Genomic DNA, 57,671 nt, shown 5'->3' on the forward strand with positions numbered 1-57,671 from the left:
GTACGACCCGGTGCTCGGCATCGAGGTCCACGTCGAGCTCGGCACCGCCACGAAGATGTTCGACGCCGCCCCCAACAGTTTCGGAGTCGGCACGAACGAGAACGTCACCCCCGTCTCGCTCGGCCTGCCCGGCGCGCTGCCGGTGGTGAATGAGACCGCGGTCGAATACGCGATCAAGATCGGCCTGGCGCTTGGCTGCGACATCGCCGAGTCCTGCCGGTTCGCCCGGAAGAACTACTTCTACCCGGACCTGGCGAAGAACTTCCAGACCTCCCAGTACGACGAGCCGATCGCCTTCGACGGCTCCCTGGAGGTCGAGCTCGAAGACGGCGAGCTCATCACCGTAGACATCGAGCGCGCCCACATGGAGGAGGACGCCGGCAAGAACACCCACGTCGGCGGCTCGGGCCGCATCCACGGCGCGGAGTACTCGCTGGTCGACTACAACCGTGCCGGTGTGCCGCTCGTCGAGATCGTCACCCGCCCCATCACCGGCACCGGGGAGCGCGCTCCCGAGGTGGCGGCCGCCTATGTGCGCACCCTGCGCGACATCTTCCGCGCCCTCGGCGTCTCCGAGGCCCGGATGGAGCAGGGCAATGTGCGTGCCGACATCAACGTCTCGCTGCGTGAATCGCCCGATGCACCGCTGGGCACCCGCACCGAGACGAAGAACGTCAACTCCTTCCGCTCGATCGAGCGCGCGGTCCGCTACGAGATCGCCCGCCAGGCCACTGTGCTCGAAGCCGGTGAGCAGGTGCTGCAGGAGACCCGCCACTTCCATGAGGAGACCGGCGAGACATCCTCGGGACGTGTGAAGTCCGATTCGGATGACTACCGCTACTTCCCGGAACCGGACCTCGTGCCCGTCGAGCCCTCACGCGACTGGGTCGAGCAGTTGCGCGCCGACCTGCCGGAGCTGCCGGCAGCCAAGCGCCGCCGCCTGCTTGAGGCGTGGGGCTTCTCCGAACTGGAGATGCGCGATGTCATCAACGCAGGCCTGCTCGACGTCATCGAAGAGACTGTCGCTGCCGGTGCCGAGCCGGCCGCCGCACGCAAGTGGTGGACCGGTGAGATCGCACGTGCAGCCAAGCAGGAGGACGCCGAGGTCACGACTCTCGTCACTGCAGCCCATGTCGCCGAGCTGGCAGGCCTGGTCAAGGCCGGCAAGCTCAACGACAAGCTCGCCCGCAAGGCGCTCGCCGGCGTCATCGACGGCAAGGGCAGCCCGACCGAGGTGATGGAGGCCGAGGGACTGGAGATCGTCCAGGACGACGGCGCGCTCGAAGCCGCCGTCGATGACGCGATCGCGGCGAACCCGGATGTCGTCGAGAAGATCAAGGGCGGCAAGATGCAGGCGATCGGCGCCCTCATGGGCCCGATCATGAAGGCCACCCGCGGCCAGGCCGATGCCGGCAAGGCCCGCGAAATGATCATGGCCAAGATCAACAGCTGACCTGCCCAGATCTCAGGCTGATGCGACAGGCGCGTCCGCAGTGGACTTCGGTTCGCTGCGGGCGCAGTCGCATCCACACCACCCCGGTTCCGGCCAGCGATCTCCGGCAGGCTGCACCGCCTCGGGCTCCCGCCCTTCATCGAATCGCATGTGCACCTTGACTCGGCGCTCACCGCTGGACAGCCGCGCTGGAACGCCTCGGGAACGCTGTTCGAAAGCATCGAAGTGTGGAGCGAGCGCAAACAGTCGCTGACCGCCGAGGACGTCAAGCAGCGTGTCAACGCCGCTGTGCGGCAGCAAGCGGGATTCGGAATCAAGTATGTGCGCACACACGTCGACGTCACCGACCCGAGCTCACCGCCCTGCACACACTGCTAGAGCTGCGCGATGAACTCAAGGACAGCGTCACGCTGCAGATCGTGGCGTTTCCGCAGGAGGGCATCCAGTCCTTCCCCGACGGCGAAGGACTTATGCGCCGGGCAGCCGAACTCGGAGTCGACGCAATCGGGGCGATCCCGCACTTCGAGTTCACCCGGGAGTACTCCGTTGAATCGATCAATTTCGCCTGCCGAAGATGAGCTGCATCAACGTCAGCTTCGGGCAGGACGACATCGCCGATCCATGGAATCCCCTCCGGACAGGCAACCTGCGCGACGTCGTCTGTCGGTCGGCCGGCGAACTTCATCGTCCTCGACGCCGCCGATTGGTATGAAGCCCTGAGCTTCGCTGCACCCGTTCTCGCGTCTTTCCGCGCCGGGCGGCAGATCGTGGCTAGAGAACCCGTGCAGACCGAGATCATGTTCTGAACCGCCAACACCGTTCAGTGAAGCCTCAGGCCGGAGGCGTACACTAGCGGCAACCTCACCCGCCTGCCCACCGGAGGAGTGCAGATGGACACGATCTCGTGGAAGTCCCTGTGGGAGCGCAGCTGTGCTGGGACGCTGCCGACCTACCGGATCCTCGTGCCCGATTCCGTTTCTGAAGACGTCCGGAACGCCTGGCGCGCACGCAGCTACCGCGTCGACGCCACCGAGCCGGGCTCCCAGCTCGTCACCGCAGGGATGTCACGCAACCTCATCCGCTCGCGGGTGAAGTTCGCAGCTGCCACCACCGCTGGCGCGATCGCGACGGGAATCGCCGCTCTGCCGACGGTGCTCATCAGCGTTTTCGACTCCGTGCCTGAAGGCGGCGTCATCACCACCGGCATCATCGGCACGATCTCCGCTGCCGGTGCAGGCTATACCGGCTGGAAGTACCGCAAGGATCCGCGCCGGCTCGACCGCAAGGCCAAGGAATCGGCAAGCGGCGCGGAGTGGATCACTCCTGAGCGCCTCGGCTGGGTACCGGGACTGACGAAGGGCCAGGACACCGACGAGCAGCGGTTGTTCCACCTGACTGTCGTGACCGCGCAGAAGATCGCCCGGACACGTGCGTGGACGCACCCGATTATGCAGGACCACGTCTCCCGCGTCGATCTCGATCACGCGGTCGCCTCGATCGGACGTCGTCTCGTCGAACTCGTCGAGATCCGCGCTGAGCTTGAGCAGATGCGCCAGACCAACTTCAACGCCGGCGGCGGCATGCCTGCCGACCCGTCGACCGACAAACAGATCGTCGCCTACCTGCGACAGCTCACCCGCGCGTTCTCGTCCATGGTCGACCGGGTGCTGGCACTCAACGCCTACTATGAGCGGCTGCGCAAACTCGACCAGCAACTGCTCATGCTCGACCAGACCGAACGCTCACGCGAGATCGGTTCGCGCGTGCTCGACGTCATCTCCCGTACCGCCGATGACGAGAATGCCGACTGGCGTCTGCAGGAACTCAACATCGAAGCCGAAGCACACGCCGAGTCGATCAATGAGCTGCTGCGCGAACTGACAGTCACCGCTGAAGGCTTCGACGACCTCGACGAACTGGATTCGAAGATCGCCCGCGCCCAGAAGCAGGTCGACGAGCAGCTCGGCCTGAACCGGGCAGGGGAGCAGCTCGGTCAGAACCGCGAGCAGCGCCACCTGTCCTGACCGGCGGTTGTGCCGTTTGTGTCGACTCGACGATCGTCGATTCTGCACGAAACGCACATCGGGCCGGCGCAGGTCAGTAGCCGCGGTTCAGCTCAGTGCCCGAACGGATCCTCATCCGTGCCAGGCAGCCAGGACAGGCCCGGTTCGTTGTAGCCGAACTCGCGCTGCGCTCGTTTCCACTTCTTCGACCACTTCCGATCGAGCCGGTCGACGTACAGGGTGCCCTGGAGGTGGTCGTACTCGTGCTGCATGATCCTGGCGAACCAGCCCTCGACCGTCAGCGACACCGGCTCACCGGCGCCGTCGGCTCCGTTGATCGTGACCTTGTGGGCACGCTTGAGCGGGAAGTCCAGAGCCGGCACCGACAGGCAGCCTTCCGATTCGTCCTCGATGCTCGGCCGCCCGTCGGGGATCTTCGAGGCGACGAGGATCGGGTTGACGAACACGCCGCGCCGGCGCACACCGGCGACCTCATCATCGGCGTCGTAGACGAAGATCTGCTTGCCCACGCCGATCTGCGGAGCCGCCAGGCCCACCCCGTTGGAGGCGGCCAGGGTCTCGAACATGTCATCGATGAGCTCGGCGAGCTCAGCATCGAAGGACTCGATCTTCTCGGCTTTGCGGTGCAGCACCGGCTCACCGTAGACGACGATGGGATGAATGGTCATGGCACCTGAGTCTAGCGCCCGGCCCGGCTCGGACGACGCCAGCACAGACGTGATGTGCGTCCGCGCCCCGGACAGGATTACCAGTTGACCCGCTGCCGGAATAAGCTGAGACCCAACGCGGTTGAGCGCAGTAGAACTGCCTCCCGCAGTCATCAGCAGCTGAAGCCATTGGCTGGTGTGTGAGCGAAGGGCTCAGCGCTTGCAGCTGTCCTGCTCTTCGCTGTCGACGTAATCCTCTCTGCTGAGTCGAGCCACGGCTCAGCCCAGACGTGCGAATCGAAAGGACACGCCCGTGAACATCTATTCCAATATTTCTGAGCTGGTCGGACGGACACCGCTCGTACGACTCAACAAGGCCAGCGAGCGCAGCGGCGCGGAAATCGTTGGAAAGCTCGAGTTCTACAATCCGGCGAACTCTGTCAAGGACCGCATCGGCGTCGCGATGATCGATGCGGCTGAGAAGTCCGGCGAGCTGCGCCCCGGTGGCACGATCGTCGAAGGCACCAGCGGCAACACCGGTATCGCGCTGGCCATGGTCGGCGCAGCCCGCGGATACAAGGTCATCCTCACGATGCCCGAATCGATGTCGAAGGAACGCCGCGCGCTGCTGCGCGCTTTCGGTGCCGAACTCGTCCTCACCCCGAAGGAGGAGGGCATGAAGGGCGCCGTCGCCAAGGCTGAGGAGATCGGCAAGCAGGACAACACCGTGCTGGCCCGTCAGTTCGACAACCCAGCCAATCCGCAGATCCACCGCGAAACCACTGCCGAGGAGATCCTCGCCGACACCGACGGCCAGGTCGATGCCTTCGTCGCCGGAATCGGCACCGGCGGCACCATCACCGGTGTGGGCGAGGTGCTGCGCAAGCACAACCCGGATGTCACGATCGCCGCCGTCGAACCGGCCGCCTCGCCGCTGCTGAGCGAGGGCACTGCCGGTCCGCACAAAATCCAGGGCATCGGCGCGAACTTCGTGCCCACCGTGCTCGACACCGAGATCTACGACGAGGTCTTCGCCATCGACGATGACGAGGCGATGGAGAAGGCCCGCCAGGTCGCCCGCGAAGAGGGCATCCTCGTCGGCATCTCCTCCGGCGCCGCCGTCGCGGCCGCCGAGAAGCTCGGCTCGCGTCCGGAGTTCTCCGGCAAGCGCATCGTCGTCATCATCCCCAGCTTCGGCGAGCGCTACCTGTCGACTCCGCTCTACGCGGACTACATGGACTGATCTGGGCATGTCAGCACTGCAACGACTCGCGATCGGCGCGGCAGCCGCCTCGGCTGCCGCGCTCGGGGTCGCCTATGCCGCCCGGCCGGCATTCCGCCAGGCCCTCCGCGAGGACCTCGACACCGCCAAGCGCCGCGACCCGGCTGCCCGCAACGACCTCGTCACGCTCATCAGCTATCCGGGGCTGCACGCCATCTGGGCGCACCGCGGCATCCACAAGCTGTGGCAGCACGAAGCCGGAAAAGTCCCGGCCCGCCTGCTGTCCCAGGCGGTGCGCACGCTCACCGGCGTGGAGATCCACCCCGGGGCCACGATCGGCCGACGCTTCTTCATCGACCACGCCAACGGCGTCGTCATCGGCGAGACCGCCGAGATCGGCGACGACGTCATGCTCTATCACCAGGTCACCCTCGGCGGGGCGACGATGGAGCAGGTCAAGCGGCACCCGACCATCGGCGACAACGTCATGGTGGGCGCGGGTGCGAAGATCATCGGTGCGGTCACCGTCGGCTCGGGCTCCTCGGTGGGAGCGAACGCCGTCGTCGTCAAGGACGTCCCGGAAGGTTCGACGGCCGTCGGCATCCCCGCGACGATCCGACAACCCCGCGACGGCCGACAAGCCAATGAGTGGAAGCTCGAAGATCCTGCCCTGTGGATCTGATGGGGAAGCCGGAACGTCACCTCGCCGGCTGAACGCCCGCCTCCTGTCGGCTGGCTCACGCCCAATGGCCTGAGCCGGCTCACAGGAAAGCCGGACTGCACTCACGACCATGTGCGCACAAGACGGGTGGCACCTGTCCATCCCGTGGTGACCACACTCGTCCATGGTGACCACACTCACGGCTTTGCGCTTTCTCAGCCTGGGCGATCCCGCTGCGTATCGACCCGGGGTCAGCGTCATCACTGCTTTCGCCTCCGAGTGAACCGCCGAGGGCCGGCGTCAGGCGCATCCGGGACTCGGCTGACAGCTTCCGCAGTCGCCATCGTAGTCCTCTTCACAGCACCGCGCCCGAGGCGGTTGCGGCTCCTGCCCCGCACCCACAGCGTGATCATTGTCACTGTGTGCGAGCTGCCGGCTTCGAACATCTCGCCGATGCTCTCGCCGCACCGTGTGCGAGGGGAGCGGCCTCAGCATGGAATATCCGGCCGGGGAACGGTGTTACGCTAGTAGTAATTGAAAGTTAAATCAGCAGGGGTAGGTGAGCGCCGTGGAAATCGGCATCTTCTCGATCGGCGACGTCACACCGGACCCGCACACCGGTCAGGCGCCGAGCGAACACCAGCGGATCATGAACATGATCGAACTGGCGACCACCGCTGAGCAGGCAGGACTCGACACCTTCGCCGTCGGCGAGCACCACAATCCGCCCTTCGTCGCCCCCGGCACCCCGCCGGTGCTGCTGGCCCACATCGCCGCGCGCACGACCACGCTGCGGCTGTCGACGGCGACCTCGCTCATCACCACCAACGACCCGGTCAACATGGCTGAGGACTACGCGATGGCCCAGCACCTGTCTGCCGGTCGGCTCTCGCTCATGATGGGCCGGGGCAACACCGGGCCGGTCTACCCGTGGTTCGGCAAGGACATCCGCCAGGGCATCCCGCTGGCGGTGGAGAACTACAACCTGCTCCACCGGCTGTGGCGGGAGAAGAACATCTCATGGCAGGGCAAGTTCCGCAGCCCGCTGGAGGGCTACACCGTCACACCGTTCCCGCTCGACGACGTGCCGCCGTTCGTGTGGCACGGCTCGATCCGGTCCCCGGAGATCGCCGAGCAGGCCGCCTACTACGGCGACGGCTTCTTCCACAACAACATCTTCTGGCCCGAATCCCACACCGCCCGGATGGTCAACCTCTACCGGCAGCGCTACGCCCACTATGGCCACGGCGCCGCCGAACAGGCCTTCGTGGGCCTCGGCGGGCAGGTGTTCATGGATGAGAAGTCCCAGGACGCCGTGAAGTTCTTCCGCCCGTACTTCGACAACGCCCCGGTCTACGGCCACGGCCCTTCCCTGGAGGACTTCACCGCCCAGACGCCGCTGACCGTCGGGTCCCCGCAGCAGGTCATCGAACGCTATCTCGGCATGCGCGAATGGGCCGGGGACTTCCAGCGGCTGCTCTTCCTCGTCGACCACGCCGGCCTGCCCCATGACGTCGTGCTGCGCCAGGTCGAGGTCCTCGGCACCGAGGTCGCCCCGGTCATCCGCCGCGAGATGGACGCCGCCCGCCCGGCCGATGTGCCCGACTCACCGACCCACGACTGGCTCGTCGCACGCCACCGCGCCGGGAACGACCCGGTGCCCGGCGGCCGGCAGAGCGCCACCGCAGAGGAGGACACCGATGTTTGAGATCGTCACTGTCGCCGCCGGCCTGAGCGAGGACTCGACGACCTCGCGGCTGGCCGCCCGGCTCGCCGCCGCCACTGCCTCGGCGCTGGAGACTACCGCGCCTGAGGTGACGGTCACTGAGATCAATCTGCGCACGCTGGCTAAGGAGATGGTCACGATAACCGTCTCCGGACTGCCCTCGCCAGCCCTGGAGGACGCCTTCGCCGCTGTGCAGCGGGCCGATGCGCTCATCACCGTCGCTCCGATCTACAACAGTCAGCCGGTGGGTCTGCAGACGCTGTTCTTCCAGCTCATCGATGATGCCGCGCTCGCCGGCACTCCGGTGCTCATCGGTTCGACCGGCGGCACCGCCCGGCATTCGCTGGCGGCTGAGACGAGCTTGCGCCCGCTGCTGAGCTACCTCAAGGCGATCATCGTCCCGACCGCGGTATTCGCCGCCACCGACGACTGGGGTGCGGACGCCTCGGGCATGGGGGAACGCGGCGGCCTCGCCGAACGGATCACGACAGCCGGTGCCGAACTGGCCGGCCTCGTGCACGCGCTGCGCCCAGCAGCGGCAGGAGAGGAAGCGGCCGGGGAGGAAGCAGCCGGGCCCGGTCTGCCGGAATACGAGCCCGCCCCTGGGGAAACGGAGGCACCGCAGCACGGCGGCGACCGGCAGCACGCCGGTGACCGGCCGCAGTTCGCCGCGCAGGTCGCCACGCCGGCGGTGCGCCGCGGACCGGTCGACGCACTCGACCCGAACGCCGTCACGCCGTTCGCCGAACTGCTCGGCAGCTGAGCCGCGCGCCCCTGTCAGCCGGGCGGGGAAGGATGACACAATGGCGGCATGAGCACGCAGACTGTCATGAGCGACCAGAGCATCCGCACCATCGCCTTCCCCGACTCCGAGCTGCGCGACCGGGTCATCGCCCGGATCCCGGCTCATCAGCGCGCCAACGTCGACCTCGTCGTGTACTCCGCTGAGGAGAAGTCCGACAAGACCAGCCCGGACGACGTCGACGTCCTCATCCTGCCCTACACCGACTTCGGGCCGACGATCGAGCTGATCCCGCAGCTGGAGAACCTCAAGACGGTGCTGCTGCAGACCACCGGCTATGACCCCGTCGCCCACCTCCTCGACGAGGGCTACACCGTGGCCACGGCCTCGGGCGTGCACACCGGCAGCACCGCCGAACTCGCCGTCGCCTTAGTGCTCGCCAAGCTGCGCGGCATCGACGCAGCTGTTCGCGACATGGCCTCGCGGACTTGGAACCACCGACGCAGGCGCTCCCTGCAGGACCGCCGGGTGCTCATCGTCGGTGTCGGGGAGATCGGCGATGCGATCGCCGCCCGGTTAGAGCCCTTCGACATCGACCTCACCCGCGTCGCCTCGCGCGCCCGCACCGATGACCGCGGTCAGGTGCATGGGCCGGACGAGCTGCCGAAGCTGCTGCCGCACGCCGAGGTCGTCATCCTCATCACCCCGCTGACCGAGGCCACCCACCACCTCGTCGACGCCGCGTTCCTCGCCCAGCTGCCGGACAATGCACTCGTCGTCAACGTCGCCCGCGGAGCCGTCGTCGACACCGATGCGCTCGTCGAGGAGCTGCGCTCCGGCCGGCTGCAGGCCGCCCTCGACGTCGTCGACCCCGAGCCGCTGCCGGAGAACCACCCGCTGTGGGGCACCCCGAACACCCTGCTGACCCCGCACATCGGCGGTGACACGACCGCCTTCGAACCGCGCATCGTACAGATGCTCACCGAGCAGGTCCGCCGTATCAACGACGGGCAGCAGCCGCTCAACATCGTGAGCTGAACCGCGCGTCTGCCCACCATACGTTCCGTGCCCGAGGCGGGTCCCGCCTCGGGCACGGATGTGTCCTGGACAAATGGGCACGGAAGTCTTGCCCAAAGCCTGAGGCGACCGGCGCCTCGGGCCCGGACCTCGCAGGATTCCAGGCGGAGTGTCCGTCATGTGGGGCACCCGGTGGCAGAATCCCGGCGGCGACCTACACTGCCCTCATGAGCACAGTGAACGAGGAATCAGCAGTGGAGAACCCGCAGTCCGGCAGCGTCGCCGACGGCGTTGACATCAAGCCCCGCTCCCGCGACGTCACCGACGGCCTGGAGCGGGCTGCCGCCCGCGGCATGCTGCGCGCGGTCGGCATGGGCGATGAGGACTGGGCCAAACCGCAGATCGGCGTGGCCTCCTCATGGAACGAGATCACCCCGTGCAACCTGACCCTGGAGAAGCTCGCCGGCTTTGCCAAGGAAGGCGTGCATAACGCCGGCGGCTACCCGCTGGAGTTCGGCACCATCTCCGTCTCCGACGGCATCTCGATGGGCCATGAGGGCATGCACTACTCGCTCGTCTCCCGTGAGGTCATCACCGACTCGGTCGAGACTGTCATGTCCGCCGAGCGCCTCGACGGCTCGGTGCTGCTGGCCGGCTGCGACAAGTCGATCCCCGGCATGCTCATGGGTGCGGCCCGGCTCGGCCTGTCGAGCGTGTTCCTCTACAACGGCTCGATCATGCCCGGTACTGCGAAGCTGTCTGACGGCACCGAACGCGAAGTCACCCTCATCGACGCCTTCGAAGCCGTCGGCGCCTGCCGTGCCGGCAAGATGACCAAAGCCGATGTCGATGCCATTGAACGCGCCGTCTGCCCTGGTGAAGGTGCCTGCGGCGGCATGTACACCGCCAACACAATGGCCTCAGCCGCCGAGGCGATGGGCATGTCCCTGCCCGGCTCAGCCGCCCCGCCGGCCATTCACCGCAACCGCACCCTCTTCGCCCGCGAATCCGGCACTGCTGTGGTCAACCTGCTGCGCCAGGGCATCACCACCCGCGACATCATCACCCGCGAATCGCTGCTCAACGCGATCGCCGTGACGATGGCCTTCGGCGGCTCGACCAACGCCGTGCTGCACCTCATGGCCATCGCCCACGAGGCGAAGGTCGACCTGAGCCTTGACGACTTCAACCGGATCGGCGACAAGGTCCCGCACCTGGGCAACGTCAAGCCCTTCGGCGAATACGTCATGAACGACGTCTTCAAGATCGGCGGCGTGCCGGTCATCATGAAGGCCCTGCTCGACGCCGGACTGCTCTACGGCGACTGCATGACCGTCACCGGCAAGACGGTCGCCGAGAACCTCGCGAAGATCAACCCGCCGGATCCCGACGGCAAGATCCTGCGCGCGCTGAACAACCCGATCCACGCCACCGGCGGACTCACCGTGCTCAAGGGATCGCTGGCCCCGGAGCGCGCGGTCGTGAAGTCCGCCGGCTTCGACGCCGACGTCTTCGAAGGCACCGCCCGCGTCTTCGACCGCGAACAGCCGGCCATGGACGCTGTGCTGGGCGGCGAGCTGAAGAAGGGCGACGTCGTCATCATCCGCTACGAAGGCCCCAAGGGCGGGCCGGGCATGCGCGAGATGCTCGCGATCACCGGCGCGATCAAGGGTGCTGGCATCGGCAAGGACGTCCTGCTCATCACCGACGGCCGGTTCTCCGGCGGGTCGACCGGCCTGTGCATCGGCCACGTCGCCCCCGAGGCCGTCGACGGCGGGCCGATCGCCTTCGTCGAAGACGGCGATAGGATCACCGTCGACATCGCCGCCCGCAGCATCGACCTCCACGTCGACGAGGACGAGATGGCCCGCCGCCGCGAGAACTGGCAGATGCCCGAGAACCCGCGCCTGCACGGCGTGCTCGGCAAGTACGCCAAGCTCGTCCAGTCGGCCTCGGTCGGCGCCGTGACCACCTGATCGCACTGTCCTGATCGACTGCGGCACCTGTGCCGGTGCCGCGCACCCGCTCCCGAGGCGGTGGCTGGGACCCAGCCACCGCCTCGGGAGCGTCTGCACCAGGGGATCGACCGGACTGCCGTGCGGGTGTGCGAAGATCAGTTGATGGAGCGCTACCTGGCGGCTTTTCCCCTCTTCATCCCTGCCTTCGCCCTTGGCGTGCTCATGGCCGTCGCAGTCTCCCGCGTCGGTGCCCGCAAACTGAGCGAACCGCGGTGGACAGTTGCCGCGTGGCTCACCTGCACAGCCTTTGTCCTGGCACTGACCCTGACCCCATCGCAGAGCGGACTCGAACGGTTCCTGACCGATGACGACTCAATTCAGAGGCGCGTCTGGGCATGGTCGCTGCCCAACATCTGGGCAGTCACAACCGTCAACTGGCAGTCGATGAACCTGCTCATGTTCCTGCCCCTGGGCCTGACCAGCGGACTCTTCGTCGCAGCCGCCCACCGCTGGTCGGCACTGGTGGTGGCCATGAGCCTGTCGTTCCTCGTCGAAGTCGGCCAGTACGCGATCATGGCTCTCGGCAGGTCGGTGTTCAGCTTCGCCACCGTCATCATCGGCTGGTGCGGCATCCTCGCCGGCTTCGGCCTCGCAGCGCTCATCCGTTGGGCGCTGTCCTGGCGCACGCTGCCTGCCACGCCGCGCCCATCACACACGCCCCGTTCACGATGACATCACCAGCCACCTGTGCCCAGACTGACGGTTAGATTGGTGGCATGGACACTCGCATCGCCGTCATCACCGGCGCAGGAAGCGGCATCGGCCGCGCGGTCGCCCGCACGCTCATCGCCCGCGGCTGGCACGTAGCCGCCCTCGGCCGCCGCCGCGACCGGCTGGAGGAGAGCCTCGACGGTGCGGCCGGCTGCCTGGCCATCGACACCGATATCGCCGCTCCCGAGGCGGTGCGCGCGGCCTTCGAGCAGGTCGCTGAGACCTATGGCCGCCTCGACGTGCTCTTCAACAACGCAGGCATGTTCGGTCCCGCTGATGACATCGGCGCAGCTGACTGGAACGAGGTGGCCCAGACGATCGACGTCAACGCCACCGGCGCGTTCTACTGCGCCAGTGCTGCCTTCGACCTCATGCGCGAACACGGCGGGCGGATCATCAACAACGGCTCGATCTCAGCGCAGGTGCCGCGCCCGCACTCGGTGGCCTATGCGATGAGCAAGCACGCGGTGGCCGGGCTGACGAAGGCCATCATCATCGACGGCCGGCCGCACCGGATCACCGCCACCCAGATCGACATCGGCAATGCCGCCACCGAGATCCTCACCAGCATCGGCACCGGCGAGGGTGCCCTCCAGCCCGACGGGTCCAGGCGCGCCGAACCGAGCTTAGATCCTGAGATCGCCGGGCGGATGATCGCCGATATCGCCGAACTGCCGCTGGAGGCGACCGTCGATCAGCTGACGCTGACCGCCTCGGGTATGCCGTTCCCCGGCCGCGGCTGAGCAATCCGCCGCGCCGCTGCAACGGTCACCGCGGCAGCCCACAGCCCGCCGACGGGCAGTGAGATTGCAGCGGTGATGAGCAGAATGGTGGCGGCTGTCATCGGCCACGTCGGGCCGAGGCCGTCGAGGGTGGAGACCGGCAGGCCGAGCATCGAACCGAAGACGAACAGATAGGCCATGAGCGCTGCGAAGAGCGCGAGCGCGAGCCCGCCGAGAGCAAGCGGAGCGAAGGTGATGAGCGTGCGTCTGCGGGTCATGGTCATGGCAGCTCCTTGGGATGGCACCGGGGATGAGGTTGGCTTTCAGGCTATCTGCGGGTGGTGACATCACTTTCGGAACCGCCTGTGAAGACTGTGGGCTGCTTTCCTGGCAGCCGGCACGCGCCCCTTCAGCCTTATGCCCCTTCAGCGCAGTACCCGGCTCCACGAGGTGGAACCGGGCATAGCGTAAGAATCAGGGGGCTCGTGAGGGTCAGTCTTCGTCGGGAGCGTCGGCCTCGCGGCACCCTTGACGTTCTTCGTCAGTCCCGAGGCGGTTCCTGGCACCGCCTGCAGGCAGGCTCCGATTCGCTTAGGCGAACCTGCTGCACGACCTCGAAAGCCCCTCATGCTCACCGTCCTTCTGCTCGCCGGCGCCCTCGTCGCCGCCTGGGCGCTGTTCGCCCGCGTGCTCGGCCGCTGGCATGTCATGGGCCCGCTGGCCATGGCGATCGGCGGTGCGGCTGCGGGCATCTTCATCACCGACAAGGTCGGCTTCGGGCTCTTCCTCAACTCCAACGCCGCAGAGCGCATCGCCGAACTCGTCCTCGCTCTCGTCCTCTTCGTCGACGCCACCGAGGTCCGCCTCGGGGCGATGAAGGCCGTGCGCGGTCCGGTGCTGCGGCTGCTGTTCATCGCGCTGCCGATCAGCATGTTCCTGGCCTGGATGTTCGCCTCGGTGCTGCTTCCGGATCTCAGCCTCGCCGTCACTCTGGCGATCGCCTGCATCATTGTGCCCGTCGACTTCTCACCGGTGACCTCGATCGTCAAGGACACCTCCATCCCGCAGCGGCTGCGCCATATCCTCAACCTCGAAAGCGGCTACAACGACGGCATCATCACCCCGCTGCTCCTCTTCGCCCTCGCACTCGCCGGCGACGCGAAACGCGGCGGGCCCGGTGCCGCCCTGGGCCAGGCGATCCCGGCCTTCCTCATTGCCGTTGCCGTCGGCCCCGTCGTCGGCGTCGCCTACGCGGTGCTGGCCAATGCCAGCGGCCGCCGCGGCTGGTTCAGCGCCCAGTCGATGCGCATCGGCCTGGTCGCGGTGCCGCTGCTGACCTACGCGCTGGCCGTGACCCTGCACGGCAACGGCTTCATCGCCGCCTTCGTCGCCGGCACTGTCTTCCGCATGCTGCGGCGCACCCGCGAACTGCACGAGGAGCTGTCCTTGGCCGAGGACATCAGCGTCATCAACAACATGGTGCTGTGGTTCGTGCTCGGCGCCACCGTCATCTTCATCGGCCAGGTCCTCGAGACCATCTGGCCGATACTGCTGCTGGTTGCCCTCGCCCTCACCGTCATCCGCATGGGACCAGTCTTGCTGAGCCTGCTCGGAACAGCGCTGCCCGGCCATGAGCGCCTGCTCATCGCCACTCTCTGCCCGCGCGGTACTGCCTCGGTCGTCTTCGGCCTGCTGGCCTTCAACGCCATCGACGACATCGACAGCGCAGCCCTCGTCTTAGCGGTCACCGTATTCATGCTCGGCGGCAGCGTGCTGCTGCACGGTCTCGGAACTCAGCCGCTGCTCCGCGTGCTGGTGCCCAGCGCCAAGCGCTGAATCGTGCTGGGGCGACCGCTCCCGAGGAGGAAATCGCCTTCTCCTCGGGCGCTGACCGGAGCCTGGGCTCAGCTGCCAAATCTGCATCTTCCCAGGTGAGCGTGCGTTGTCAGTGCCTCAACGTAGCGTATGGGGTATGAAGAGGACTCGTCGTGGAGAGCCGCTCGATGCCATGGACATCGAGGGCCTCATCTTGGCGTTTTCCCAAGCTCCGACGCTGGTCGACGATACTGAGGCCTTCGAGCGGATGAACCAGGCCGAGCGCCTCAAAGCAGCGATCACTGCCTACCAGGTGCGAGAGACCGACGCGGCGATTGACCGCCGCTTCGTCACCGAGAAGGCCGCCGGCGTTCCCGCCCATCGTCGCTGCCGCGGGTTCGGCGCCGAGGTCGCGCTCGCCCGGCAGGAATCCCCCTCCCGGGGCAGCCGGTTCGCGAAGTTCGCCCAGGTGCTCATGCGCGAAATGCCCTGCACCTTCCGGGCTTTGGAAACAGGAGAGATCTCCGAAGAGAAAGCACGAGCCGTCTTCCGGGAGGTCGCGTGGCTGCCGTCCCATCTGCGCAACTCGATCGATGCCCAGTTGCAGGAGCTCTTCGCCGGCACCGGCCTCAAGCGCCTGGCCGGAGAAGCCCGCCGCATGGCGCAGCACGGGGATCCCGCAGCAACCGTCGAGCACATGGAGTACGAGGAGAAGCAGCGGCACATCTCCGTCCGACCGGCACCGGGGAACATGGCGTATCTGACCGCCTTCGTTCCGATGCCGCAAGCCGTGGCAGCCTATGCGGCCCTGCAGAAGGCTGCCTCTGTGATGGTCGGCACGGGCGAATCAGGCGAGCGCACGGGAGCGCAGATGGCCGCCGACCTCTTCATCACCCGCCTGACGGGCCAAGAATCCGCGACCGACATCTCCGTCGAAATCCAGCTCATCATGACCGACGAGGCTCTCATCAGCGACGGTACGATTCCCGCCTGGCTGCCCGGTCATGGGCCGCTCCCTGCCGCGTTCACGCGCCGACTCCTGGAGAACAGCTCTGGTGCGGTCTACCTGCGGCGTCTCTTCACCCAGCCCGAGACCGGGCAGCTCGTGGCGATGGACTCCAAGCGCCGGACCTTCAATGATGGGCTGCGGCGGATGGTCATCTGCCGTGACGATGTGTGCCGGTCACCGTGGTGTGATGCACCGATTCGCCATATCGACCATGCCACTCCGCACGCCGCCGGTGGTGCGACGAGCTGGGCGAACGCCTCTGGACTGTGCGCGGCCTGCAACTACGCCAAGGAGAATCCCGGCTGGCGGCATACCGCGACCCCTGATTCGCTGACGGTGCGCACGCCGTCAGGCCAGGAGTACACGAGCAGGACCATCCCGATCACGTCTCCGGCGAAATCACCGGTGGCCAAGGATCCGGAGACCACCGCATCACAGGCCAGGGGAGAGAAGCGCGGCCGGGACGGTCGTCATCGCGACGGTCCGCGCACCAAGGTTCCGGCCGACGCAGGTGAGACAGAGGCAAACACCCTGCGGAGCACCATCGAATGTTCGATGGCCGACCTCATCATCGACTTGTCGGCGGCGTGACAAGCCGGCGCGGTATTGGAAGCTCGTGTCGGCGATTCCAGCGAGCAGCCGCTTCGGCTGCTTCGGCTCACGCCAGCGTGTCCTGCCAGGCTGAGTACATCCGCCCGAATCGGCTGTCACCGTGAATGAGCTCTGCCGGTGTGCCATCTTCAACAACCCGGCCGGCGTCCATGACGAGTACCCGGTCGGCGATCTCAACCGTCGACAGGCGGTGGGCGATGATGATCGCAGTACGCCCTTCGAGCACACGCGCCAGCGCCTGCTGGATGAGACGCTCGGAGGGGATATCGAGGTGTGCGGTCGCCTCATCAAGGACAATGACATCAGGATCGGCGAGGAACACACGGGCGAACGACACCAGCTGCCGCTGCCCAGAGCTCAGCCGGCCGCCGCGCTTCTTCACATCCGTGTCGTAACCCTCCGGCAGGCTGCGCACATACGGATCCAGGCCCACCGCCTCGGCAGCGGCGAGCACCTGTGCATCAGTGGCATCGGGGTTTCCGATGCGGATGTTGTCAGCGATCGTGCCGGAGAACAGATACGACTCCTGCGTCACCATCACCAGCGACTCACGCAGCCTGGCATCAGCAAGGTCGCGCACATCGACACCGTCAAGCCGCACGGCACCGGTGGTCGGGTCGTACATGCGGGTCAGCAGCTTCACCAGAGTCGACTTGCCGGCACCGGTGGCGCCGACGACAGCGACGATCTGCCCGGCAGGGATCTCCAGGTCGAAGGCCGGCAGCACCTCGGGCTCCTCGGCGTCGTAGGAGAAGCTGACATCGTCGAAGGCAATCGACCGGCCGGTGCCGACGCGGCGCTCAGGCAGCGGCTGCGGATCGGCAGGTTCCTGAACGTCGGGTTCGGCATCGAGGACGGCGGTGATCTTCTCCAGTGCCGCCGAGGCTGACTGGTAGAGGGTGAAGGACTGCACGAGCTCGTCGAGCGGGCCGTAGAAGCGGCGCAGGTACAGCAGGAACGCCGCGAGCACGCCGAGCTGCGTCTGCCCGTTGATGACGAGCCAGCCGCCGAGCAGGATGATCCCAGCCTGGGAGAGGTTGCCGATAAGCTTCGTGCCGCCGGCGAAGGTCGCCACCCCGTTGAGCGCATCGGTGTTGGCCTGAGCGTATTCGGAGTCCTCACCGGTCAGGCGCTGCAGCCCTGGGCGCTGACGGCGGAAGGACTGGACGGCACGGATGCCTCCCATGGTTTCGACGAACTGGACGATGACCCGGGCGATCGAAGTGCGGGTCCGGCGGTAGGCCGAGCGCTGCTTGCGGCGCGCATAGATCGTCAGCAGCACCAGCGGGATGAACCCGGCGAAGGCCACGAGCGCCAGCGGCACATTGAGCACCACGAGGGTGACCGCGATCGCCGACATCGTCAGCAGTGCGAGCACCACCTGGTCGAGTGCCTGGGAGACGAACTGCTGGACGGATTCCATATCCGAGGTCTGCCGGGAGACGAGCCGGCCGGAGGTCGAACGCTCGTGGTAGCGCATATCGAGCCGCTGCACATGCCTGAACAGGCGTCCGCGCAGGTCGAAGAGGATCTTCTGGCTGAGTTTGCCGTTGAGCCGGATGCTCAGCCAGCTTGCTGCGGCATCGAGGATGCCGGCAGCAGCAACAGCGGAGATCGCGAAGATGAGCGGGCGGACGTTGCCATCCAGGGCAGCCGGCAGGCCGTCGTCGATCGCGCGGGCGACGAAGAAGGGACCTGCCACCGACATGATGCCGCCGACAACAGTCGAGATCATGAGTATGACCGCCAGCGGCACATGCGGGCGCAGCAGCGAGCCGAGCAGGCGGCTGGCCCTCCGGGAGATATCAGGCGGGAGCTGCTCGATCTCCGGATCGACAGCCGCATCAGGCTTCACGGACATCAGCGCACCTCCTCAGATTCGGATACCGACTTAGACTCAGCCTCAGTAACGGACACGGGCTCGGGCTCAGCCTCCGCCGCTGCATGGGAGCTGGCTCCCATGAGGTCGCGGTAGTGACGGTTGCGGGCCAGCAGCTCATCATGCGTGCCGGTATCGGTGATCCGGCCGTCCTCGAGCACCGCCACCCGGTCGGCCAGTGCCGCGGTCGAGGGCCGGTGTGCGATGACGAGCGTGGTCGAATCACCGAGCACCTGCCGCAGCGCAGTCTGCACCCGATCCTCCGTGTCGACATCGACGGCTGAGAGCGGGTCGTCGAGAACGAGGACGCGCGGCTTGCCGATGACCGCCCGGGCCAGGGCCAGGCGCTGACGCTGCCCGCCGGACAGGGACAGTCCCTGCTCACCGACCTCGGTGTCGAGACCATCAGGCAGCCGCCGCACGAAGTCGGCAGCGCACGCGATCTCGAGCGCCTGCCACACTTCGGCGTCGACATCAGACTCGCCAGCCACCGCCTCGGCGTCGGCATGCTTGAGCCCCATGGCGACGTTCTCGCGCACGGTCGCAGAGAACAGCACCGGGTCTTCGAAGGCGACTGAGACGATGCGGCGCAGTTCGTTGATCCGGAAGTCGCGCAGGTCCGCGCCGTCGATCGTGATTGACCCGGCGGTGACGTCCTGCAGGCGCGGCAGCAGCGCGGCCAGCGCAGTCTTGCCGCTACCGGTCGACCCGACGAGCGCGAGCGTCTCACCGGGGGCGATGTCAAGGGTGATGTCGGCAAGGATCGGCTCGGCAGCATCGGCGAACTGGTACTGGACGGCCTCGAAGCGGATGTGGCCGGCGTAGTCGTGCGGCTGCGGGTCCTCACTGATGTCACCGTCGGGGTCGGTGATGTCGAAGGGCAGGTCCATGACCTCCCAGTAGCGGTTGGCAGCGGTGAGCGACATGAGCAGGTCGGCAAGCAGGTAGCCGCTCATCTCGATCGGCATGCGCAGGAACATCGTCACCGTCATCGCGGCGATGATCTGCCCGACCGTCATCCAGCCGCCGATGACACCCCAAGTGCCCACAGCCAGGATCGCGGTGAGCGCGAGCACCGGCAGCATGATCGCCGCCCCGAACATCCACGAATCGACATACGCCTTCGTCAGCTCGAAGCCGCGCAGGCGTTCGGAGAGCACCCGGAACCGGGAGGCCGCCCACGGGGAGCGGCCGAAGGCCTTGAGGATGCGGATGCCCTGGACGGCCTCCTCGACGTCGGTGGCGATCTCACCCATCGTGTCCTGGGCGCTGCGCGAGGCCAGCCGGTAGCGGCGTTCGAGGGCCGCGATCGCAGTGATCGTCGGGATGGCCGCGCCGATCGCGATGAGCCCGAAGTACGGGTGCAGGGAGGCGAGGATCAACCCGCCGCCGATGACGATGAGCGGGCTGGCGACGAGGAACTGCAGGCCGAAGGCGAAGAACCGCCGCAGCTGGGACAGGTCGTTGACCGCGCGCGAGAGCAGCTGACCGGCCGGCCAGCCGTCGTGGACGCCGACGGCGACATACTGCAGCCGGTCGTACAGGCGCTCACGCCACAGCACTTCCCACCGGGAGGTGACCGGCGCGATGAGCCGGCGGCGCAGCCACACGGCCACGGCCTCGGCGACGCCGAGGGCGAGGATGGCCAGCAGCGGACCGAGCATGGCGGTGAAGTCGCCGCGCGCAATCGGGCCGTCGACGATCCAGCCGGTGATGAGCGGCACGAGCAGCGCCAACCCCATTGAGGCAAGCGTGAGGACGAAGACGAAGAGGTAGGTACCCAGGCGCGCTCGAACGTCGGGCCAGAATCTCCACAGTGAGCGCATGATTCATCAGCCTAGTGCAGAATCGGGCGGTTGCATGGCCGGCCAGGCATCTTTCTCTGCCAGCTCAATCCGCTCATCTGCCGAGTTCAGCGACCATGGGCTGCCGCAACCGAGGTGGGAGTCGGCTACGCTGTCGGGCATGGTCTCCGACGCTGTCACCCGGGTGCGCCTGCACGTTGCGCCGTGCACGCAGATCATCCCGTTCTGGCACATCGACACGCCTGGCGGCACGGCGGCTGAGATCCGGCTGCGCGCCGCGCCCGAGGCGGGGGCTGGGTTTTCATCGTGGGTGAGCCTGGCTCGGTGGTCGAGCGCCGAACCGGGAGTGTCGACGACGCTGCCGGATCAGCATGTGCACGGGCTGCGCACCGACGCCGACACGGTCACCGTCGAGACCACCGAGCTCGGCGGGTCCGCTCGTGTCGTCGACCTTGAGGTCCGTGCGGTGCCGGTCGCCGAGGTGCCAGTCGCCGAGGCCAACCCGGCTGCCGCCTCGGGTGCGGAGACCATCACTGTGCACTGGATCGATGCGCTCACCGGCCCCGCCGCTCCGCCGCGTTCCGAGATCACCGCCTCGGCTCCCGGCGGGCGCGACATCGACCACCGGCTGCCGGCGATCAGTCAGCACGCCTGCGGAACGCTTGAGGGCTATGCGCAGGCTGACAGCTGGTGCTCGCCGACGGCGCTGACGATGGTGATGGAATGGCTCACCGGAACACGCGCAGGTGCCGACATTGCTGGCACCGACGTCGCTGATCGGCCGGCGAATGAGGACGCACCAGCCCGGGTGCAGCCGGCGATCCTGGGCGTGTGGGATACCGAGTTCGCCGGAGCAGGCAACTGGGCATTCAACGTCGCCTGGGCGAATACCTGCGGATTCGACGCCCGGCTCGATGCGCTCGCCTCCTTACGCGAGGCCGAAGAGCTGCTCGCAGCCGGCGAGGTGCTCATCGCCTCGGTGACGTTCACAACCGAGCAGCTGCCTGAGGCCGGCTACCCGACCAACGGGCACCTGCTCATCATCTCCGGCGTCACCGCTGAGGGTGACGTCCGCGTCCACGACCCCGGCCGGGCGATCGCCGACGGAGTGCGCACGGTCTACCCGCGGGAGGCCTTCGAGAAGGCCTGGCTGTCAGCCGAGGGGTCAGGCGGGCTCGTCTACCGCATCCGCAATCGCTGATCCTCGTTCCGTTGACCTGCGCCCGGCTCGCCCTCAGCGACGGTGCCATCTGCCGAGTTCAGCTGACGCGGCGCAGCCGCACGACGACCTCCGCATGGGCGGTGTGCGGGAACATATCGAGCATCCGTGCCGCCTCCACCCGGTAGCTCGGCATCTGCTTGAGATCTCTTGCCAGGGTCACGGGGTTGCAGCTGGAGTAGATGACATCGGCGACCCCGGAGTCCTCCAGCCACGCGGCCAGCGCCCCGATCCCGCGCCTAGGCGGATTCACCACCACGACATCGGGCAGCTCACCTGCCTGGCCCTGTTCGGCGGCCCAGCCGGCAGCATCGGCGACATGGAAATCGGCGGTGAGCCCCGCCTCGGCGGCGGCCGCCTGCGCTGAGGCGATCGCCTCCGCTGAGACCTCCACCCCGGTCACCGCGCGCCCGGGTGCGGCGACGTGGAGGGCGAACCCGCCGACCCCGCAGTACAGATCCCACACCCGCAGACCCGCAGCCTGCTCGCCAGCCGAACCGGCGTCCCGGGACGCCACGATCTCATTGACCCACGCGGCGACCTGCTCGTAGAGCTGGCCGGCGACCGCTGTGTTCGTCTGCACGAACGAGCGCGGCAGCACCTGCAGCGTCACCCGGCCCTGGCGCATCGGCAGGTGCCGATCCCCGGCGATGTGGATCTCCTCGGCACCTTCGAGCACCGCCGAATGCTGCGGGTGGATGTTCGCACTCACCACCCGCACCCCGTCGACCGCATCGGTGAGCACGCTCAGATGCTCGCGGATCCGGGGGACCGGCTTGGGCGTGCGCAGCACGAAGCGGACCATGAGCTCACTGTCGGCAGAGACCGTGACGATGATGTGCTTGAGCTCCCCGCGCCGGCGCGTGACGTCATAGGGGGGAATCTGCGCGCGCCGGATGAGCGCCGGCACGGCATCGAGCAGCCGGAGAACCGAAGCGGGATACAGCGGGCAGTCGCGCAGATCGATCCCGGCACCGGTCTCGTCGAGGATGCCGAGGATCGGGTCGTTGACGGTGCCGGAGACGACCATCTTCGCCTTGTTGCGGAACCCGGCATCCGGGCCGGTGACCGGCGGCAGCCAGCGGATGCCGGCCGCCTCGCCCGAGGCGTCGGCTGGGGCCGTGCCCGACGTGTCGGCAGGGGCCGTGCCCGAGGCGGTGGTGGCCTCCGTCAGCAGGCGCGCGATCTCATCCTGCGAACGCTGCACCCGGACCGGAGAGGGCAGCGGCAGGAGGGTGCAGGACCGGCATCGACCGGCATCGTAATGAGCGCATTCCATCGCTGCAATCATAGTCGTCCCACCAGGCGGACGTTACCGGCCGGCATTTGACATGCCCATCGCTGACGGGAATGATGGGGGTCATGAGCAACATTCTCGTCGTCCTCATTATGCAGCGCGCGGTTCACCCGTAAGCTGTCGCTTGACGACGATCCGCGCGCCCCATACCGATCCGGTACGGGGCGTTTTTTATGACCAGACCAAAGGAGTCTCCGTGGGATCTCACGCCCCGGCACCGCAACCGGCCCGACAGGCCGTTCCGCAGCCGCCGACGCCGAGCCCGGCGCACCCCGCCCCGGCCAGGCGCAGCGACTATCACGAACCGGAGATGCTCACCGGCGCACAAGCAGTCGTGCGCACCCTTGAGCGCCTGGGCGTCGACACGGTCTTCGGGCTTCCCGGCGGCACCATCCTGCCGACCTACGACCCGCTGCTCGACTCCGAGAAGATCAACCACGTGCTCGTCCGCCACGAGCAGGGCGCAGGGCATGCCGCCGAAGGCTACGCCGCGGCCACCGGGAAGGTCGGCGTGTGCATGGCGACGTCCGGGCCCGGAGCGACGAACCTCGTGACCGCGATCGCCGATGCGCACATGGACTCCGTGCCGATCATGGCGATCACCGGCCAGCAGGCCTCGAACATGCTCGGCACCGACGCCTTCCAGGAAGCTGACATCGTCGGCATGACGATGCCGGTGACCAAGCACAGCTTCCTCGTCACCCGTGCCGAGGACATCCCGCAGGCGATCGTGTCTGCCTACCTCATCGCCTCCACCGGACGCCCCGGACCGGTCCTTGTCGACATCACCAAGGACGCCCAGGCCAGCACAGCACCCTATGTCTGGCCGGAAGAGCCGCAGCTGCCGGGCTACCGCCCGGTGCTCAAGCCGCACGCCAAGCAGATCCGCGAGGCAGGCCGGCTCATCGCAGGCGCCCGCAGGCCGGTGTTCTACATCGGCGGCGGCGTCATCCGCTCCGGAGCCGAAGAGGAGCTGCTCGCCCTGGCCGAGGCGACGAAGATCCCGGTCGTCACCACCCTCATGGCGCGTGGGGCCTTCCCCGACACCCATGAGCAGCACCTCGGGATGCCGGGCATGCACGGCACCGTCGCCGCAGTCGCCTCCTTCCAGAAGGCCGACCTGCTCATCGCCGTGGGCACCCGGTTCGACGACCGCGTCACCGGCGACCTGGGTTCCTTCGCCCCACGGGCGAAGATCATCCACGCTGACATCGACCCAGCCGAGATCGGCAAGAACCGGTTCGCCGATGTGCCGATCGTCGGAGACGCCGCCGAGGTGCTGCGCCAGCTGCACAGCGAGCTGCGCGAACAGCAGCCCGACGTGCTCGAAACCGGGTACGAAGCCTGGTGGAAGGTCCTCAACTCGTGGAAGAGCACTTACCCGCTGGGATACGAGCACAACAGCGAAGGGCTGTGCGACCCCGAGTACGTCATCAAGCGGATCTCCGCGCTGACCGGCCCCGAGGGCATCTACTGCGCCGGTGTCGGCCAGCATCAGATGTGGGCCAGCCAGTTCGTCACCTACGACCGGCCCCGCTCATGGCTCAACTCCGGCGGCCTGGGCACCATGGGCTACGCCGTGCCGGCAGCCATGGGTGCCAAGGTCGGCGAACCCGACCGGCAGGTGTGGGCGATCGATGGCGACGGCTGCTTCCAGATGACGAACCAGGAGCTGGCCACCTGCGTCATCAACAAGATCCCGATCAAGGTCGCGATCATCAACAACTCCTCACTGGGCATGGTCCGGCAGTGGCAGACGCTGTTCTACGACGGCCGCTACTCCCACTCCGACCTCAACACCGGCCACAACACCGTGCGCGTGCCCGATTTCGTCAAGCTCGCTGAAGCCTACGGCGCCGTCGGCCTGCGGGTCGAACGCAACGACGACGTCGACGCCGCAATCGAGCAGGCACTCGAGGTCAACGACAGACCGGTCGTCATCGACTTCACCGTCCCACCCGATGCGATGGTGTGGCCGATGGTCGCCGCCGGTGTCAGCAACGATGAGATCCAGTACGCCCGCGATCTGCGCCCGGACTTCGGGGCAGAGGAAGAGGAGGAAGGTCAGGCATGAGCCGTCACACCCTCTCTGTGCTCGTCGAGAACAAGCCGGGCGTCCTCACCCGCTTCACCGGCCTCATCGCCCGGCGCGGCTTCAACATCCACTCCCTGGCTGTCGGCACCACTGAACGCGAGGAGCTCTCGCGCATCACCGTCGTCGTCGACGTCGGCAGCGTCGCCCTCGAACAGGTGACCAAGCAGCTGAACAAGCTCGTCAACGTCATCAAAATCGTCGAGCTCGAACCCGAGGCCTCGGTCAGGCGCGCGCACATGATCTTCAAAGTCCGGGCCGACGCCGCCGCCCGGCCCCAGATCGCCAGTGCCGTCGAGATGTTCCGCGGGCACATCGTCGACGTCGGTCCCAACACCATCTGTGTCGAAGCCACCGGCGAACGCAGCAAGCTCGACGCGCTGCGCCAGGTGCTCGAACCCTTCGGCATCAAGGAGATCGTGCAATCCGGCACGGTCGCCATCGGCCGCGGATCGAAGTCGATGACCGACCGGGCACCGCGCGTGTGAGACCAGGCGCCCACCGCCTCGGGAACGGAACCACCGCCTCGGGCGCGGAAGCACCACCAGACCAGCTGACAGAATCCGGACACCCACGCATCCGTCTCAGGTTCCGGCACTACTATTGAGACAAGACCCGGCGGCGGGCGATCCCGCCGCTGACCAGCACCACCAGACCCCTACACAAGGAGAATCCCATGGCAGAGCGCTTCTACGACGACGATGCTGACCTGTCCGTCATCCAGGGCAAGAAGGTCGCCGTCATCGGCTTCGGTTCGCAGGGCCACGCCCACGCACTGAGCCTGCGCGACTCCGGCGTCGACGTGCGCATCGGCCTGTCCGAAGGCTCGAAGAGCCGTGACAAGGCCAGCGCGCAGGGACTCGAAGTCGGCACCCCGGCCGAGGTCGCGAAGTGGGCTGACGTCGTCGTCATCCTCACCCCCGACCAAGTGCAGGCCGACATCTACAACAGCGAGATCAAGGACCAGCTGAGCCCCGGCGACACGCTCGTCTTCGCCCACGGATTCAACATCCGCTTCGACTACATCACCCCGCCTGAGGGTGTCGACGTCATCATGGTCGCCCCGAAGGGCCCAGGCCACGTCGTGCGCCGCGAGTTCGTCGACGGCCGCGGCGTGCCCGTGCTCGTCGCCGTGGAGAAGGACGAATCCGGCAAGGCCTGGGACACCGTGCTCTCCTACGCCAAGGGCCTCGGCGGCCTGCGCGCGGGTGCGATCAAGACGACGTTCACCGAGGAGACCGAAACCGATCTGTTCGGTGAGCAGACCGTGCTCTGCGGCGGTGTCTCCCACCTCGTGCAGTACGGCTTCGAGACCCTCACCGAGGCCGGCTACCAGCCCGAGATCGCCTACTTCGAGGTGCTGCACGAGCTCAAGCTCATCGTCGACCTCATGGTCGAAGGCGGCATCGCCAAGCAGCGCTGGTCGTGCTCGGACACCGCTGAGTACGGCGACTACGTCTCCGGCCCGCGGGTCATCACCCCGGAGGTCAAGGAGAACATGAAGGCCGTCCTCGCCGACATCCAGTCCGGTGCCTTCGCCCAGCGCTTCATGGACGACCAGAAGAACGGCGCCAAGGAGTTCAACGAGCTGCGCGCCAAGGAGGAGAAGCACCCGATCGAGTCAACCGGCCGGGAGCTGCGCAAGATGTTCGCCTGGCTCAAGGACACCGACGACGACTACACCGAAGGCACCGCCGCCCGCTGATCCAGCGGTGCTGTGCGAGCGGCTGAGGCTGGTGAAGGCCCCTGCCGGTTCCTGAGAGTCGACAGCTGTGGCCCGGTCCGCATGGGCCGGGCCACAGCTGTGTCGCCGCGCCCGAGGTGGAGGCCGCGCCCGAGGTGGTAGCCGATTTTCGGATGCAGGGGTGCCAGGTTCGGCTAGTGTTGTGTCGTGACTAACTACCGTTTCGAAACCTTCGAGCCCGTCGTCGACGACAAGGGTGTGCCCGACGCGCAGACCGCGGCCTACCTGCAGATCGTCACCGCCGGGTTCCATGACCGCAAGCTCACTGACGAGGCACTGGTCAAGAAGGCCCGCCGCACGATCGCCGACAAGCGGGTGCTCACGGCCGTCTACGCCGACCAGAACCTGCCGTATGCCTATGAGCCGCACACCCCGGTGGCGACGTTTGCGCACTTCGAGAAGAAGATGAACGTCGGCGGCGGCCGGCTCATCCCCACCCACCTCATCACCTGGGTGACGGTGCGCCCGACGCATCGCCGGCGCGGGCTGCTGCGCTCGCTCATGACCGCCAACCTCACCGAAGCGAAGGCCGCCGGCTACCCGTTGGCAGCGCTGACCGTGACCGAGGGCGGCATCTACACCCGTTTCGGGTTCGGCACCTCGACATGGATGTCGACTGTCGAGATCGACACCTCCCCGGGCTTCAAACTCGCCTGCGAACCCGACCGCCGCGTCGAGATGTGCCCGGCCTCGGTGCTGACCGAGCTCGCCCCTCAGATCTACGAGCGCTTCATGCAGCGCTCACCCGGTGCCATCGAGCGCCAGCAGGCCTATGTCGACATGGCCTCGGGCACCGTCAACCCCGAGACCGGGGAAGAGGACCGCGATGTGCGTGCGGCCCTGCACTACGACGAGGACGGCAACCCCGACGGCTACGTCAGCTACAAGTTCATGGGCTGGAAGACCGACCCGCCGACCGTCGAGGTCATCGACCTCATCGCCGTCTCCGATGCCGCCTACTCGTCGCTGTGGGCCTTCGTCGCCGCCATCGACCTCGTCGACCGCGTCATCTACGACGAAGCCGCCCAGACCTCGCCGCTGCCGTGGCTGGTCGACAACCCGCGCCGGGTCAAGATCAAGGACCAGCACGACGCCGTATGGCTGCGCGTCCTCGACGTCAAAAAGGCCCTCGAAGCCCGCCCGTGGCCGGTTGCCGGACAGCTGACGATCCGGGTGCGCGATGACATGAACCTCGCCGACGGCACGTTCTCCATCACCGCCTCCGATGGATCTGCGACCGTCGAGGCGGTCTCGGCCTCGCATGCTGTCGACCTGGAGCTTGGCGTCGCCGAACTCGGCTCGATCTACCTCGGCGGTGCCGACCCGGTCATCCTCGCCCGGGCCGGCCGGATCACCGAGCACACCGAGGACGCCGCCGTGCGGGCCCGGGAGCTCTTCGCCCTCGAACGCGCCCCATACGGACCCAACGGATTCTGACCCGCCCGGCAAGGCAGGTGAGAACCGCCTCCGCGCTGGTGACCACCGCCTCGGGCCAGGTGAGCCCCGCCTCGGGACCGGGAGCCGTTCTTATCATGTGACCCCTTGCGAATGCCCTCGCAAGGGGTCACTACGATAGGAAGCGCACGCCGCCGGCCCTGCACGCACGCGGGCGCGGCTGCCTGACTCATCTGTAACATCGCGACGCTTACGAGCCGGCGCCGCTGCAAGGAGGAAACGTGACCAAGCCTGTGGTGCTCATCGCCGAGAATCTGTCGCCTGCGACCATCGACGCCCTGGGACCCGATTTCGAGACGCGCCACTGCAACGGAGCCGACCGCAGCGAACTGCTGTCCGCCATCGCCGACGTCGACGCGATCCTCATTCGCTCGGCCACCCAGGTCGACGAGGAGGCCATCAGCGCCGCCGGTAAGCTCAAGATCATCGCCCGTGCCGGCGTCGGCCTCGACAACGTCGACCTGCCCGCCGCCACCCGCGCCGGCGTCATGGTCGTCAACGCCCCGACCTCGAACATCACCTCCGCGGCCGAGCTGACGATGGCCCACATCCTCGCCTCCGCGCGCAACTTCGGCGCCGGGAACTCCTCGCTTAAGGCAGGGGAGTGGAAGCGCTCGAAGCTCACCGGCGTTGAACTGTACGAGAAGACCCTCGGCATCATCGGCCTCGGCCGGATCGGCGCGCTGGTCGCCGAACGCGCCCGCGCCTTCGGCATGAAACTCGTCGGCTACGACCCCTACATCACCCAGGCGCGCGCCGCGCAGATGGGCGTGACCGTCATGGAGCTCGACGAGCTGTTCGCCTGTTCCGACTTCATCACCGTGCACATGCCCAAGACCCCGGAGACCATCGGCATGATCGGCGCTGAGGCGTTCGAGAAGACCAAGCCGGGCGTGCGCATCGTCAACGTCGCCCGCGGTGGCATCGTCGACGAAGAGGCCCTCGCTGCGGCCGTCGCCGACGGCCGGGTCGCCGGCGCCGGCATCGACGTGTGGGCGACGGAGCCGCCGGAGCACTCCGCACTCATGGAGCAGGACTGCGTCAACGTCACCCCCCACTTGGGCGCCTCGACTGTCGAGGCGCAGGAGAAGGCCGGTGTGGCCGTGGCCAAGTCGGTGCGCCTGGCGCTCTCCGGTGAGCTCGTGCCCGATGCCGTCAACGTCGCAGGCGGGGCCATCGATCCCGACGTGCGACCGGGCATCCCGCTCGTCGAGCGGCTCGGCCGCGTCACCTCCGCACTGGCCGACTCGTCGGTCACGCACCTGACTGTCAGCGTGCAGGGCGAGATCTCCTCCAAGGACGTCTCCGCGCTCAAGCTCGCCGCCCTCAAGGGCCTGTTCCGCGACGTCGTCTCCGTCCCGGTGTCCTACGTCAATGCTCCGATGCTCGCCGAGGAGCGCGGCGTGGGTGTCGAACTGCGCACCAGCGAGATCGTCGAGGGCTTCCGCAACGTCATCACCCTGACGGCTGCAACCTCGAACGGCTCCAGCGTCTCGGTCTCCGGCACCCTGACCGGGCCCAAACAGGTGCAGAAGCTCACCGGCATCAACGGGTTCGAGATGGAGATGCCGCTGGCTGATCACATGCTCATCTTCCAGTATGAGGACCGCCCGGGCATCATCGGCATGTTCGGCCAGGCGCTCGGCCGCAACGACGTCAACATCGCCGGCATGCAGGTCTCGCCGAGCTCCACCGGCGACGAGGCGCTGGCCGTCATGTCCGTCGACCGCGCGATCCCGACCGAGACCGTCAACGCGCTCGCCGGTGCTGTCGACGCCTCCCAGTTCACCGCCGTCTGCCTCGAAGAGGACTGACACCCGGCCGGCCGGTCACCGGCTGTCGGGCACCTGCGGCAGGACGCCTCGGGGACGGATCTCGACCGTGCCCGAGGCACACTGCCGTTGTGTGGGGTGCGGCACCGCGGTGCCGGGGAGCGGGAGTGAGGAGTCTGAGGCCTCGAATTCGCCTCCGCCGGGCAGCGGGGCGCCCTCGCGTTTGGTGCGTCCGAAGATCGCCTCCTGGCTCGACGGCGGCTCGGCGGCTGCGGCCGGCCTGTCGTCGGGGTGATCAGGCGTTCCAGAGGCCGTAGGAATCGGCCAGCTGAGCGATCTTCTTCGCGCGTGCCAGACGGGGCAAGTAGGAGCCGTCGACGATGTCGTCGGTGCTTTCGGCCTCGGCGAGCATATTGCGCGCCCATGCGCGGTCGTCCTCGCTCGGGGCCAGGGCGGTGTTGAGTGTCTGGATCTGGTCGGTGTCGATGACGAGCTTGCCGGTCATGCCCATCTTCATCGTCCACAAGCAGTCCTCAGTCACCCGGCCGATGTCGGCACCGACCGGGCTCGGTCCGTCGATCGCGCCGGGCAGCCCGCCCACGCGGGTGGCGACCACGAGACGGGAGCGTGCATAGGCCAAGGCGATCGGGTCATCGGCGACACCGGTGTCCTTGCGGAAGTCATTGGTGCCCAGCGCCAGCCGGAAGGTGCCCGGCGCCTCGGCGATGCGGGTGGCGTTCTCGATCCCGCGAGCGGTCTCGATGAGTGCGAGCACCGGCACGCCGGCACCGGCGCGCATGGCGGTGTAGGTGACCTGTTCAGGGCGTTCGGTGTTGGGCAGTATGACGCCGCGCAGGCCCGGGGTGCCGTTGAGGGCGGCGAGGTCGTCCTCCCACTCCTGGGTGCCCATCGAGTTGACACGCACCCAGCCGCCCATGCCGTTGTCCAGCGCGGCGACGACGTTGTCGCGGGCCAGGCCCTTCTTGTCGGCAGGGACGGCGGCTTCCATGTCATAGATGAGTGAATCGGCTTCCGAGGTCTGCGCGGCTTCGAAGGTCTCCTTCTTGGCGGCATTGATGAGCAGCCAGGAGCGGCTGAGCTTGGCGGGAAGGGACGCGGCGCGCGTGTTGCGCAGAGAGTGAGCCATGCAGGTGAGTCTACGGAGCAAATGCGCGGCGGTCACTTCCCCAGCGCACCGTGTTCAGGATGCAAGACGGCAAGTCGTCATATGAGACGCGTTCATAGGGTGGCAGTGAGCTACCGCGAGGAAGGATCCCCATGACGACGCACAAGATCGCAGTGATGCCCGGTGACGGAATCGGCACCGAAGTCGTGCCCGAGGGCCTCAAGGTCCTCAACCGGGCGATCGAGGCCGCCGGCGAGCCCGTCACCCTCGACACCACCACCTTCGAGGCATCGGCCCGCCGCTGGCACGAGACCGGTGAGACGCTGACCGATGACGAGCTCGCCCAGCTGCGCGACTACGACGCGATCTACTTCGGCGCCTGCGGCGACCCATCGGTGCCTTCCGGTGTGCTCGAGCGCGGCATCATCCTCAAGATGCGCTTCGGCCTTGAACACGCCGTCAACCTGCGGCCCTCGAAGTTCTACGCCGGAGCCCGATCGCCGCTGGCCGAGCCCGGCGACATCGACTTCCTCGTCGTGCGCGAGGGCACTGAGGGCTCCTACACCGGCCAGGGCGGCAACCTGCGCCAGGACACTGTTCACGAAGTCGCCACCGAAGTCTCGGTCAACACCTGGTACGGCGTCGAGCGCACCGTGCGCTTCGCATTCGCCAAGGCCCAGGCCAGGAACAAGAAGCTCACTTACGTCCACAAGCACAATGTCATGGTCCACGCCGGGCACCTGTGGCGCCGGGTCGTCGAGCACGTCGCCGCCGAGTACCCCGAGGTGTCCGTCAACTACGAGCACACCGATGCGTGCACCATCTACATGGTCACCGACCCGGGCCGCTACGACGTCATCGTCACCGACAACCTCTTCGGCGACATCCTCACCGACCTCGCCGCGGCCGTCACCGGCGGCATCGGCCTGGCCGCCTCCGGTAACCTCAACGTCGAAGGCACCGCCCCGAGTCTGTTCGAGCCGATCCACGGCTCGGCCCCGGATATCGCCGGGCAGGGCATCGCCGACCCGACCGCCGCAATCCTCTCCGCAGCCCTCATGGCCGAGACCCTCGGCATGGAGGTCGTGGCGAAGTCCATCCAGACCGCCGTCGAAGCCGATCTCGCCGAACGCGGCGTGGCCAAGCGGACAACGGCAGAGGTCGGCGACGCGATCGCCGCCCGGATCGGCGGCTGAGACCCAGCCACCGCCTCGGGCACGGGGCGATGCCATAACCTAGGAGACGAGGCGCTACAGTGTGCCTCATCCCATACGACGTTGAGCACCAGACGAATCGGAAAGCGACGATGACTGAATTTCAGGTTCTGAAGAATATGCAGCCGGCTCCGGAGCTGGTGCGAGAGGCGATCAAGGAGAAGCCTGGCTTCGGCGAGCACTTCACCGACCACCTGTCGCACATCCGCTTCACGCGCGCCCAGGGCTGGCACGCCCACACCGTCAAGCCCTACGGCCCGATCATCCTCGATCCGGCTGCGGCGGTCTTGCACTATGCGCAGGAGATCTTCGAGGGTCTCAAGGCCTACCGGCACGCCGACGGTTCGATCTGGACGTTCCGCCCGCAGCTCAACGCCGCCCGCCTCGCCCGCTCCGCCGAGCGGATCGCCCTGCCGCAGCTGAGCGAGGAGGACTTCCTCGCCTCGCTGTCCGAGCTCGTTGCGGTGGATGCCGCCTGGGCGTCGGCGCCGAAGAACGATCTCGATGAGGTGTCGCTGTATCTGCGGCCGTTCATGATCGCCTCCGAGCGATTCCTCGGCGTGCGCTCCAGCCACGAGGTCGACTACTACGTCATCGCCTCTCCTGCCGGCCCGTACTTCCCCGGCGGCATCAAGCCGGTGTCGATCTGGCTGTCGCGCACCCTCAAGCGCGCCAGCGCCGGAGGCACCGGATTCGCCAAGTGCGGCGGCAACTACGCCGCCTCGCTGGCTGCCGGTGACGAGGCCGCGGCCAACGGCTGCCAGCAGGTGCTGTTCACCGACGCGGCCGAGGGCAAGTACCTCGAAGAGCTCGGCGGCATGAATCTCATGCTCGTCACCAGCGACAACACCCTTATCACCCCGGAGCTCGGCGACTCGATCCTCGACGGCGTCACCCGCCGGTCGGTGCTCGAACTCGCACCCCAGCTGGGGCTCCGTGTCGAAGAGCGCAAGATCGAAGTGGCCGAATGGCGCGAGCGCCACGCCGCCGGTGAGATCGTTGAGGCGTTCGCCTGCGGCACCGCTGCCGTCGTCACCCCGATCGGCAAGCTCGTCTCCGATGACTTCACCATCGACCACGGTGAGGAGCCCGGCGAGATCACTATGTCTCTGCGCAAAACGCTGCTCGACATCCAGTACGGCCGCGCCGAGGACACCAACGGCTGGCTGTACAAGCTCGCCGACGGCTGAGCCGAGGTCTCGCTGGTCAGGCTCGTGGAGTCGAGGCTGGTGTCTGGCTTTAAGGGCCGTCCCTGTTCATGGTGAGTCGTCCCGGGTGACGGCGAGGAATCTCTGCTGATGGCGTGCGGCCCTTGGTGACAGTGGGGCCGTGCTAGGTGATGGCGAGCGGTCCCCGATGACCGGACGCGGTCCCTGATGAAATTCAGTAAAGCTATTCATGTTCTCGAGGCCCTAAACCATGAATAGCTTTACTAACTTTTCGGTCGAGCCCGCCGCGTGGCAGCTGCGGCTGGGTCCCGGGCCTCATTCGGGCCCAGCTCTCACTCCACCCGCCACCCCACCCTGCCCCTCGCCCACCTCCCCTCCACCTCGCTCACCTCTCCTTTTGCTCAGACATGTGCAAAAGAGTACGATGCGCCTCATGCCGATCACCCATGACCGCGCCACCGCCTCGGAGGCGCCGACAGCTGACGAAGTCCTCGCCACCCTGCCGTGGAAGTGGCACACGCAGGGCGCCATCTTCATCATCGGCGGCCTGGGCTTCATGTTCGATGCCTGGGACGTCGCCCTCAACGGCTTCCTCATCCCTCTGCTGTCCGACCACTGGAACCTCACCATCGGCCAGGCCGCCTGGATCGCCACCGCCAACCTCATCGGCATGGCCCTCGGCGCCGTCGTGTGGGGCGGCATCGCCGACCGCATCGGCCGCAAGCGCGCTTTCACACTGACCCTGCTGTTCTTCTCCCTGTTCACCATCGCCGGAGCCTTCGCTCCGAACATCGGCCTGTTCCTCGCCTTCCGCTTCCTCGCAGGCTTCGGACTGGGTGGTGCGATCCCGGTCGACTACGCCCTCGTCGGCGAGTTCACGCCACGCAAGCACCGCGGCCGCGTGCTCACTGCGATGGACGGCTGGTGGCCGATCGGCGTGACCCTGTGCGCCTTCGTCTCAGCCTGGATCCTCGACTTCGGCGACTGGCGCCACATCATGCTCGTCATGGTGCTTCCGGCCCTGCTCATCGTCTTTGTGCGCCTGTTCATCCCCGAATCGCCCAAGTACCTCATGGCCGCCGGCCGCCAGGACGAAGCCGACGCAGTGCTCACCCGCCTCATCGAGCGCACAGGCAGCCCGGTCACCGAATGGCGTCACGACGCCATCGAACCGCTGCCCCCGCGCAAGGGCCTGGGCGAATCGCTCTCGGCTGCCTCGGGCCAGATCGCCGAACTGTGGCGCTACTCCGCCCGCATCACCATCACCGCCTGGCTGCTGTTCGTCTCCGTGCTGCTGCTGTACTACGCGGCCCTGACCTGGCTGCCGAAGATCCTGCGCGAACAGGGTCTGGGCGACCAGGCCGCCTTCCTCCTCACCGGCCAGATGACCGCGATCGGCATCCTCGGTGTCATCGTCTCTGTCGTGCTCATCGAGACCACCGGACGCAAGTGGATGCTTGGGACCACCTCGCTGGTGGCCGCAGCGGCCCTCGTCGTCTTCGCCATCTCGCTGGGCCAATCCGGTGCAGAGCTCAACCTGCTCGCCAAGGTCAGCATCCTCGCCTTCGGCTTCTTCATCCAGATGGCTGTCCCGGCGCTGTACACCTACGTCTCCGAGCTCTACCCCACCCGCCTGCGTGGCTCCGGCTTCGGCTGGGCGTCCTCGGCCTCCCGGGTGGCCACCGGCATCGCCCCGATGATCTTCGGCTCCATCATGTGGCCGCTGCTCGGCCTGACCTGGACGTTCGTCCTCACCGGTGCGCTCGCCGTCGTCGCCGTGACGGTCATGGCTATCTTCGCCCACGAGACCACTGGCCGTGAGGTCGGCTGACCGGTCCCGAGGCGCGGGTTCCGTTTCCGAGGCGTGGGCCCCGTGCCCGAGGTGCGTTCCGTCTCGGCTGTGGCCGGCACCACAGCAGGAGGCGGCCGAAGCGCGATAGCGTGGAAGTATGAGCAGCTTCCACGCAGAGCACAAGGTCGTCGGCGGCAAACTCGTCGTCGCCGACATCGACACCGACGGTCAGGCGATCACCGCCGCGAAGATCTCCGGGGACTTCTTCCTCGAGCCCGAAGACGCCTACTTTTCCATCGGCCCGGCCCTGACCGGCGCACCGGTCTCCGCGACCCGCGACGAACTCATCGCCCGACTCGATGCTGCGCTCGCCGCGTTCGGCGATTCCCTGCAGCTGCACGGGTTCTCCACCGGCGACATCGCCACCGTCGTCCGCCGGGCCCTGACCCAGGCGGCGAATTTCACCGACTTCGACTGGAAGGTCATCCACGGCCCCGTCCTGCCCAGCCGCATCAACGTCGCCCTCGACGAAGTGCTGCTCACCGAGGTCGACGCCGGCAACCGGCAGCCGACCCTGCGGTTCTGGGAATGGGAGGACAGGGCCACCGTCATCGGCTCCTTTCAGTCCTATGTCAACGAGCTGCGCCCCGAGGGTGTCGAACGCCACGGCATCGACGTCGTGCGGCGGATCTCCGGCGGGGGAGCGATGTTCATGGAGGGAGGCAACTGCGTGACGTACTCGATGTACGTCCCCGACACCCTCATCGCAGGCCTCGACTACGCCGAGTCCTACGCGTTTCTCGACCGCTGGGTCATCGCTGCGCTCGCCCGCGAAGGCGTCGACGCCTGGTACCAGCCGATCAACGACATCACCTCCACCGGCGGCAAGATCGGTGGAGCCGCCCAGCGGCGCCTCACCTCGGGAACGGTGCTGCACCACGCGACGATGAGCTACGACATCGATGCCGACAAGATGGTCGAAGTGCTGCGCATCGGCGAGGCGAAGATGTCGGACAAGGGCGTGCGCAGCGCCAAGAAGCGCGTCGACCCGCTCAGGCGTCAGACCGGGTCGAGCCGCGAGCACATCATCGAGACCATGATCGAAACGTTCACAAGCATGTACGGTGCTGAACGCGACACCGTCACCGAGGCTGAACTCGCCCGCGCCGAAGAGCTCGTGCAGACCAAGTTCGGCACCGAGAAGTGGACGCATCGGGTGCCGTAGACTGACCCCAAGCCCGCCACGTCACCGAAGGAGCACCGTGCGCCACGTCGAACCCTCCGCCACGCTCATCGCCCGTCCCCAGATCGACTGGGAGGCCATCAACACCTACCTCGCCGACGTCGGCGGCAGCTCCTGGTCTGAGCGCGTCGCAGACGCCGACAGCCCTGATGGCGAGGATCTCGTCGAGTTCTCCGGCCGCATGTGCTACCGCTCCTGGGAGCCGGGACTCAACCCCAATGTCGGGCGCGTGCGCACGGACTCGGCCCAATACCTCGGCAACGTCATCTCCTCGCAGCACGGTTCGGTGCTCGAACACGCCAACTACACCTTCGTGCTGCACAACGTCTCCCGCGTGCTCACGCACGAGCTCATCCGGCACCGCGCCGGCTGCGCGTACTCGCAGGAGTCGCTGCGCTATGTGCGCCTGGAGCAGATCCCCTTCTGGTTCCCTGAGTGGGCGCGCGAAGACGAGGAGCTGATGGAACGCTGCCTGGCCGTTCTCGACACGCTCGAAGAGCACCAGAAGTGGATGAGCGAGCATTTCAAGCTCGATGAGGAGGGCACGAAGTTCGCGCACAAGAAGCACATGACCTCCTTCATGCGCCGCTTCGCCCCTGAGGGACTGGGCACCGGCATCGTCTACACGGCGAACCTGCGCTCCCTGCGCCACGTCATCGAGATGCGCACCGCTCCTGGTGCCGAGGAGGAGATCCGGCTGGTGTTCGGCAAGATCGCTGAGATCATGCAGGCCGAGGCGCCGGCGATCTTCGCTGACTACTCGATCGAAGACGGAGCCTGGCTGCCCGGCACCCGCAAGGCCTGACCGATTCCGATGTGCTGACCACCTTCTGACCTGGGATAAGGAGCCGCCATGGCACAGCTATACGATGCACAACTCTCACCCGGCAAGCTCGAACTCGTCCAGACCTGGCTGCCGAGCCAGGAGTGGTCCGGCCTCGACGCCGAGGTGCCGCTGGAGGTCGTGACGAGCTACCGGTTCGACGATCCGGCCGGCGAGGTCGGCATCGAGATGCACCTCGTGCGCGCCGCCGACGATGCCGATGGGCCGATCTACCAGGTGCCCGTCACGTACCGGGGTGCCCCGCTTGAGGGCGCCGAGGACGCGCTCATCACAACGATGGAACATTCGGTGCTCGGTAAACGCTGGGTCTACGACGCCGTGGCCGACCCGGTGTTCGTCGAGCAGGCCCGCCGCACCATCGCCGAGGCGGACACCTCGGCTGAGGAGATCATCGTCGACGGCGACAACCCCGGTCCGCGCACTGACATCGCCGACGCCCGCGGCACCGGCTGGGATGCCGCAATCAAGGCCGTCGAGGAAGCCGACCTCAACGTCACCCGTCTCCTGGAAGCCGATCAGCTCGCCGGCGCCGAGACCGGCCCCGGCATGCTCATGGCGACGTGGGACGGGCAGCCCGAGCCGGTCGAGCTCATGCGTCTGGTCTGACAGCAGCCGCATGAACTGAGTTTCCGCACAACAGACCGCGGGCGCGTGAGATCGGCTCTCACGCGCCCGCGGTCGTCGTCAGTCAGGCCTGGTGCGCCTCAGTGACGCGGCGGGATCTCGTTGCCGTTCTCGTCGAAGCGCGGCTCCTGAACATCCCGGCCCTGCGGGTCGAGTCCCTGGCCGTGATCATGACCCTGCCCACGCGGATCGAACTCCTGTCCCTGTGCGCGAGCATCGTGCTCGTGCGCACTCGGTGCGGCGTGATCATCGTGCTGACGGTGGCCATCACGGCCCAGCTCGTCGCGTCCGAGTCCGTCGTGGTGGCGATCGTCATGGGCGAGTCCGTCGTGGTGGCGGTCGTGGTCGCGGCCATCATGACCGTGGTCGTCACGTCGGGCAGCGCCAGTGGCACCGGCAGCACCAGCGCCCGCGGCACCAGCCGTCCCGGCGGCTGAGCGCTTTCCGGACTTCTCATCGAAATCGGGATCGAGCTCATTGGCCTTGGCCTCGCGGCGCTTGAGCTCCTCGCGCTCAGCGGCCAGCTGCTCCTCTTCGCGGTTGATGGTGCTTTCCTTGCGGTCGGCCTCCAGACGGGCCTTCTCAGCTTCAAGTCGACGATTCTCAACATCGAGCTCGCGCTGACGGACGTCGATGTCGTGCTGCTTGTTCTCCTCGCGGAGCTGCTCGGCCTCACGACGCTGCTGTTCGCGGCGGCGCTCCTCCTCGATCCGCTTCTGTTCTTCCTTCTTCTTCGATGCCTTCATCAGCGCGGCGACGATCGCAATGATGATGATGACGCCGATGACTGCGGCGATGATGAGGAGCAAGGTCTGATTGTCCATGAGATGTCCCTCCGTCAAGGAGACTTGGTGCCTCCACTGCCACCAGCATAGTCCTCTGACCAGGAGATGTAACGGGTTTCACTGCACCGGGTGCAGGCATTCCGCCAGACGCCGGGCCAGGGCGCAGATGAGGGACGACACTGGCTGCACGCGCGAATCCTTGGAACCAGCGCGTGTCCGCAACCGGTCGATTCCCAGCCCCGAGCCCAGCGCGCGGCAATACAGCGTCAGCTGAGCGGTTCGATTCCGACGGCGGCCAGCGCATCGAGCAGCTCGATGCGCAGCCGCTGGGCGCGCTGACTGAACACCTGCTGCCGACGCATGTACTCAGCCTTGCCGGCGGCCGTCTCAATCGCTACGACCCCGTAGCCCCACGCCCGCACGTCATACGGGCTGGCCTCCATGTCAAGCGTCCGGATATCGCGGGCGAGATCGAACGCGTTGACGATCACCTGCGAGGGCACGATCGGCCCGAGCTTCATCGCCCACTTGTACAGATCCATCCCGGCGTGCAGACAGCCCGGCTGCTCCATCGACACCATCGTCTTCCGCTCCGGCGTGAGTGTGTTCAGCGGCCGGGCGGCCGGAGTGAAGAACCGGAACGCATCGAAATGCGAACACTGGATCCGATGGGATTCGACGACCCTGTCGGTCTCCGTCTGGCTCAGCCGCAGCGGCACCTGCTCATGCCGGTGCTCATCAGCTGGCTGCCGGTAGACCATCGCCCATTCGTGCAGCCCGAAGCAGCCCAGCTGCGCCTCCCGATCCAGAGTTGCCGCAAGCAGGTTCGCGATGAACTGCGCGCCCTCACCCCGGTCGGCCTTCCAGGCCGGGACGTCGACGAAAGCAACATTGCCTGCGACCGTCCACCAGCGGCGGGCGAACTGCTCACGATCTGCCGCCTCGGGGGCGGCGAGCCCGATCCCGGCGCCGGGCTGGTAGCGGGCCACCTGTGCAGGAGTGAAGGGATAGTAGGTGAAGAGGAAGTCCTCGACCGGGTGCTTCTCGCCGCGGGCCCGGCGCGCCAGATGGGCGCCCATCCGCTCTTCGACTGCGGCGGCGAGCTCGGCGGCGGCAGCCTTCCAGGTGGCAGCGTCGATGACCGTCTCGGGCGCAGGAGTCGCAGCCGAGCCGGAGGTGGAGGCAGGGGTGGTGTCGGTGTGCATCGTCTGCCCATTGTCGCAGACGCTCAGCGGCCTGAGCGCTTGGTGCCGCGGGCAGGTGGGGCGGTGAGCGGATCCTCCGGCCACGGATGCTTGATGTAGCGGCCGCGGTTCTCTGCCCGCACGCCCGGGTAACCCTGCTGCCAGAATGAGGCGAGATCGGCGGTGACCGCCAGCGGCCGGCCGGCAGGGGAGAGCAGGTGCATAAGCACTGGCACTTGTCGGTCGCAGATGACCGGACTCGCCTGCCAGCCGAAGCACTCCTGCAGCTTGACCGCCAGCACCGGAGCGGCGATCTCGACACCGGCAGGGTCCGCGTCGTTGTCACCGTGGTCCTCCGGTGCCGGATACCGCAGCCGCACATTGGAGCCGCTCGGTACACCGATGCGCTCCGGCGCCAGTTCGTCGAACCGGCCGGCCTCCGGCCACGGCAGCAGATTGCGCAGGGCAGACGTCCAATCGATTCCCGTCGCCGAGGCACCGGCCGCCACCCGGGTCAGCTCGCCATGGCACCATTCTGCGAGCCCGGACTCAAGAGCAGCGAAACGGACATCGGGCCAGGGTGCGCCGAACACGGCATGCAGCAGCCCGAGCCGGCCGCGCAGTTGCGCGAACCCGGGATTCTCACCGATCACCTCGCGAAGCCCGCGCTCGCGGATGAACGCGGCCACCGCCTCGGCGCCGGCATCCGGGTCTGCCTTCACCGGAGTCGCCGACAGCTCGATCGCCCCGAGGCGCTCGATGCGGCGGGCTGAGAGCTTCCGGCCGTCGAAGCGCGTGGCCGTCTCGGTGACGTAGAGGTCGGCGGCGAGCAACTCGGCAGTCTCCCGGTCGAGCGGGGCGGCCGCTCGGATGAGGGCGCGCTGGCCGGCGAGGGACACCTCGGCGACGGCGAGCCATTCGTGGCCGCAGATCCGGGCCTCGCGCGGCAGGGTGGCGCCGGTGCCGGAGGTGAGCAGGTACTCGTCTTCGCTGCCGGGCCGCAACCGGGCGATCCGGTCAGGATAGGCCAGCGCGATGACGGTGGCCACCGCCTCGTCGAGCGGCACCGGACCCGAGGCGATCGCGCCGGTTTCTGTGTCCTCGCCGGTGTCTTCTCCGGTGGTCTCGGCCAGGATCCGGGCGAGCCGGGCGGTCTCCCGGGTGTACGTGCGCGGGGATGCGCGGCGCAGCTGCCGGACGGCGGCAACCGCGTCGGCACCCGGGCAGCGCAGATCCGAGGCCAAGGCGGCGACCACCTCGGCGGCGGCCGCGGTGCCGATGAATGCTGCGCCGTCGAGCAGGCCGCGGGCCATGCGCGGGTCGGTGGGAATCCGGGCGAGCTGCCGGCCGCGGGCTGTCGCGGTTCCGGTGTCGTCGAGCGCGCCGAGCAGCCGCAGCGTCTCAGCAGCCTGGGCAGCCGGGCGATCCGGCAGCGGGTCGGGCAGTTTCAGGCCGCGACCGAACGGCGCGCCCCAGCAGGCCAGGTCGAGGACAGCGGAGGTGAGATCGGCGGTGCGGACCTCCGGCGGGGTGTGCGCTGGCAGCGCGGCACAGTCGGCTTCGCTCAGTGCGCGGATGGCCAGGCCGGGCCCGAGGCGGCCGGCGCGTCCGGCTCGCTGGGTGCAGGCGGCCTTCGAAGCCCGCACGGTGGCAAGGCCAGCGAACCCGCGGCCGGTGTCGAAGTGCGGCACCCGAGCCAGGCACGAGTCGACCACGATCCGCACACCGGGCACCGTCAGCGCTGACTCCGCAACCGAGGTGGAGACGACGACCCGGCGGGAGGTCTCCGTGTCCCTGCGCGGGGTGAGGATCGCGTCTTGCTCCGCAGCAGGGGTGAAGCCGGTAAGCACCCGGACATCGGCGGGCACACGGCCGCGCAGCAGCGAAGCCAGGGCTTCGACGTCGCGGATGGCCGGCATGAATACGAGCGCATCGCCGGAGGCCTCGGTGCGGAGAGCGGACTCGACGAGGTCTGCCATGTGGGTGAGGAACTCGCGGGTGATTCCGCGGGCATCGATGGGCCGGCCGGGGCCGGACTGGCAGCGGATCTCAACCGGGTGCAGTGACGAGCTGACGTTGAGGACCGGGCCGCCGATGAGCTCAGCCCACCGCTCGGCTTCCAGGGTCGCTGACATCGCCACCAGCGTCAGGTCCGCGCGCAGGCCGGTGGCATCAACCGCGAGGGCGGCGGCGAGATCGGAGTCGAGGTGGCGTTCGTGGACCTCGTCGAGCACGATCGCGGTGACACCCTCAAGCCCGGGGTCGGTGAGCATCCGGCGCAGCAGCACGCCGGTGGTGACGAACTCGATGCGGGTGGACCGGGAGACCTGCGCATCCTCGCGGACCGTATAGCCGACCGCCTCGCCGAGGCGGGTGCCGCTCAGCCGCGCGAGCCGGCGGGCAGCCGCCCGGGCGGCCATCCGGCGCGGCTGGGTGACGATGATCCGCCCGGCCGGCAGCAGCTGGGACAGTGCCGGCGGCACGACAGTGGTCTTGCCGGTGCCCGGCGGTGCGGTGATGACCGCCCGCAGACCGGCAGTCGAACCGGCGTGACGTTCGCCCAGCTGAGGGATGAGCGCAGCCGCCGGCAGGCCGGAGGCGATGGCGTCGAGGTCGAAGGAGTGCACGCCTTCAACCTAACGGATCGTCCGGTTGCTAAGCCGGGGGGCCGGCAGTGAGGCTGCGGAGACTGGCAGTGCCCGGCCCTCCAGAATCCTGCCAATGAGGCAGCTCACTTTTTGTCACTGTCTGCCGAGTGATTCGGAGCAGCCGCCGCGCATGCTTGTTCAAAGCAGTGAAGTTCTGCCAGACGCGAAGGCGCGTCGGCACACGAGAAGCAGGGGTGAGAATGACTCAAGGCAGCGCACGGATCCGCATCGGGATCGATACCGGCGGCACATTCACCGACGTCGTCGCGTTCAACGAGGACACCGGCACGCTGACGACGACGAAGACCCCGTCGACCCCAGCCAACCCCGCTGACGGGTTCATCAACGGCATCGAGAAGGTCCTCGCCGAACTCGGCGCCACCGGCAGCGACGTCGCCGCTGTCTCCCACGGCACGACGGTGGCGACGAACCAGCTGCTGGAGGGCAAGCTGGAGACGATGGGCTTCATCACCACCGAAGGCTATGAGTTCGTCCTCGAGATCGCCCGTCAGGCCGTGCCCGACGGCTACGGAAACTCCTACTTCTGGGTCAAGCCCGAACGCATCGTCACCGCCGACCGTGTCAAGACCGTCGGCGGCCGTCTCGACTTCGAAGGCACCGAGGTCCGCCCGTTCGACGAGGACGGCGCCAGGGCTGTCGCCGCTTGGTTCCGCGACGCCGGCATCAACGTCCTGGGCGTCAACTTCCTGCACGCCTACGCCAACCCGGCCCACGAGCAGCGGATGCGTGAGATCCTCACCGAAGTCCACCCCGAGGCGATCGTGTCGCTGAGCTCCGAGGTGCTGCGGGAGTACCGCGAATACGAGCGCTCGATGACCACCCTCGTCGATGCCTCTGTCAAGCCGAAGGTCTCCCGCTACGTCGCCAACATCCATGAGCGCCTCGATCAGTTCACCGGCGCCGAGCACGGCGACCGTGAGCCGATCCCGTTCTACATCATGAAGTCCAACGGCGGTGTGCTCTCCGCCGACGAGGTCGTCCACCAGCCGATCACCACCGTGCTGTCCGGGCCGGCGGCAGGCGCCCTCGGCGCCGGCCTCATCGCCCAGGAAGCCGGGTTCTCCAAAGTCCTCACCTGTGACGGCGGCGGCACCTCCACCGACGTCACCGTCATCATCGACGGCGAACCGGCGCTCACAACCGAGGGGTCGGTGGGTGTCTACCCGTCGAAGATCCCAATGATCGACGTTGTCACCGTCGGTGCCGGCGGCGGTTCGATCGCCTGGACGACCGAAGAGGGTCAGCTCAAGGTCGGCCCGCAGTCGGCTGGCGCCGATCCGGGACCGATCTGCTACGGCCAGGGCGGCACCGAACCCACGATCACGGACGCCCACCTGCTGCTCGGTCGCATTCCGCCCCACCTCCTCGGCGGCGAGATCCCACTCGACGTCGAGGCCGCCCGCACCGGCATCGAAGAACTCGCCGGTCGCCTCGGGCTCAGCGTTGAGAAGTGCGCGACCGGCATCCTGGAGATCTCCGCCTGGAACCAGGCGAATGCGCTGCGTCAGATCTCCGTCAAGCGCGGCCTCGACGTCCGTGACTTCATGCTCGCCTCCTTCGGCGGCTCCGGTTCGCTGCTGGCCTGCCGGCTCGTCGACCTCCTCGACCTCGCAGGCGTCATCGTCCCGCTCAACCCCGGCAACGTCTCTGCGTTCGGGCTGCTGACCGTCGACGTCAAGAACGACTACGTGCAGACGCATGTCGCCAAGGACGAAGGACTCGACCTCGGCACCATCGACAGCATCTTCACCGCTCTGCAGGATCGTGCGGCAGCTGCACTCGACGCCGAAGGATTCGCCGCCGCCGACCACCGCTACGACCGGTCGGCTGACCTGCGCTACTTCGGGCAGGCCTTCGAAGTCCGCGTGCCGGCACCGGCCGGGGAGATCACCCGTGAGTGGGCCGATGAGGTCACCGACGCCTTCCACACTGAGCACCGCCGCCTCTACGGCTACGACTTCAAGGGCGATGGCGACCAGTTCGTCGAATGGGTCAACCTGCGCGTCTCCGGCATCGGCCCGATCCAGCGGCCAGAGCTCGCCAAGCTTGGGGAGGCCTCTGCCGCCCAGCCGCTTAACGACAGGGCGCTGGCCAGCCAGCGTCAGGTGTGCTTCGACGCAGACGACGGCTACGTCACCGCCGACGTCTACTGGCGGCCCGAGCTGCTTTCCGGAGATGTCATCTCGGGTCCGGCGATCATCGAGGAGTTCGGTTCGACCGTGCCCGTGCATCCCGGCTTCACCGTCCGCGTCGATGACGCCGGCAACCTCGTCATCACCCGCAGCTCATCCGCCGACCAGTCCTGAGCCCGCGCCGAAACCAGAAGGAGACCAGATATGACGACAACCCCCACTGATTCCGGCTCGATGCTCTCGACCACTCCGCTGACCGGTGAGCAGCTCGAGGCCTACATCGCCGCCGAGCCGATCAACCCGGCCGGTCTGCCCCGGCCCTATGAGCACGGCGGACGTCTCACCCCGGAGGGCACCACCGTCGATCCGATCATCGTCGAAATCGTCGAAGGCACCCTCGCCAGTGTTGAGATGGAAGTCGAGACCGCGATCTCGCGGACCTCGCGTTCGCCGATGATCCGCGACGCCCACGACTTCCGCGCCGGCATCCACGACCGGCAGCTGCGCAAGCTCACCGGCCGGTCCTACTCCGCGCTCGTCCACCCGATCGTGCGCGACTTCCCGCTCGACACGATGGAGGAAGGCGATGTCTTCTTCCACAACGATGTCTACGAGTCCGAAGGCGGCATCGGCCACCTGCCCGACCTGTGCGTGACTGTGCCGGTCTTCCACGACGGCGAGGTGGTGTGCTTCGTGCAGGCCTTCGGCCACCATGACGACATCGGCGGTGCCTGCCCCGGCTCGATGCCCTCGGGTGCGACGAGCGTGCACGAAGAGGGACTCGCCGTCCCGCCGATCAAGCTGTGGTCCTGCGGTGAGCCCAACCGCGCTGCCCTGCGGATCATGACTCGCAACTCCCGCATGCCCGATTCGCTGGCCGCTGACCTCGACGCCGAATGCTCGGCCTGCCTCATGGGTGCGCGCCGGCTCGGGGAGCTCTTCTCCCGCTATGGCCGTGACACGATCGAAGCGGCCTTCGACACGATCCTCGACAACACCACCGAGCTGTACCGCCGGGAGATCCTGTCGAAGATCCCCGACGGCCAGTACGTGTGGGAGGACTACGCCGAGCACGACGGTGTCGAGGACCCGAAGCTGCACACCCAGCGGATCACCCTGACGAAGACCTCGACGGGTGGGCCGGGCGATGGCCCGAGGCTCATCCTCGACTTCACCGGCACCGCCGCTCAGGCGAGAGGACCGATCAACCACTGCGGCGACTACGTCGGCGGGAACTTCCTCAAAAAATGGCTCGCCCCGATCCTGCGCAACCTCGCCGACTCCCCGGAACGGATGGGCGAGCTCGACGTCAACGAGGGCATCGTCCCGCTCATCGAGATGCGCTTCCCGGAGAAGGGCACCCTGCTGACCCCGATCTACCCGGGTCCGACGAACGCCCGCACCTTCGTCATCCTGCGGCTGCTCGGCGTGCTCGCCGGGGTCGTCGCGAAGGCTGTCGACGGGAAGATGCCGGCAGACCAGGAGACGATCCGCTACACCGGTGTGTACGGCAAGGACCGCGACGGCAACGACTACCTCATGCGCGAGGTGCTCGGCGGCGGCTCGGGCGGCCGCTACTACGCCGACGGTGAGGACACCATCCACGTCGTGCCCGATTCCCGGAACCTGCCCACCGAATTCACCGAATCCCGGTTCCCCTTCCGCGTCGAGCGGCTCGGACTCGCCGTCGACTCCGGCGGCGCCGGACGCTACCGCGGTGGGCTGGGCTACGAGAAGCACATCCATATGCTCAAGGACGCGCACTTCATGTCGATCGCCGACCGGTCGATCCTCGCTTGCTGGGGCGTCAAGGGCGGCAAGGCCGGCCGGCCGTTCCAGGTCACCATCGACCCCGGCGGGCCGAACGAACGCGAGATCGACGCGCTCGCTGATGCCGAACCGGTCCGGGCAGGTGAGACGATCCGCATCCGCACCACCGGAGGCGGCGGCTGGGGCGACCCGCTCGACCGTCCCCTCGACGAGGTCGAACGCGACTTGCGGTGGGGCAAGGTCAGCATCGACGGGGCCCGCAGCGACTACGGCGTCATCGCCAGCGTCGACGACGGTGAGGTCACCATCGACACGGCGGCCTCGACGCAGCTGCGGCAGCAGATGCGCGAGAAGCGCACCGGTGAGGAGCCATTCTTCGACCGCGGACCCGGGTACGCGCGCCTGGCCGGCGACGGCAGCGACGCACCCGCTGTCGACTGGCTTTGAGCATGCGCGTGCTCATCGCCCTCGGCGGCAATGCGATGACCGCCCCCGACGGCTCATCCTCACCGGATGACCAGCGGGCGGCGATCGCGCAGGCCTGCGGGCACATCGCCGAGCTGTTGGCCGACGGCCACGAGGTCATCATCACCCACGGCAACGGCCCACAGGTCGGCAACATCCTGCGCAAGAACGAACTCGCCGCCGCAGAGCTGCCGCCGGTGTCGCTCGACTGGTGCGGCGCACAGACCCAGGGGACGATCGGGTTCACTATCGTCAACCGGCTCGAACAGGAGCTCACCACCCGGGGCATGCGCAGGCCAGTCGCCGCCGTCGTCACCCGCACGCGAGTCGACGGCGACGACCCGGCCTTCGCCGACCCGGTCAAGCCGATCGGCACCTACCGGGATGCCGCCCATGCCGAGCAGATGAGCCGGCACGGGCAGGTGTGGAAGGACTTCGGGGCCCGCGGCTGGCGGCGCGTTGTGCCCTCCCCGCGGCCGCTGGAGATCCTGGAGACCCCGACGATCGCCACGCTCGTCGCCGCCGGGTGGGTGGTCGTGGCCGCCGGCGGAGGCGGCATCCCGGTGGTGGCTGATGGATCGGGCTGGAACGGCGTCGAGGCTGTCATCGACAAGGACCTCTCCGCCGCCCGGCTGGCCGCCGACCTCGACGTCGACCGGCTCGTCATCGCCACCGACGTCGAGCACGCGATCATCGGCTACGGCACCGAGGACGAACAGCCGATCGGTGAGATCACCGCCGCGCAGATGCAGCGGCTCGCCGATGCCGGGCACTTCGCCTCCGGGTCGATGGGCCCGAAGGTCGAAGCAGTCGTCGACTTCGCCGCCTCCGGCCGCGGCGTCGGCATCATCACCGCGCTTGCCGCCGTGCCGGCGGCCATCGCCGGGAGAACCGCCACGCGGGTCACACCAGCCGCCGCCAGGGGAGCAGCCAGCTCCTAGACTGGAGACAGACTGCCAGGCTCAAGGAGGGATCGTGAGGCACGCACTCAACAGCGACATCGCGGGCATCGTGCTCGCCGCCGGTGCCGGTTCGCGCCTCGGTGTGCCCAAGGGTCTGCTGCGCACCGCCTGCGGGAAGCCGGTCGTGGCCAGCCTGTGCGACCAGCTGACGGCCGCTGGGCTTTCCGAGATCGTCGTCGTCACCGGTGCCGCCGCCGAGGCGGTCGCCGCCGGAGTGCCGGCAGGGGCCCGGGCCACCCACGCCCCGGACTGGCAGGACGGCCTGTCGGCCTCGCTGCGAGCCGGGCTGCGCGCTGTTGCCGATGCATCTGCCGACGAGCGTATCCGCGCTGTCGTCATCCTGCTCGCCGACGTCCCCGACATCACCGCGGCCGCCATCGAGGCCGTCATCGCCGCTGCCCGCGTGCAGAGCATCGAGACGAGCCTCGTGCGGGCGACGTTCGGCGAGCGTCCCGGCCACCCTGTCGTCATCGGATCGCAGCACTGGCAGCAGGTCATCGACACGGCCGCTGGGGACTCCGGCGCGAAGGCGGTCTTCGCCTCGGGAGCGGTGCGCGAAGTCGACTGCAGGCACCTGTGCGCCGGCATCGATATCGACACTCCCGGGCAGCTGCAGGCCGCCGGCCTGGAGCTGCCGGAGCTGCTGCCCGACGCATGCGCACGGGAGGAGAGCCGATGACGTCACCTGCGGACTGGCAGCAGCTGAGGGAGGCGCTCATGGACCACGGCTACCGGGCCGATGATGCGCTGGCGACGATCGCGTGGCTGTCCGGCAGGCTCGACCGGCCGCTGCTGTGCGAGGGCCCGCCCGGAGTCGGCAAGACGGCGCTGGCACACGCGTTGGCCGCCGTCCACGGCGGGCAGCTGTTCCGGCTGCAGTGCTACGAGGGCATCGACGCCGCCCAGGCGCTCTACGACTGGGACTTCCGCTCCCAGATCCTCTACCTGCGCACCCTGGAGGCCGCCCATGCCGCCGAAACGGCCGAAGCCGGGAAGCTCGAAGCCCAGCTGTACTCCGAGCGCTTCCTCCTCACTCGCCCGATCCTGGCTGCACTCACCGCCTCGGCCGAGGGGCAGCGGGCGGTGCTGCTCATCGACGAGATCGACCGAGCCGATGACGAGTTCGAAGCACTCCTGCTCGAAGTGCTCTCCGAATGGGCGCTGTCGATCCCCGAACTCGGCCGCATCGAGACCGCCCAGCCGCCGCTGGTCGTCATCACCTCCAACCGCACCCGCGAGATCCACGATGCGCTGCGCCGCCGCTGCCTCTACCACTGGTTCGACTTCCCCGACCGGGAAGCCGAACAGCAGATCCTCGCCCTCCACGTGTCCGAGGCGAACGAAGCGCTTGTGGCTGCGACCAGTGACTATGTGCGCGCGGTCCGGCACATGGCCCTCAATCGGCCGCCGGGCACTGCCGAGGCGATCGACTGGCTGCGCTCGCTCTTGGCACTCGGCGCCGTCGACCTCGACGCCGCGGCTGCTCACGCGACCCTTGGGGCGCTCATCAAGGACGCCGAGGACGCCGAACAGGTCCGCGCCCACGGGCCGATCATCGGCGGGGCACCACCGCGGAGACCGTCATGACGATGACCGCAGTGCTCACCGACTTCGCGCGCAGCCTCGCCCGCCACGGATATCCCGCCGACCCCGGCCGGCTGCACACCGCCGTCGCCGGACTCGGCGCACTCGGCACGATCGAACGGCGTCACGTCTACACCGTCACCCGCGCCGCCTGGTGCACCACCGCTGAGCAGTGGGCGGACTTCAGCGTCCACTTCGAGCGGTTCTTCTCACGCCACCCAGCCACCGCGTCCCCGCCGGACATCGAGGTCGAGGTCGAGGTGCCTGACGCGCTGCCCGGTGATGATGACACCGATACCGGCGACCCCGAACCACGGGCTTCCGCAGCCTCGAAGGCCGCAGTGCTGCGCGAGACCGACATCGCCGAACTCCTCGATTCCCAGGCCGCCGACGCCCGTGCCCAGCTCGCCCGGCTGCGCCTGAGCCCACCGCAGCGCCGCCGGCCGCGCTACCGGCGCGGGCGCGCCGACCGCCTGCACCTGCGGCAAGCCCTGCGCGAACTGCTCACCACCGGGGAGATCACGAGCCTGCCGGGACAGGAGCGCCGCGAGGTGCCCCGCCCGATCGTCATCGTCTTCGACGTCTCGGCAAGCATGCAGCCCTTCCACACCATGCAGCTGGCCTTCGCATCAGCCGCAGCCGAGGGCGGCCGGCACGTCAGCGTCTTCACCGCCGGCACCGAACTGACCGATATCACCGCAGGCGTGCGCACCATCCGGCCCGGTGCCCGCAGCGGACAGATCCCCGACCTCGGCGGCGGCACCCGGCTCGGTGAGACCCTCCAGCAGCTGATCAACCGGCACGCCGGCAGGCTGCGCGGGGCCACCCTCATCGTCATGTCCGACGGATGGGAAGACGGCGACACCGAGAAACTCACCGCAGCCGCAGTCCGTGCCAGCCGTTTGTGCACACGGTTCCTGTGGGTCAACCCGCGGGCCGGGCGAACCGGCTGGCAGCCTGAGATCCGCGGCATCCGCGCGATCCGCCCGCACGTCGACGCGCTGCTGCCCGGCACCACCATCGCCGACTACTTCCGGCTCGCCGCAGCCGTCGCGGGGTGAGCGGCATGCGCGACATCGCCTCCGATATCCTCGACCTGCTCACCGGTGACGAGCCCTTCGCTGTGTGCACGGTCATCCGCACGTGGTCCTCAGCACCCCGCCCGGCCGGAACTGCCATGGCGGTCACCGCCTCGGGACGGGCCATCGGGTCGCTGTCCGGCGGATGCGTCGAAGGGGCCGTGTACGCCGCCGCCCAGCTCACCATCGACGACGGCCAGCCGCGCCTGGGCCGCTACGGCGTCTCCGATGACGAGGCCTTCGCCGTCGGCCTGGCCTGCGGCGGCCGGCTCGACGTCCTCATCCGTCGCGTCGATCCGGCCGATCCTGCCGACACCGAGCCGCTGGCGGCCACATGCCGGCAGATCCTCCTCGATGAGCCGGCTGCCCTGCTCACCCGGATTCCGCTGGCCACCGACGATCTCGGCGAGCCGACAGGGATGGAATACGTGCTCGCCCCGCCGGCTGGCCGCTGGCTGGCGATCACCGCGCCTGAGGCGGATGCCCCGACCGTGACTGGTTCGCTCGGTGACGGACAGCTCGACTACTCCGTCGTCGACAGCGCCGTTGGGCTGTTAGCCGCCGGAACGACCCAGATCCGCGAGTACGGCGAGCACGGCGAACGCCTCGACAGCGACACTGCCGTGCTCATCAGCGCCTTCTCGCGCAAGCCGCGGATGCTCATCTTCGGAGCCATCGACTATGCGCGTGCGCTCGCGGCGGCAGCAAAGCTCGTCGGCTACCACGTCACCGTCTGCGATGCCCGGCCCGTCTTCGCCACCCCGGCGCGCTTCCCAGAGGCCGATGAGGTCGTCGTGTCCTGGCCGCATCGCTATCTGCAGGCCGAGCTCGATGCCGGCCGGGTCGAAGAGAGCACCGCGATCGCCGTGCTCACCCACGATCTGAAGTTCGACGTGCCGCTGCTGCAGGTCGCCCTCGGCTGCCCGGCGGCCTACGTCGGGGCGATGGGCAGCAGGCGCACGAACGATCGGCGCATCGCAGCGCTGCGCGATGCCGGACTGCCAGAAGAGCTCATCGACCGGCTCTATGCGCCCATCGGCCTCGACCTCGGCGCTCGCACCCCGGAGACGACCGCGATCTCGATCCTCGCTGAGATCACCCGGGAGCGGTGGCAGGCCAGCGGTGCGCCGCTGCGCGACACCACCGGCCCGATCCACTCCTGAGCGGCCCGATCCACTCCTGAGCGGCCGGCCGGCCCCAAGGCTCAGCCGGCCGCTCAGCTCGTGCTCACCGGCGCTCTGCCGCCTCGGCGAGGGCCGCCATCGCCGTCACGAACGCCTCCTCGGGTGGATTCACGAGGCCGGCGCCCACCTGCCCGACACCGGCGACCCGGCCGGCCATGCCGGTGTTGATCTGCGGCAGCACTCCGGTTCGGACCACGGCTGCGGCGTCGATGCCGGTGGGCACACCGCGGAACTCGAGGATCGGGATCTGGTGGGCAGGATGCTCACCGAGGGTGATCTCATACATCTTCTGCGTCGTCTCAAGTGCGAAGGCGACATCGGCGCCGACGAGCCGGACGATCGCCGGAGCCGCGGCCATCGCGAAGCCGCCGATGCCAGCGGTCTCTGTGATCGCCGAATCGCCGATGTCCGGGTTCGCATCCTCCGGTCCGAACGAGCCGAGGAACAGACCCTCGGGCATCTGCGCCGGCCCGGTGAACCACGCATCCCCGGTGCCGGAGAGCTGGATGCCGAACTCGGTGCCGTTGCGCGCCATCGTCACGACGAGCGAGGAACCGGGGACGTTCTTCGCAGCCGCACAGGCGAGCTTGCAGGTGGGCATGACGATGTTGAGGGCGAAGTAGTCGTTGGCGCCGAGGAAGCGCACCACCTCGGCGAGGTCCTCCTGCGGCCAGTCCTGTGCGAAGAGATGCGGCATGATGTCGCGCAGGAACAGCAGCGTGCCGGTGCGGTTGCGGTTGTGGCCCTCATCGCCGGACTGCAGCATCTGCGAGACATAGGACTTCGTGTCGAGCGGGCCGCTGCTCTCCAGCGCCTCGGCCAGGACGGGCCCGAGCACATCGCGCATCCAACGCAGCCGCGTGAGCACCTCCTCGCCGTTGGCGCCATAGCGCAGCACCTTGCCGAGCCCTTCGTTGAGGGAGCAGTAGGCGCGATTGCCGTGCACCGGGTCATGCAGCTCCATCATCCACATCGATGGGCTCACGACGCCGGCCATCGGCCCGACGGCTTCCCGACTGTGGCACGGCGCGAACGTGAACCGGCCAGAGGCCAACCCTTCCTCGGCCTCCTCAAGCGTTTCGACGAGCCCTTCGAACACGACAGCCCCAGCCAGGGCGCCGCGCATCGGTCCCGAGGCGTCCTCCCAGGCCAGCGGGGGACCGGCGTGGAGGAACTCGGTGTCAGCCAGGCCCAGGCACTCGCGGGCCGGACGGACGGCGACGAGCTCGGCACCTGCGGCGAGCATCCGCTCGATCGCCGTGCGGTTGGCGTCGGCGCGGCGCGGATCGGCCATGACCGCCTGCACCGCGGCAGCGCTGCCGAGCGCGGGCCGCCAATCGACCTCGGTGACGGCGACCGCCTGCGCCTGCAGCTCCTGGGCGAACAGCGACAGCCCGGCCGTCACCACGACCGGCTCGGCCTCCAGGAGACCGCGCAGCGACGCGCCATCAGCAGCCGTGGTCGACGCGCCGGTCTGCACGCCGGCCTGCGCGTCGGTCTGCACGCCGGACTCAGGCCTCAGCGCGGCATCCGGGGATGCAGCGTGCCCGAGGTGGGCCAGGGCTCGGCGCGTCGCGGCAGCATTCGAGGCGAACACCTCGGCACCGGCTGCGGTGAGCGCCTCGACACTGGCGGAGAGTCCCTGCGGATCCTCCTCGGTGCCGACGAGGGAGACGACGACCGGCAGCCGGTGGCCGTGCTCCTCCTGCGCACGTGCGCGCACCCGTTCGATCGCTGCGGCCAGCGGCTCGACCGGTGCTGCGTGGGCGCCGTAGCCGAGCACGAGGTCGAGCAGCACGACGCCAGCGCCGGCACCGGTGCGCTCAAGGGCGTCGAGTCGCAGGCTCGGGTCGATCATCGGATGGGCACGCCCTGCGGTCATCTCGTCATCACCGAAGTCGATGACGAACGACCCGCTCTCCGGCACTCTGCCGCCGCTGAGCTGCTCAGCCCCAGCAAGTGGGATGTTCGAGGGCACCGGCCCGAGCGCCTGGCAGGCGATGAGCATCGCCTCATCAGCCAGAGTGCCGCCGCAGAAGTAGCCGCGCAGATCCCCGCCCGCAGCCGGCTGCTCCGAGGTCTCCGGCAGCCATGACGGCCACTCAGGTGCCATCCCGCCGGCAGCGCGCAGCGCCGCTTCGACCGCGGCTGTCAGATCCGGCCGGCCTGAGCCGAGCACCGCCCACGTCACCCCGACGCCGAGCTCACCGGCCAGCGCTGCGACCTCGTCGACGACACCGGCATCGGCTGGCTTCGAGACGATGATGACGTGCTCGGTGGCTTCATCAGCCGCCAGCGCCCGCAGCGCCTGCTTCGTCGACCGGCCGCCGACCGCCGCGCTCATGTCCCGGCCGCCGGTGCCCAGCACATGACTGACGCCCTCGCCAGCGGCGCTGAGCAGCGTCATGACCTGCTGGGCGCCGGTGCCGGAGGCTGCGACGATGCCGAACCGGCCCGGCGGCACCCGATTGGCGAAGCCGAGCGCAGCCTGGGAGACGACCGCTGTGCCGCAGTCAGGGCCCATGACGATGACATCTGCTGTAGCCGCTGCATCCTTGAGCAGCACCTCGGATTCGACAGGCACATTGTCAGAGAACAGCATGACCGAACACCCGGCGGCGATCGCATCAAGTGCCTCTGTCGTCGCGTGCTCACCGGGCACGGAGATGAGAGCGAGGTTCGCCTCGGTTCTCCGCGTTGCCGAGCCCACGGTCAGCGCCGGGCTCTCGCCACCGGTGCTGAGCTCGCCGCCGGTGGAGCGCAGGGCAGCCAGCTGCACGTCGAGTTCGGTCAACGCGGCCTTCAGCACCTCTGCGTCAGCACACCGCAGAGCGATGACGAGGTCGTTCGGGCTCACCGCTGGGTCGATGTCGAAGTCGAGGCTGCGCATGAGGTCGAGGTTGAGCTCCGTGCCCATCCCGATGAGCGCGTCGGAGACGCCGTCGAGGTCCTTCACGCGGGCAGAGGCCTGCATGAGGCTGACGGAGTCGAAGTAGACACCGGATCGGATGTCAACGTGAGACAGCACAGTCTTCTCCTTCTGTCGGGTCCGGCGTTCCACCGGCGGAGTGAGATGAGGGTTGGGAAAGCGCGCGGCATGTCGCCACGACACCGGCGCCGAGGTCGTAGCCGGACGTGTGCCCGATCGCACCGAGATGTTCGGCGAAGGCGGGAAGGTCACCTGCTTGGGCGGCGCCCAGCGCCCTGGTCACCGCTGTCGTGCACCAGCCGTCGAGGGCTGCTTCGAGCAGTGAGGCGGAGATCGCCGTTGTGGCGGCCAGCTGTGGTGTGAGCGCTGCCCGCAGCTGGGCGAGTGCGCGCCACGCTGACTGCCAGCGCAGGGCCAGCGCGATGCCGGAGAGCACATCATCGCCCGAGGGGGTGAGTCCGGGACCGCGGCCGATCAGCGCCGCGACGCGCTCAGCGAGAGCTTCGTCGCCCCGGCCGCAGCCAGACGCAGCGCCCCGGCTGCAGCTCAGCGCGGTCGCAACGATGTCCTCAGCGCTGGCTTCAGCATCGGCGATCCCCGGCTGCAGCACGGCACGGACGGCACCTGGATCGAGTGCCCTCCCACGGTGTTCGGTCGAATGCTCATCGGGGTGCCATCGGCCGATGCCCAGACCGGGGACCCTGCTGATGCGCTGCGGTCGCCACATGCGCCTGATCTGCAGCTGAGCTGCCGGCAGCAGCAGCCGGTCAGGTTCGGCCGCGACGCGATCGCCGGTCCTCACGCCGGTGGTGAGGACATCGGCTGGAACATGCGCGCGGATGGCCGTCGGCAGATCGTAGGCACCCAACCCGATCACCGGGATGACGAGCGTGCGCTGCCCGGAAGGCACTGTGACGTCGGTGGGTGCCGTGACGTCGGTGGGTGCCGTGACGTCGGCGGGCGCTGTGAGGTACAGGCCAGCCGCATGGACACCGGCGACCGTCCATGCACGCCCAGGTGCGGCCAGCGGCGGCGTCACAGGGGACTTCGCCGCTGGCACGACAACCGGATCCGCGGATATGACGTGCATCTCACAAGCGTAGGGCTGACTGCTAGGGTGGGGGACATGGCAAATGCCGATAATCATGAATCTCTGACTCGGCAGAATCTGCCAGTCAGCGGAGGTGATGTCACCGTCCGCGACGTCCTCGACCTGCCCTCCCTCTCCGGCACCCGCGTGCTGGCCGGCGCCGACGGTCTCGACCGCATCGTCTCTCGCGTCAACGTCATGGAAGTCCCCGACATCCTGCCGTGGGTGCGTGCCCAGGAGCTGCTCATCACCACGGGCTACCCGCTTCAGGGGCAGCAGTTCGACCTCGGTGAGCTCGTGCGCCAGTTCGCCGACCGCCAGCTGGCAGGCGTCGGCGTCAAACCCGGCCGCTATCTCCATGAGATCCCCGGCGAGGTGCTTACCGCAGCGGATTCCGCAGGACTGCCGATCCTGCTGCTGCCCCACGGGGTCGGCTTCGACGAGATCATCCACGAGGTGCTCGGCACGGTGCTCGCCCGTCGTGAACAGGACTTGCAGCAGGCCGAGCAGATCCTTCACGAACTCGTCACCATCGTCGTCACCGGCGGAGAGCTCGATGAGGTCTGCAGTCGCATCGCCAGTCATGTCAAAGGCACTGTCGCCGTGACGACGATGGACGGCCGGGTGACCGCGGTGGCCGGGCAGCTGCCGCTGGCAGAGCTCCAGCAGCTGACCTGCTTCGATGTCGCCGGCCGTTTCCGGGTCGAGCAGACCCGGGTCGGTGAGGTGCAGAAAGCCAACGGGATCTGCAGTCTGGCGGTGCGGATCCGCGGCGGGACCCGCGACCTCGGCCGCCTCGTCCTCTTCACCGACCATCCGATGAGCCACAGCCAGCAGCACGTCGTCGACCAGGCCTCTGCAGCCGCCGCCCTCGTGCTCACGAAGATGCACGCGATCTCGGCTGTTGAGAGCAAGTACAAGGCTGACTTCGTCCACGATGTGCTGCGCGGCCGCATCGTGGCAGCCGACCGGATCCTGTCGCATGCGACCTCGCTGGGCTGGGACTTGGACCGTGAACTCGTGGTCGTCGTCGCCGAGTACGACGACACCGGCGAGCCTATCGAGACGATGGAGAAGCAGTCCCTGCAGGAGCGCTTCGCCCGCGCCTGGACCTCGGCGGTCACCCAGGGCGACGCCGAGGCGGTGGTCGTCGGGGCAGGGGATGAGGTCACTGTCATCGCCGGTGTGACACCAGAGGAATCCGTTGAACGCACCACCGCCCGCGTCGAACGTTGGGTCGGCGACGTGCACGGCGTCGGCGGTGGCGGCCGGCTGACCTTCTCTACCGGCATCGGTCGCACAGCGGCGGATCTCCACGCTCTGCCGGCCGCCTACCAGGAAGCGCGCAAGGCCGTGGAGGTCGGCCGCAGGCTCTACGGCGAGCAGGCGATCAGCCACTTCGATGCCCTCGGCGTCTTCCGGCTGCTGTCGCTCATCGACGATGAGGAGGAAGTGCGGGCCTTCATCTCCGACACCCTCGGGGTGCTCGCCGACCGGAGCGCCTCCTCCGCCGACCTGCGCGAGACCCTGCGGGTGCTGCTGGACAAGAACCTCAACGTCGCTGAGACCGCCCGTGAGATGCACTTCCACTACAACTCGCTGCGCTACCGGATCAGCAAACTCGAGCGCATCCTCGGGCCCTTCATGACCGATGCGCGGCGGCGGCTGGCCATCCATCTGGCACTGCAGGCGATGTACCTCACGGACCTCACGGACGGAAAGCGCACACACCGCTGATGAGCGATCCACCGCCAGATCGCAATGTGCGGGCGAAACTACCCAAACCAGCACGGACGTGTTTGGCATAACTTGACGTGACGCGCACCTCGTTGTGTCCCTACGGTTGACACATGCCGTTACGGCTATGACAGTTCGAAAGCCGACTGGTTGGGGGAGCAATGAGTTTCGGATGGACACTGCACGGTGACGGGAAGAGTCCTGCACCGGGCAAGGCGGTAGCCCCTCATGAGCGCCTGACCTGGCCGCGCACGGTCGGACTCGGCGTTCAGCACGTCGTGGCGATGTTCGGCGCAACGTTCGTTTTTCCCGTCGTCATGGGCCTGAATCCCCAGCTGGCGGTCATGATGAGCGGTGTCGCCACCATCATCTTCCTGCTCATGGTCAACGGCAAGGTTCCCAGCTATCTCGGCACCTCCGCCGCTTTCGTCGGCGGCGTCGCGGCTG

At 67.9% G+C, this 57,671-nt stretch carries 46 protein-coding genes and 1 pseudogene (2 of these 47 cut by a window edge); 35 read left to right on the forward strand and 12 right to left on the reverse strand.

All coding sequences use genetic code 11. The features are described 5' to 3' along the window. The 4 genes from gatB to HLA91_RS02430 all read left to right on the forward strand — a co-directional run. On the forward strand, positions 1–1,453 hold the 3' portion of the coding sequence (gatB, locus tag HLA91_RS02420) for an Asp-tRNA(Asn)/Glu-tRNA(Gln) amidotransferase subunit GatB (RefSeq protein ID WP_170273349.1). The gene continues 26 nt to the left of window position 1, outside the view; 1,453 of the gene's 1,479 nt are visible here — the last part of the coding sequence; its start codon lies beyond the left edge, outside the window; its stop codon occupies positions 1,451–1,453. 150 nt (positions 1,454–1,603) lie between these two features. After that, a complete protein-coding gene (locus HLA91_RS13735) occupies positions 1,604–1,831 on the forward strand; it encodes a hypothetical protein (RefSeq protein ID WP_239557017.1) in 228 nt (75 codons plus the stop codon). Between the two features lie 41 nt (positions 1,832–1,872). After that, entirely contained in the window at positions 1,873–2,031 is a 159-nt protein-coding gene (locus HLA91_RS13740) for a hypothetical protein (protein WP_239557018.1), read from the forward strand. Positions 2,032–2,343: 312 nt separating this feature from the next. After that, a complete protein-coding gene (locus tag HLA91_RS02430; protein WP_204514182.1) occupies positions 2,344–3,477 on the forward strand; it encodes a hypothetical protein in 1,134 nt (377 codons plus the stop codon). A 92-nt stretch (positions 3,478–3,569) separates the two neighbouring features. Here the strand turns inward: HLA91_RS02430 and def are convergent, their stop codons facing one another. Next, positions 3,570–4,145 carry a peptide deformylase gene (gene def / locus HLA91_RS02435; RefSeq protein ID WP_170273350.1) on the reverse strand — a complete coding sequence of 192 codons (576 nt, stop codon included), beginning with the start codon at positions 4,143–4,145 and terminating at the stop codon, positions 3,570–3,572. A 292-nt stretch (positions 4,146–4,437) separates the two neighbouring features. On the opposite strand from def, the gene cysK reads away from it, so the two are divergent. The 8 genes from cysK (at position 4,438) to HLA91_RS02475 (ending at position 12,964) form a co-directional block, all read left to right on the forward strand. Next, the gene (gene cysK, locus HLA91_RS02440) at positions 4,438–5,367 is read left to right on the forward strand and encodes a cysteine synthase A (RefSeq protein ID WP_170273351.1); all 930 of its coding nucleotides are present in this window, start codon (positions 4,438–4,440) and stop codon (positions 5,365–5,367) included. Positions 5,368–5,374: 7 nt separating this feature from the next. Continuing rightward, positions 5,375–6,028 (forward strand): serine O-acetyltransferase EpsC, encoded by a 654-nt coding sequence (gene epsC, locus HLA91_RS02445; protein ID WP_170273352.1) that lies wholly within the window; start codon positions 5,375–5,377, stop codon positions 6,026–6,028. A gap of 547 nt (positions 6,029–6,575) precedes the next feature. Beyond that, the gene (locus tag HLA91_RS02450; protein ID WP_170273550.1) at positions 6,576–7,715 is read left to right on the forward strand and encodes a CE1758 family FMN-dependent luciferase-like monooxygenase; all 1,140 of its coding nucleotides are present in this window, start codon (positions 6,576–6,578) and stop codon (positions 7,713–7,715) included. Continuing rightward, positions 7,708–8,496, forward strand: coding sequence for a CE1759 family FMN reductase (locus tag HLA91_RS02455; protein ID WP_170273353.1), 789 nt, complete (start codon positions 7,708–7,710; stop codon positions 8,494–8,496). The genes HLA91_RS02450 and HLA91_RS02455 overlap by 8 nt, the downstream gene beginning before the upstream one ends. Before the next feature lie 48 nt (positions 8,497–8,544). Beyond that, positions 8,545–9,513: a 2-hydroxyacid dehydrogenase gene (locus HLA91_RS02460; RefSeq protein ID WP_239557019.1), complete on the forward strand. Its 969-nt coding sequence runs from the start codon at positions 8,545–8,547 to the stop codon at positions 9,511–9,513. 206 nt (positions 9,514–9,719) lie between these two features. Then, complete coding sequence (gene ilvD, locus HLA91_RS02465) at positions 9,720–11,468, forward strand: dihydroxy-acid dehydratase (RefSeq protein ID WP_212753888.1); 1,749 nt, start codon at positions 9,720–9,722, stop codon at positions 11,466–11,468. 144 nt (positions 11,469–11,612) lie between these two features. Beyond that, complete coding sequence (locus HLA91_RS02470) at positions 11,613–12,182, forward strand: VanZ family protein (RefSeq protein ID WP_170273354.1); 570 nt, start codon at positions 11,613–11,615, stop codon at positions 12,180–12,182. Positions 12,183–12,226: 44 nt separating this feature from the next. Continuing rightward, complete coding sequence (locus tag HLA91_RS02475) at positions 12,227–12,964, forward strand: SDR family oxidoreductase (RefSeq protein ID WP_170273355.1); 738 nt, start codon at positions 12,227–12,229, stop codon at positions 12,962–12,964. Here HLA91_RS02475 and HLA91_RS02480 read toward each other — a convergent pair. Next, positions 12,916–13,227 carry a hypothetical protein gene (locus tag HLA91_RS02480; RefSeq protein WP_170273356.1) on the reverse strand — a complete coding sequence of 104 codons (312 nt, stop codon included), beginning with the start codon at positions 13,225–13,227 and terminating at the stop codon, positions 12,916–12,918. The genes HLA91_RS02475 and HLA91_RS02480 overlap by 49 nt on opposite strands. A gap of 343 nt (positions 13,228–13,570) precedes the next feature. Here HLA91_RS02480 and HLA91_RS02485 point away from each other — a divergent pair, with 343 nt between their 5' ends. Together HLA91_RS02485 and HLA91_RS02490 are read left to right on the forward strand one after the other, a co-directional pair. Next, positions 13,571–14,779, forward strand: a complete 1,209-nt coding sequence (locus HLA91_RS02485) for a cation:proton antiporter domain-containing protein (protein ID WP_170273357.1) — start codon at positions 13,571–13,573, stop codon at positions 14,777–14,779. Positions 14,780–14,915: 136 nt separating this feature from the next. Further along, complete coding sequence (locus HLA91_RS02490) at positions 14,916–16,358, forward strand: HNH endonuclease (protein ID WP_170273358.1); 1,443 nt, start codon at positions 14,916–14,918, stop codon at positions 16,356–16,358. Between the two features lie 67 nt (positions 16,359–16,425). On the opposite strand, the gene HLA91_RS02495 is transcribed toward HLA91_RS02490, so the two are convergent. From HLA91_RS02495 to HLA91_RS14265, 3 genes and pseudogenes are all read right to left on the reverse strand, one after another. Continuing rightward, positions 16,426–18,240, reverse strand: coding sequence for an ABC transporter ATP-binding protein (locus tag HLA91_RS02495; RefSeq protein WP_170273359.1), 1,815 nt, complete (start codon positions 18,238–18,240; stop codon positions 16,426–16,428). Continuing rightward, positions 18,240–19,148, reverse strand: coding sequence for an ABC transporter ATP-binding protein (locus tag HLA91_RS14260; protein ID WP_375544688.1), 909 nt, complete (start codon positions 19,146–19,148; stop codon positions 18,240–18,242). Before HLA91_RS14260 ends, HLA91_RS02495 begins: the two co-directional genes overlap by 1 nt. Positions 19,149–19,232: 84 nt before the next feature. After that, positions 19,233–20,084, reverse strand: a pseudogene (locus HLA91_RS14265) (ABC transporter transmembrane domain-containing protein); the annotation flags it as partial. A 139-nt stretch (positions 20,085–20,223) separates the two neighbouring features. Here HLA91_RS14265 and HLA91_RS02505 point away from each other — a divergent pair. Then, a complete protein-coding gene (locus HLA91_RS02505) occupies positions 20,224–21,264 on the forward strand; it encodes a C39 family peptidase (protein WP_170273361.1) in 1,041 nt (346 codons plus the stop codon). Positions 21,265–21,322: 58 nt separating this feature from the next. On the opposite strand, the gene HLA91_RS02510 is transcribed toward HLA91_RS02505, so the two are convergent. Beyond that, on the reverse strand, positions 21,323–22,561 hold the full coding sequence (locus HLA91_RS02510) for a methyltransferase domain-containing protein (RefSeq protein ID WP_170273362.1): 1,239 nt from the start codon (positions 22,559–22,561) through the stop codon (positions 21,323–21,325). A gap of 328 nt (positions 22,562–22,889) precedes the next feature. Here HLA91_RS02510 and HLA91_RS02515 point away from each other — a divergent pair, with 328 nt between their 5' ends. From HLA91_RS02515 to serA, 5 genes are all read left to right on the forward strand, one after another. Then, a complete protein-coding gene (locus HLA91_RS02515; protein WP_239557146.1) occupies positions 22,890–24,653 on the forward strand; it encodes an acetolactate synthase large subunit in 1,764 nt (587 codons plus the stop codon). Continuing rightward, entirely contained in the window at positions 24,650–25,159 is a 510-nt protein-coding gene (gene ilvN, locus HLA91_RS02520) for an acetolactate synthase small subunit (RefSeq protein ID WP_165882485.1), read from the forward strand. Before HLA91_RS02515 ends, ilvN begins: the two co-directional genes overlap by 4 nt. Before the next feature lie 188 nt (positions 25,160–25,347). Further along, positions 25,348–26,376: a ketol-acid reductoisomerase gene (gene ilvC, locus HLA91_RS02525; RefSeq protein ID WP_170273364.1), complete on the forward strand. Its 1,029-nt coding sequence runs from the start codon at positions 25,348–25,350 to the stop codon at positions 26,374–26,376. 186 nt (positions 26,377–26,562) lie between these two features. After that, positions 26,563–27,852, forward strand: a complete 1,290-nt coding sequence (locus HLA91_RS02530) for a GNAT family N-acetyltransferase (RefSeq protein WP_170273365.1) — start codon at positions 26,563–26,565, stop codon at positions 27,850–27,852. Positions 27,853–28,091: 239 nt separating this feature from the next. After that, positions 28,092–29,684 (forward strand): phosphoglycerate dehydrogenase, encoded by a 1,593-nt coding sequence (serA, locus tag HLA91_RS02535; protein WP_170273366.1) that lies wholly within the window; start codon positions 28,092–28,094, stop codon positions 29,682–29,684. A 253-nt stretch (positions 29,685–29,937) separates the two neighbouring features. Here the strand turns inward: serA and HLA91_RS02540 are convergent, their stop codons facing one another. Next, complete coding sequence (locus tag HLA91_RS02540) at positions 29,938–30,789, reverse strand: HpcH/HpaI aldolase/citrate lyase family protein (RefSeq protein ID WP_170273367.1); 852 nt, start codon at positions 30,787–30,789, stop codon at positions 29,938–29,940. Between the two features lie 131 nt (positions 30,790–30,920). Here HLA91_RS02540 and HLA91_RS02545 point away from each other — a divergent pair, with 131 nt between their 5' ends. From HLA91_RS02545 to HLA91_RS02570, 6 genes are all read left to right on the forward strand, one after another. Further along, positions 30,921–31,964, forward strand: coding sequence for a 3-isopropylmalate dehydrogenase (locus HLA91_RS02545; protein WP_170273368.1), 1,044 nt, complete (start codon positions 30,921–30,923; stop codon positions 31,962–31,964). 110 nt (positions 31,965–32,074) lie between these two features. Next, positions 32,075–33,172: a branched-chain amino acid aminotransferase gene (locus HLA91_RS02550; RefSeq protein ID WP_170273369.1), complete on the forward strand. Its 1,098-nt coding sequence runs from the start codon at positions 32,075–32,077 to the stop codon at positions 33,170–33,172. 412 nt (positions 33,173–33,584) lie between these two features. Further along, positions 33,585–34,982, forward strand: a complete 1,398-nt coding sequence (locus HLA91_RS02555; protein ID WP_170273370.1) for an MFS transporter — start codon at positions 33,585–33,587, stop codon at positions 34,980–34,982. 118 nt (positions 34,983–35,100) lie between these two features. Then, positions 35,101–36,168 (forward strand): lipoate-protein ligase small subunit, encoded by a 1,068-nt coding sequence (lplB, locus tag HLA91_RS02560; protein WP_102161697.1) that lies wholly within the window; start codon positions 35,101–35,103, stop codon positions 36,166–36,168. 37 nt (positions 36,169–36,205) lie between these two features. After that, positions 36,206–36,991: an FAD-dependent thymidylate synthase gene (gene thyX / locus HLA91_RS02565; protein WP_170273371.1), complete on the forward strand. Its 786-nt coding sequence runs from the start codon at positions 36,206–36,208 to the stop codon at positions 36,989–36,991. A gap of 48 nt (positions 36,992–37,039) precedes the next feature. After that, positions 37,040–37,636 carry a CG0192-related protein gene (locus tag HLA91_RS02570; protein ID WP_170273372.1) on the forward strand — a complete coding sequence of 199 codons (597 nt, stop codon included), beginning with the start codon at positions 37,040–37,042 and terminating at the stop codon, positions 37,634–37,636. Positions 37,637–37,734: 98 nt separating this feature from the next. Here the strand turns inward: HLA91_RS02570 and HLA91_RS02575 are convergent, their stop codons facing one another. The 3 genes from HLA91_RS02575 to hrpB form a co-directional block, all read right to left on the reverse strand. After that, on the reverse strand, positions 37,735–38,478 hold the full coding sequence (locus HLA91_RS02575; RefSeq protein WP_170273373.1) for a hypothetical protein: 744 nt from the start codon (positions 38,476–38,478) through the stop codon (positions 37,735–37,737). A gap of 227 nt (positions 38,479–38,705) precedes the next feature. Beyond that, entirely contained in the window at positions 38,706–39,644 is a 939-nt protein-coding gene (locus tag HLA91_RS02580) for a 3-methyladenine DNA glycosylase (RefSeq protein WP_212753892.1), read from the reverse strand. A 23-nt stretch (positions 39,645–39,667) separates the two neighbouring features. Then, positions 39,668–42,250, reverse strand: coding sequence for an ATP-dependent helicase HrpB (gene hrpB / locus HLA91_RS02585; protein WP_170273374.1), 2,583 nt, complete (start codon positions 42,248–42,250; stop codon positions 39,668–39,670). Positions 42,251–42,471: 221 nt separating this feature from the next. Here hrpB and HLA91_RS02590 point away from each other — a divergent pair, with 221 nt between their 5' ends. Genes HLA91_RS02590 through HLA91_RS02620 form a run of 7 tightly spaced genes read left to right on the forward strand, consistent with a single transcriptional unit; the run spans position 42,472 to position 51,447 of the window. Next, positions 42,472–44,598, forward strand: coding sequence for a hydantoinase/oxoprolinase family protein (locus tag HLA91_RS02590; protein WP_170273375.1), 2,127 nt, complete (start codon positions 42,472–42,474; stop codon positions 44,596–44,598). A 30-nt stretch (positions 44,599–44,628) separates the two neighbouring features. Next, positions 44,629–46,641: a hydantoinase B/oxoprolinase family protein gene (locus HLA91_RS02595; protein ID WP_239557020.1), complete on the forward strand. Its 2,013-nt coding sequence runs from the start codon at positions 44,629–44,631 to the stop codon at positions 46,639–46,641. A 2-nt stretch (positions 46,642–46,643) separates the two neighbouring features. After that, on the forward strand, positions 46,644–47,600 hold the full coding sequence (locus tag HLA91_RS02600; protein ID WP_170273554.1) for a carbamate kinase: 957 nt from the start codon (positions 46,644–46,646) through the stop codon (positions 47,598–47,600). 34 nt (positions 47,601–47,634) lie between these two features. Next, complete coding sequence (locus HLA91_RS02605) at positions 47,635–48,300, forward strand: NTP transferase domain-containing protein (RefSeq protein ID WP_204514183.1); 666 nt, start codon at positions 47,635–47,637, stop codon at positions 48,298–48,300. Continuing rightward, entirely contained in the window at positions 48,297–49,208 is a 912-nt protein-coding gene (locus HLA91_RS02610; RefSeq protein WP_165882501.1) for an AAA family ATPase, read from the forward strand. Before HLA91_RS02605 ends, HLA91_RS02610 begins: the two co-directional genes overlap by 4 nt. Continuing rightward, positions 49,205–50,266 (forward strand): VWA domain-containing protein, encoded by a 1,062-nt coding sequence (locus HLA91_RS02615; protein ID WP_165882502.1) that lies wholly within the window; start codon positions 49,205–49,207, stop codon positions 50,264–50,266. The genes HLA91_RS02610 and HLA91_RS02615 overlap by 4 nt, the downstream gene beginning before the upstream one ends. Before the next feature lie 5 nt (positions 50,267–50,271). Then, a complete protein-coding gene (locus tag HLA91_RS02620) occupies positions 50,272–51,447 on the forward strand; it encodes an XdhC family protein (protein WP_165882503.1) in 1,176 nt (391 codons plus the stop codon). A 64-nt stretch (positions 51,448–51,511) separates the two neighbouring features. Here HLA91_RS02620 and HLA91_RS02625 read toward each other — a convergent pair whose 3' ends face one another. Beyond that, entirely contained in the window at positions 51,512–54,496 is a 2,985-nt protein-coding gene (locus HLA91_RS02625; protein WP_165882504.1) for a bifunctional FdrA/YlbE family protein, read from the reverse strand. After that, a complete protein-coding gene (locus HLA91_RS02630) occupies positions 54,480–55,487 on the reverse strand; it encodes an oxamate carbamoyltransferase subunit AllH family protein (protein ID WP_165882505.1) in 1,008 nt (335 codons plus the stop codon). The genes HLA91_RS02625 and HLA91_RS02630 overlap by 17 nt, the downstream gene beginning before the upstream one ends. Positions 55,488–55,523: 36 nt before the next feature. Here HLA91_RS02630 and HLA91_RS02635 point away from each other — a divergent pair, with 36 nt between their 5' ends. After that, complete coding sequence (locus tag HLA91_RS02635) at positions 55,524–57,224, forward strand: PucR family transcriptional regulator (protein WP_170273376.1); 1,701 nt, start codon at positions 55,524–55,526, stop codon at positions 57,222–57,224. Positions 57,225–57,385: 161 nt separating this feature from the next. Further along, a protein-coding gene (locus HLA91_RS02640; RefSeq protein ID WP_102161711.1) for a uracil-xanthine permease family protein crosses the window boundary here: on the forward strand, positions 57,386–57,671 show its beginning. Its footprint extends 1,223 nt past the window's final position; the window shows 286 of its 1,509 coding nt (coding positions 1–286); its start codon is at positions 57,386–57,388; its stop codon lies off the right edge, out of view.

The sequence above is a fragment of the Brevibacterium luteolum genome, assembly GCF_013004595.1.
GTDB lineage: Bacteria > Actinomycetota > Actinomycetes > Actinomycetales > Brevibacteriaceae > Brevibacterium > Brevibacterium luteolum.

Coding starts and splice junctions, on each gene's coding strand:
- HLA91_RS02430 (WP_204514182.1), top strand. CDS start 2,344: ATGGACACGATCTCGTGGAAGTCCCTGTGGGAGCGCAGCTGTGCTGGG.
- def (WP_170273350.1), bottom strand. CDS start 4,145: ATGACCATTCATCCCATCGTCGTCTACGGTGAGCCGGTGCTGCACCGC.
- epsC (WP_170273352.1), top strand. CDS start 5,375: ATGTCAGCACTGCAACGACTCGCGATCGGCGCGGCAGCCGCCTCGGCT.
- HLA91_RS02455 (WP_170273353.1), top strand. CDS start 7,708: ATGTTTGAGATCGTCACTGTCGCCGCCGGCCTGAGCGAGGACTCGACG.
- HLA91_RS02460 (WP_239557019.1), top strand. CDS start 8,545: ATGAGCACGCAGACTGTCATGAGCGACCAGAGCATCCGCACCATCGCC.
- ilvD (WP_212753888.1), top strand. CDS start 9,720: ATGAGCACAGTGAACGAGGAATCAGCAGTGGAGAACCCGCAGTCCGGC.
- HLA91_RS02470 (WP_170273354.1), top strand. CDS start 11,613: ATGGAGCGCTACCTGGCGGCTTTTCCCCTCTTCATCCCTGCCTTCGCC.
- HLA91_RS02475 (WP_170273355.1), top strand. CDS start 12,227: ATGGACACTCGCATCGCCGTCATCACCGGCGCAGGAAGCGGCATCGGC.
- HLA91_RS02480 (WP_170273356.1), bottom strand. CDS start 13,227: ATGACCATGACCCGCAGACGCACGCTCATCACCTTCGCTCCGCTTGCT.
- HLA91_RS02485 (WP_170273357.1), top strand. CDS start 13,571: ATGCTCACCGTCCTTCTGCTCGCCGGCGCCCTCGTCGCCGCCTGGGCG.
- HLA91_RS02490 (WP_170273358.1), top strand. CDS start 14,916: ATGAAGAGGACTCGTCGTGGAGAGCCGCTCGATGCCATGGACATCGAG.
- HLA91_RS02495 (WP_170273359.1), bottom strand. CDS start 18,240: ATGTCCGTGAAGCCTGATGCGGCTGTCGATCCGGAGATCGAGCAGCTC.
- HLA91_RS14260 (WP_375544688.1), bottom strand. CDS start 19,148: ATGGACCTGCCCTTCGACATCACCGACCCCGACGGTGACATCAGTGAG.
- HLA91_RS02505 (WP_170273361.1), top strand. CDS start 20,224: ATGGTCTCCGACGCTGTCACCCGGGTGCGCCTGCACGTTGCGCCGTGC.
- HLA91_RS02510 (WP_170273362.1), bottom strand. CDS start 22,561: ATGGAATGCGCTCATTACGATGCCGGTCGATGCCGGTCCTGCACCCTC.
- HLA91_RS02515 (WP_239557146.1), top strand. CDS start 22,890: ATGCTCACCGGCGCACAAGCAGTCGTGCGCACCCTTGAGCGCCTGGGC.
- ilvN (WP_165882485.1), top strand. CDS start 24,650: ATGAGCCGTCACACCCTCTCTGTGCTCGTCGAGAACAAGCCGGGCGTC.
- ilvC (WP_170273364.1), top strand. CDS start 25,348: ATGGCAGAGCGCTTCTACGACGACGATGCTGACCTGTCCGTCATCCAG.
- HLA91_RS02540 (WP_170273367.1), bottom strand. CDS start 30,789: ATGGCTCACTCTCTGCGCAACACGCGCGCCGCGTCCCTTCCCGCCAAG.
- HLA91_RS02545 (WP_170273368.1), top strand. CDS start 30,921: ATGACGACGCACAAGATCGCAGTGATGCCCGGTGACGGAATCGGCACC.
- HLA91_RS02550 (WP_170273369.1), top strand. CDS start 32,075: ATGACTGAATTTCAGGTTCTGAAGAATATGCAGCCGGCTCCGGAGCTG.
- HLA91_RS02555 (WP_170273370.1), top strand. CDS start 33,585: ATGCCGATCACCCATGACCGCGCCACCGCCTCGGAGGCGCCGACAGCT.
- lplB (WP_102161697.1), top strand. CDS start 35,101: ATGAGCAGCTTCCACGCAGAGCACAAGGTCGTCGGCGGCAAACTCGTC.
- HLA91_RS02570 (WP_170273372.1), top strand. CDS start 37,040: ATGGCACAGCTATACGATGCACAACTCTCACCCGGCAAGCTCGAACTC.
- HLA91_RS02575 (WP_170273373.1), bottom strand. CDS start 38,478: ATGGACAATCAGACCTTGCTCCTCATCATCGCCGCAGTCATCGGCGTC.
- HLA91_RS02580 (WP_212753892.1), bottom strand. CDS start 39,644: ATGCACACCGACACCACCCCTGCCTCCACCTCCGGCTCGGCTGCGACT.
- HLA91_RS02590 (WP_170273375.1), top strand. CDS start 42,472: ATGACTCAAGGCAGCGCACGGATCCGCATCGGGATCGATACCGGCGGC.
- HLA91_RS02595 (WP_239557020.1), top strand. CDS start 44,629: ATGACGACAACCCCCACTGATTCCGGCTCGATGCTCTCGACCACTCCG.
- HLA91_RS02600 (WP_170273554.1), top strand. CDS start 46,644: ATGCGCGTGCTCATCGCCCTCGGCGGCAATGCGATGACCGCCCCCGAC.
- HLA91_RS02610 (WP_165882501.1), top strand. CDS start 48,297: ATGACGTCACCTGCGGACTGGCAGCAGCTGAGGGAGGCGCTCATGGAC.
- HLA91_RS02615 (WP_165882502.1), top strand. CDS start 49,205: ATGACGATGACCGCAGTGCTCACCGACTTCGCGCGCAGCCTCGCCCGC.
- HLA91_RS02620 (WP_165882503.1), top strand. CDS start 50,272: ATGCGCGACATCGCCTCCGATATCCTCGACCTGCTCACCGGTGACGAG.
- HLA91_RS02630 (WP_165882505.1), bottom strand. CDS start 55,487: ATGCACGTCATATCCGCGGATCCGGTTGTCGTGCCAGCGGCGAAGTCC.
- HLA91_RS02635 (WP_170273376.1), top strand. CDS start 55,524: ATGGCAAATGCCGATAATCATGAATCTCTGACTCGGCAGAATCTGCCA.